At 73.6% G+C, this 55259-nt stretch carries 55 protein-coding genes (1 of these 55 running past the window's edge); 37 read left to right on the top strand and 18 right to left on the bottom strand.

What is annotated here, in order from left to right:
• The 8 genes from ACFUK0_RS17420 to ACFUK0_RS17385 form a co-directional block, all read left to right on the top strand.
• On the top strand, positions 1 to 21 hold the final stretch of the coding sequence (locus ACFUK0_RS17420) for a hypothetical protein (protein ID WP_380250962.1). It extends 1020 nt beyond the left edge of the window; 21 of the gene's 1041 nt are visible here — the last part of the coding sequence; its start codon lies beyond the left edge, outside the window; it ends in the stop codon at positions 19 to 21.
• A complete protein-coding gene (locus ACFUK0_RS17415; protein ID WP_380250960.1) occupies positions 14 to 901 on the top strand; it encodes a MurR/RpiR family transcriptional regulator in 888 nt (295 codons plus the stop codon). Before ACFUK0_RS17420 ends, ACFUK0_RS17415 begins: the two co-directional genes overlap by 8 nt.
• Before the next feature lie 84 nt (positions 902 to 985).
• Positions 986 to 2248 (top strand): discoidin domain-containing protein, encoded by a 1263-nt coding sequence (locus ACFUK0_RS17410; protein ID WP_380250958.1) that lies wholly within the window; start codon positions 986 to 988, stop codon positions 2246 to 2248.
• Positions 2249 to 2311: 63 nt separating this feature from the next.
• On the top strand, positions 2312 to 3373 hold the full coding sequence (locus tag ACFUK0_RS17405) for an N-acetylmuramic acid 6-phosphate etherase (RefSeq protein WP_380250956.1): 1062 nt from the start codon (positions 2312 to 2314) through the stop codon (positions 3371 to 3373).
• Positions 3373 to 4197, top strand: a complete 825-nt coding sequence (locus ACFUK0_RS17400) for an ABC transporter permease (RefSeq protein WP_380250954.1) — start codon at positions 3373 to 3375, stop codon at positions 4195 to 4197. The genes ACFUK0_RS17405 and ACFUK0_RS17400 overlap by 1 nt, the downstream gene beginning before the upstream one ends.
• Positions 4176 to 4988, top strand: coding sequence for an ABC transporter ATP-binding protein (locus ACFUK0_RS17395; RefSeq protein WP_380250952.1), 813 nt, complete (start codon positions 4176 to 4178; stop codon positions 4986 to 4988). The genes ACFUK0_RS17400 and ACFUK0_RS17395 overlap by 22 nt, the downstream gene beginning before the upstream one ends.
• On the top strand, positions 4975 to 5967 hold the full coding sequence (locus tag ACFUK0_RS17390) for an N-acetylglucosamine kinase (RefSeq protein WP_380250950.1): 993 nt from the start codon (positions 4975 to 4977) through the stop codon (positions 5965 to 5967). Before ACFUK0_RS17395 ends, ACFUK0_RS17390 begins: the two co-directional genes overlap by 14 nt.
• Positions 5968 to 6136: 169 nt before the next feature.
• Complete coding sequence (locus tag ACFUK0_RS17385) at positions 6137 to 7375, top strand: MFS transporter (RefSeq protein WP_380250948.1); 1239 nt, start codon at positions 6137 to 6139, stop codon at positions 7373 to 7375.
• On the opposite strand, the gene ACFUK0_RS17380 is transcribed toward ACFUK0_RS17385, so the two are convergent.
• Complete coding sequence (locus ACFUK0_RS17380) at positions 7347 to 7652, bottom strand: AzlD domain-containing protein (protein WP_380250946.1); 306 nt, start codon at positions 7650 to 7652, stop codon at positions 7347 to 7349. The two genes, ACFUK0_RS17385 and ACFUK0_RS17380, sit on opposite strands and share 29 nt — an antisense overlap.
• On the bottom strand, positions 7649 to 8368 hold the full coding sequence (locus ACFUK0_RS17375; protein WP_380250944.1) for an AzlC family ABC transporter permease: 720 nt from the start codon (positions 8366 to 8368) through the stop codon (positions 7649 to 7651). The genes ACFUK0_RS17380 and ACFUK0_RS17375 overlap by 4 nt, the downstream gene beginning before the upstream one ends.
• A 109-nt stretch (positions 8369 to 8477) precedes the next feature.
• Between ACFUK0_RS17375 and ACFUK0_RS17370 the strand changes: the two genes are divergently transcribed.
• Both ACFUK0_RS17370 and ACFUK0_RS17365 read left to right on the top strand, forming a co-directional pair.
• Positions 8478 to 9065, top strand: a complete 588-nt coding sequence (locus tag ACFUK0_RS17370) for a helix-turn-helix domain-containing protein (RefSeq protein ID WP_380250942.1) — start codon at positions 8478 to 8480, stop codon at positions 9063 to 9065.
• 73 nt (positions 9066 to 9138) lie between these two features.
• Positions 9139 to 9705, top strand: a complete 567-nt coding sequence (locus ACFUK0_RS17365; protein WP_380250940.1) for a TetR/AcrR family transcriptional regulator — start codon at positions 9139 to 9141, stop codon at positions 9703 to 9705.
• A gap of 55 nt (positions 9706 to 9760) precedes the next feature.
• Here the strand turns inward: ACFUK0_RS17365 and ACFUK0_RS17360 are convergent, their stop codons facing one another.
• Positions 9761 to 10132: a VOC family protein gene (locus ACFUK0_RS17360; protein ID WP_380250938.1), complete on the bottom strand. Its 372-nt coding sequence runs from the start codon at positions 10130 to 10132 to the stop codon at positions 9761 to 9763.
• A gap of 109 nt (positions 10133 to 10241) precedes the next feature.
• On the opposite strand from ACFUK0_RS17360, the gene ACFUK0_RS17355 reads away from it, so the two are divergent.
• Entirely contained in the window at positions 10242 to 10928 is a 687-nt protein-coding gene (locus ACFUK0_RS17355; protein ID WP_380250936.1) for a hypothetical protein, read from the top strand.
• A 9-nt stretch (positions 10929 to 10937) separates the two neighbouring features.
• Here ACFUK0_RS17355 and ACFUK0_RS17350 read toward each other — a convergent pair whose 3' ends face one another.
• The 4 genes from ACFUK0_RS17350 to ACFUK0_RS17335 form a co-directional block, all read right to left on the bottom strand.
• Positions 10938 to 12086 (bottom strand): acyltransferase family protein, encoded by a 1149-nt coding sequence (locus tag ACFUK0_RS17350; RefSeq protein ID WP_380250934.1) that lies wholly within the window; start codon positions 12084 to 12086, stop codon positions 10938 to 10940.
• Between the two features lie 240 nt (positions 12087 to 12326).
• Positions 12327 to 13286, bottom strand: coding sequence for an SDR family NAD(P)-dependent oxidoreductase (locus tag ACFUK0_RS17345; protein ID WP_380250932.1), 960 nt, complete (start codon positions 13284 to 13286; stop codon positions 12327 to 12329).
• 100 nt (positions 13287 to 13386) lie between these two features.
• On the bottom strand, positions 13387 to 13524 hold the full coding sequence (locus tag ACFUK0_RS17340) for a DUF397 domain-containing protein (protein ID WP_380250930.1): 138 nt from the start codon (positions 13522 to 13524) through the stop codon (positions 13387 to 13389).
• Entirely contained in the window at positions 13487 to 14446 is a 960-nt protein-coding gene (locus tag ACFUK0_RS17335; protein WP_380250970.1) for a Scr1 family TA system antitoxin-like transcriptional regulator, read from the bottom strand. The genes ACFUK0_RS17340 and ACFUK0_RS17335 overlap by 38 nt, the downstream gene beginning before the upstream one ends.
• A 182-nt stretch (positions 14447 to 14628) precedes the next feature.
• Between ACFUK0_RS17335 and ACFUK0_RS17330 the strand changes: the two genes are divergently transcribed.
• Positions 14629 to 15096 (top strand): ATP-binding protein, encoded by a 468-nt coding sequence (locus tag ACFUK0_RS17330; RefSeq protein WP_380250928.1) that lies wholly within the window; start codon positions 14629 to 14631, stop codon positions 15094 to 15096.
• An 89-nt stretch (positions 15097 to 15185) separates the two neighbouring features.
• Here the strand turns inward: ACFUK0_RS17330 and ACFUK0_RS17325 are convergent, their stop codons facing one another.
• A complete protein-coding gene (locus ACFUK0_RS17325) occupies positions 15186 to 16385 on the bottom strand; it encodes a HEAT repeat domain-containing protein (RefSeq protein ID WP_380250926.1) in 1200 nt (399 codons plus the stop codon).
• A 167-nt stretch (positions 16386 to 16552) separates the two neighbouring features.
• Positions 16553 to 17236, bottom strand: coding sequence for a histidine phosphatase family protein (locus ACFUK0_RS17320; protein WP_380250924.1), 684 nt, complete (start codon positions 17234 to 17236; stop codon positions 16553 to 16555).
• Positions 17237 to 17844: 608 nt separating this feature from the next.
• Between ACFUK0_RS17320 and ACFUK0_RS17315 the strand changes: the two genes are divergently transcribed.
• Both ACFUK0_RS17315 and ACFUK0_RS17310 read left to right on the top strand, forming a co-directional pair.
• Positions 17845 to 18720: a hypothetical protein gene (locus tag ACFUK0_RS17315; RefSeq protein ID WP_380250922.1), complete on the top strand. Its 876-nt coding sequence runs from the start codon at positions 17845 to 17847 to the stop codon at positions 18718 to 18720.
• Positions 18720 to 19193, top strand: coding sequence for a hypothetical protein (locus tag ACFUK0_RS17310; protein WP_380250920.1), 474 nt, complete (start codon positions 18720 to 18722; stop codon positions 19191 to 19193). The genes ACFUK0_RS17315 and ACFUK0_RS17310 overlap by 1 nt, the downstream gene beginning before the upstream one ends.
• On the opposite strand, the gene ACFUK0_RS17305 is transcribed toward ACFUK0_RS17310, so the two are convergent.
• The gene (locus ACFUK0_RS17305) at positions 19190 to 20158 is read right to left on the bottom strand and encodes a GlxA family transcriptional regulator (protein WP_380250918.1); all 969 of its coding nucleotides are present in this window, start codon (positions 20156 to 20158) and stop codon (positions 19190 to 19192) included. The two genes, ACFUK0_RS17310 and ACFUK0_RS17305, sit on opposite strands and share 4 nt — an antisense overlap.
• 72 nt (positions 20159 to 20230) lie before the next feature.
• Between ACFUK0_RS17305 and ACFUK0_RS17300 the strand changes: the two genes are divergently transcribed.
• A complete protein-coding gene (locus tag ACFUK0_RS17300; RefSeq protein ID WP_380250916.1) occupies positions 20231 to 20863 on the top strand; it encodes a cysteine hydrolase family protein in 633 nt (210 codons plus the stop codon).
• Here the strand turns inward: ACFUK0_RS17300 and ACFUK0_RS17295 are convergent.
• Complete coding sequence (locus ACFUK0_RS17295) at positions 20852 to 20974, bottom strand: hypothetical protein (RefSeq protein ID WP_380250914.1); 123 nt, start codon at positions 20972 to 20974, stop codon at positions 20852 to 20854. The two genes, ACFUK0_RS17300 and ACFUK0_RS17295, sit on opposite strands and share 12 nt — an antisense overlap.
• A gap of 320 nt (positions 20975 to 21294) precedes the next feature.
• On the opposite strand from ACFUK0_RS17295, the gene ACFUK0_RS17290 reads away from it, so the two are divergent.
• The gene (locus ACFUK0_RS17290) at positions 21295 to 21717 is read left to right on the top strand and encodes a hypothetical protein (RefSeq protein ID WP_380250912.1); all 423 of its coding nucleotides are present in this window, start codon (positions 21295 to 21297) and stop codon (positions 21715 to 21717) included.
• Between the two features lie 107 nt (positions 21718 to 21824).
• Here the strand turns inward: ACFUK0_RS17290 and ACFUK0_RS17285 are convergent, their stop codons facing one another.
• Positions 21825 to 22400, bottom strand: a complete 576-nt coding sequence (locus ACFUK0_RS17285) for a nucleosidase (protein ID WP_380250910.1) — start codon at positions 22398 to 22400, stop codon at positions 21825 to 21827.
• Between the two features lie 310 nt (positions 22401 to 22710).
• On the opposite strand from ACFUK0_RS17285, the gene ACFUK0_RS17280 reads away from it, so the two are divergent.
• The 20 genes from ACFUK0_RS17280 to ACFUK0_RS17185 all read left to right on the top strand — a co-directional run bounded on the left by ACFUK0_RS17280 (position 22711) and on the right by ACFUK0_RS17185 (position 47181).
• Positions 22711 to 24060 (top strand): hypothetical protein, encoded by a 1350-nt coding sequence (locus ACFUK0_RS17280; protein ID WP_380250908.1) that lies wholly within the window; start codon positions 22711 to 22713, stop codon positions 24058 to 24060.
• 24 nt (positions 24061 to 24084) lie between these two features.
• Entirely contained in the window at positions 24085 to 25032 is a 948-nt protein-coding gene (locus ACFUK0_RS17275) for a glutamate ABC transporter substrate-binding protein (protein ID WP_380250906.1), read from the top strand.
• Positions 25033 to 25181: 149 nt separating this feature from the next.
• Complete coding sequence (locus ACFUK0_RS17270) at positions 25182 to 26522, top strand: hypothetical protein (protein WP_380250968.1); 1341 nt, start codon at positions 25182 to 25184, stop codon at positions 26520 to 26522.
• A 5-nt stretch (positions 26523 to 26527) separates the two neighbouring features.
• Positions 26528 to 29020: a tetratricopeptide repeat protein gene (locus tag ACFUK0_RS17265; protein WP_380250904.1), complete on the top strand. Its 2493-nt coding sequence runs from the start codon at positions 26528 to 26530 to the stop codon at positions 29018 to 29020.
• Positions 29021 to 29023: 3 nt separating this feature from the next.
• Positions 29024 to 30340 carry a protein phosphatase 2C domain-containing protein gene (locus ACFUK0_RS17260; protein WP_380250902.1) on the top strand — a complete coding sequence of 439 codons (1317 nt, stop codon included), beginning with the start codon at positions 29024 to 29026 and terminating at the stop codon, positions 30338 to 30340.
• A 61-nt stretch (positions 30341 to 30401) separates the two neighbouring features.
• A complete protein-coding gene (locus ACFUK0_RS17255) occupies positions 30402 to 31754 on the top strand; it encodes a VWA domain-containing protein (protein WP_380250900.1) in 1353 nt (450 codons plus the stop codon).
• Positions 31755 to 31812: 58 nt separating this feature from the next.
• A complete protein-coding gene (locus ACFUK0_RS17250; protein ID WP_380250898.1) occupies positions 31813 to 32988 on the top strand; it encodes an FHA domain-containing protein in 1176 nt (391 codons plus the stop codon).
• Between the two features lie 138 nt (positions 32989 to 33126).
• Positions 33127 to 34044: an ATP-binding cassette domain-containing protein gene (locus ACFUK0_RS17245; protein ID WP_380250896.1), complete on the top strand. Its 918-nt coding sequence runs from the start codon at positions 33127 to 33129 to the stop codon at positions 34042 to 34044.
• Positions 34041 to 35201 carry an ABC transporter permease gene (locus ACFUK0_RS17240; protein WP_380250894.1) on the top strand — a complete coding sequence of 387 codons (1161 nt, stop codon included), beginning with the start codon at positions 34041 to 34043 and terminating at the stop codon, positions 35199 to 35201. The genes ACFUK0_RS17245 and ACFUK0_RS17240 overlap by 4 nt, the downstream gene beginning before the upstream one ends.
• 291 nt (positions 35202 to 35492) lie before the next feature.
• A complete protein-coding gene (locus ACFUK0_RS17235; protein ID WP_380250892.1) occupies positions 35493 to 36953 on the top strand; it encodes an MFS transporter in 1461 nt (486 codons plus the stop codon).
• 23 nt (positions 36954 to 36976) lie between these two features.
• Entirely contained in the window at positions 36977 to 38050 is a 1074-nt protein-coding gene (locus tag ACFUK0_RS17230; RefSeq protein WP_380250890.1) for an iron-containing redox enzyme family protein, read from the top strand.
• Complete coding sequence (locus tag ACFUK0_RS17225; RefSeq protein ID WP_380250888.1) at positions 38047 to 39078, top strand: EamA family transporter; 1032 nt, start codon at positions 38047 to 38049, stop codon at positions 39076 to 39078. The genes ACFUK0_RS17230 and ACFUK0_RS17225 overlap by 4 nt, the downstream gene beginning before the upstream one ends.
• Positions 39075 to 39338, top strand: a complete 264-nt coding sequence (locus ACFUK0_RS17220; protein WP_380250886.1) for an acyl carrier protein — start codon at positions 39075 to 39077, stop codon at positions 39336 to 39338. The genes ACFUK0_RS17225 and ACFUK0_RS17220 overlap by 4 nt, the downstream gene beginning before the upstream one ends.
• The gene (locus ACFUK0_RS17215) at positions 39335 to 40840 is read left to right on the top strand and encodes an amino acid adenylation domain-containing protein (protein WP_380250884.1); all 1506 of its coding nucleotides are present in this window, start codon (positions 39335 to 39337) and stop codon (positions 40838 to 40840) included. Before ACFUK0_RS17220 ends, ACFUK0_RS17215 begins: the two co-directional genes overlap by 4 nt.
• The gene (locus tag ACFUK0_RS17210; protein ID WP_380250882.1) at positions 40837 to 42009 is read left to right on the top strand and encodes an acyl-CoA dehydrogenase family protein; all 1173 of its coding nucleotides are present in this window, start codon (positions 40837 to 40839) and stop codon (positions 42007 to 42009) included. Before ACFUK0_RS17215 ends, ACFUK0_RS17210 begins: the two co-directional genes overlap by 4 nt.
• The gene (locus tag ACFUK0_RS17205; protein WP_380250880.1) at positions 42002 to 43228 is read left to right on the top strand and encodes an acyl-CoA dehydrogenase family protein; all 1227 of its coding nucleotides are present in this window, start codon (positions 42002 to 42004) and stop codon (positions 43226 to 43228) included. The genes ACFUK0_RS17210 and ACFUK0_RS17205 overlap by 8 nt, the downstream gene beginning before the upstream one ends.
• Complete coding sequence (locus ACFUK0_RS17200) at positions 43228 to 44022, top strand: class I SAM-dependent methyltransferase (RefSeq protein ID WP_380250878.1); 795 nt, start codon at positions 43228 to 43230, stop codon at positions 44020 to 44022. The genes ACFUK0_RS17205 and ACFUK0_RS17200 overlap by 1 nt, the downstream gene beginning before the upstream one ends.
• Positions 44019 to 45206, top strand: a complete 1188-nt coding sequence (locus tag ACFUK0_RS17195; RefSeq protein WP_380250876.1) for a cytochrome P450 — start codon at positions 44019 to 44021, stop codon at positions 45204 to 45206. Before ACFUK0_RS17200 ends, ACFUK0_RS17195 begins: the two co-directional genes overlap by 4 nt.
• Positions 45203 to 46228 carry a hypothetical protein gene (locus tag ACFUK0_RS17190; protein ID WP_380250874.1) on the top strand — a complete coding sequence of 342 codons (1026 nt, stop codon included), beginning with the start codon at positions 45203 to 45205 and terminating at the stop codon, positions 46226 to 46228. Before ACFUK0_RS17195 ends, ACFUK0_RS17190 begins: the two co-directional genes overlap by 4 nt.
• On the top strand, positions 46225 to 47181 hold the full coding sequence (locus ACFUK0_RS17185; RefSeq protein WP_380250872.1) for a thioesterase II family protein: 957 nt from the start codon (positions 46225 to 46227) through the stop codon (positions 47179 to 47181). The genes ACFUK0_RS17190 and ACFUK0_RS17185 overlap by 4 nt, the downstream gene beginning before the upstream one ends.
• 314 nt (positions 47182 to 47495) lie before the next feature.
• Here the strand turns inward: ACFUK0_RS17185 and ACFUK0_RS17180 are convergent, their stop codons facing one another.
• The gene (locus ACFUK0_RS17180) at positions 47496 to 48419 is read right to left on the bottom strand and encodes a LuxR C-terminal-related transcriptional regulator (protein ID WP_380250870.1); all 924 of its coding nucleotides are present in this window, start codon (positions 48417 to 48419) and stop codon (positions 47496 to 47498) included.
• Between the two features lie 501 nt (positions 48420 to 48920).
• On the opposite strand from ACFUK0_RS17180, the gene ACFUK0_RS17175 reads away from it, so the two are divergent.
• Positions 48921 to 49322: a globin gene (locus ACFUK0_RS17175; RefSeq protein ID WP_380250868.1), complete on the top strand. Its 402-nt coding sequence runs from the start codon at positions 48921 to 48923 to the stop codon at positions 49320 to 49322.
• A gap of 5 nt (positions 49323 to 49327) precedes the next feature.
• On the opposite strand, the gene ACFUK0_RS17170 is transcribed toward ACFUK0_RS17175, so the two are convergent.
• The 5 genes from ACFUK0_RS17170 to ACFUK0_RS17150 all read right to left on the bottom strand — a co-directional run bounded on the left by ACFUK0_RS17170 (position 49328) and on the right by ACFUK0_RS17150 (position 54985).
• Positions 49328 to 50038: a hypothetical protein gene (locus tag ACFUK0_RS17170; protein WP_380250866.1), complete on the bottom strand. Its 711-nt coding sequence runs from the start codon at positions 50036 to 50038 to the stop codon at positions 49328 to 49330.
• 93 nt (positions 50039 to 50131) lie between these two features.
• Positions 50132 to 50581, bottom strand: coding sequence for an acyl-CoA thioesterase (locus ACFUK0_RS17165; protein ID WP_380250864.1), 450 nt, complete (start codon positions 50579 to 50581; stop codon positions 50132 to 50134).
• A gap of 143 nt (positions 50582 to 50724) precedes the next feature.
• On the bottom strand, positions 50725 to 52389 hold the full coding sequence (ettA, locus tag ACFUK0_RS17160) for an energy-dependent translational throttle protein EttA (RefSeq protein ID WP_380250862.1): 1665 nt from the start codon (positions 52387 to 52389) through the stop codon (positions 50725 to 50727).
• Between the two features lie 239 nt (positions 52390 to 52628).
• Complete coding sequence (locus ACFUK0_RS17155) at positions 52629 to 54086, bottom strand: Cys-Gln thioester bond-forming surface protein (RefSeq protein ID WP_380250860.1); 1458 nt, start codon at positions 54084 to 54086, stop codon at positions 52629 to 52631.
• Between the two features lie 347 nt (positions 54087 to 54433).
• Positions 54434 to 54985, bottom strand: a complete 552-nt coding sequence (locus tag ACFUK0_RS17150; RefSeq protein ID WP_380250858.1) for a single-stranded DNA-binding protein — start codon at positions 54983 to 54985, stop codon at positions 54434 to 54436.
• Between the last annotated feature and the right edge of the window lie 274 nt (positions 54986 to 55259).

The raw sequence follows: 55259 nt of genomic DNA, 5'->3' as shown, positions 1-55259 counted from the left end.
AAGGAGGACCACCATGGGTGACGACCTGCTGATGCGGATCCGCACGCGGCGCGACAGTCTGCCGCGGGCCGAACGCACCATCGCCGACCTGGTGCTGCGCGACCCGGGCGCCGCCGCCGAGTGCACCATCACGGCGCTGGCCCAGGCCGCGGACACCTCCGAGACCACCGTCCACCGGTTCTGCCGCTCGCTGGACCTGCGCGGGTACGCCCAACTGCGCCTGGGCCTGGCGGCCGAGGCCGAACGGCTGCGCGCCGACAGCCGGGCCGACCTCGCGCTCGGCGGTGACATCGGCCCGGACGACACCCTCGAACAGCTCGTCCGGAAGGTCGGCTACTCGGACGCCCGGGCCGCCGAGGAGACCGCCGCCCACCTGGACCTGACGGCGCTGGCGGCGCTGGCCGACGCGGTCGGCGCGGCCCGCCGGACGGAACTGTTCGGCCTGGGCTCCAGCGCCCTGGCCGCGCAGGACGCCGCGCACAAACTGCTGCGTCTCGGCCACTGGGCCACCGTCTGGACGGACGTGCACGCGGCGCTGATGAGCGCCGCGCTGCTCCGGCCGGGCGATCTCGCCCTGGTGGTCAGTCACTCCGGCCGGGCCCGCGAGGTGGTGGACTTCCTGGCGCAGGCCCGGGCGGCGGGCGCGGTCACGGCCGCCGTCACCAGCAACCCGGCCTCGCCGGCCGCCGGGCAGGCCGACATCGTGCTGGTCACCTCCGCCCGGGAGACCACCTTCCGCAGTGGCGGCACAGCCTCCCGGACGGCCCAGCTCACCGTCGTGGACTGTCTGTACGTCGCGCTCGCCCAGCGCTCGCACCAGCAGACCCTGGAGGACCTGGAGCGCGCCCACGAGGCCGTCCGCTCCCGCACCCTGCGCGCCCCCGGGGGCAGCCGCCCCTGACCTTCCCGTCCGATGACGCCGCCGCGGGCCGTTGCCCGCGACGGCGTGCTCCGCCCTGCCCGCCCGCTCCCGAAGGAGTCCTCCGTGTCCCGTCTCCGCACCGCCCTGGCCGGGCTGATCGTCTGCTTCGCCGTCGGCGCCCCGGCGGCCGTCGGCCTGCCGGCCGGCGCCGCCACCGCGGTCTCCGCAGCAGCCACCGCCGGCTCCGCGACCGGCTTCACGCTCTACGACAACACCGCGTACACCTCGGCCCCGGCGGGCGTCGGCCACGGCGCCGTGCGCTCCAACCTGGTGCCCAACTACACCTGCACGCCGCTGGTCGCGGGCGGCGCCCTGCCCGGCGAGGCGCAGTGGGAGGCGATCGTGTCGGCGGCGAACGTCGACCCGTCCGCGCCACTGGTGCTCGACTGCGAGAGCCTCTACCTCAACGGGACGGCCGCCAACGCCGCCGACCACCTGGCCCGGCTCTCCCAACTCCAGTCCTGGGCACGGAAGGTGGCCGCCCCGGGCCAGACGATCGGCTGGTACGGGCTGCTCGGCAACACCTCCGCCGCGTATCGCCCGCTGTACCAGCAGCTGATCCAGCAGGACGGGCCCGCCGCCTTCTTCCCCTCCGCCTACACGTTCTCGGCGAACGAGACGACCTGGAGCACCACCCTCACCGGCAACCTGGCCACCGCCGCGGCGATCGCAACCGGAGTCCCGGTGTACCCGTACATCTGGCCGCAGTACCACCAGGGTTCGTCGCCCGACTCGCTCTCGCTGGGCTTCGTCCCGGCCGCCCAGTGGTCCTACCAGCTCGCCACCCTGCACGACCTCGGGCTCGGCGGCGCGGTGGTCTGGGGCGGCTCCAACACCACCGTCTGCGACCCGGCCTGCCAGGCGGCGGCCGCCGGCCAGGGCTGGCTGGCGCAGACCCGCGCGTTCCTGGACTGGACGGGCTCCGGCGCGGACCGCCGGACCGACCTCGCCCGCGGCGCCACCGCCACCGCCTCCTCCGTGAACGTCGCCGGGCGCGAGGCCCCGATGACCGTGGACGGCGACCCGACGACCCGCTGGGGCAGCCAGTACTCGGACGCGCAGTGGCTGAGCCTGGATCTCGGCGCCGTCCGGTCGCTGACCGGCGCCCGGCTGGTCTGGGAGACCGCGTACGGCACGGCCTACAGCCTCCAGGGCTCCACCGACGGCAGCACCTGGACGACCCTCCACTCGACCACCACCGGGGCCGGCGGCGTCGAGCTGATCGGCCCGCTCACCGGGAGTGCCCGGTACGTGCGGCTGCTGGGCAGCGCTCGCGGCACCTCGTACGGGTACTCACTGTGGAGCCTGAACCTCTACGGCGGCTGAACCTCCACGGCGGCGGCTGACCCCCGCCGCCGGGCCCCGCCCGCACACCCCGAAGGAACACCTGTGAACCGAACCCCCGAGCCGGCGGACGAGCCGGTGGGCGCCCCCGTGGACCGCCCGGCGGACCATGCCTCGGACGACCCCGCCGGCGCGCTGCCGCCGTCCGAGCGGCGCAATCCGGCCAGCGCGGGAATCGACCGGCTCGGCACCGCCGAACTGCTGGCCCTGATCAACCGCGAGGACGCGACCGTGCCCGGCGCGGTGGCCGCCGCGCTGCCCGGGATCGAGGCGCTGGTGGAGGCCGGGCTCGCCGCCCTCGCCGGGGGCGGGCGGATCCACTACTTCGGGGCCGGCGCCTCCGGCCGGGCCGCCCTCGCCGACGCGGTGGAGCTGCTGCCGACGTACGGGGCCGGGCCGGAGACGGTCTGTCCGCACCTGGCCGGCGGTGAGCGGGCCGGCCGGGCGGCCGACGAGGCGGCGGAGGACCGCGCGGACGGCGCCGACGCCGCCGACGTCCGCGCCGGGGACCTGGCGATCGGGATCACCGCGAGCGGCCGGACGCCGTACGTGGGTGCGGCCCTCGCCCGGGCCCGGGCGGCGGGCGCCGTCACCGCGCTGGTCTCCGGCGACCCGGCCGCCCCGCTGGCGGGCCGTGCCGACCTGCACATCGCCCTGGACACCGGGCCCGAGGTGGTCACCGGCTCGACCCGGATGAAGGCCGGCACCGCGCAGAAGCTCGCGCTCAACATGTTCTCCACCGCCCTGATGGTGCGCAGCGGGCGCACCTGGTCGAACCTGATGGTCGCCGCGTCGGCCTGCAACGAGAAGCTGCACCGGCGGGCCGTCCGCACGCTGGTGGAGGCCTGCGGGGTGAGCGCCGACGACGCCGGGCGGGCGCTGCGCGCGAGCGGCGGTGAGACGGCGACCGCGCTGGTGGCCCTGACCACGGGCGCCGGCACCGAGGAGGCCAGGGCGGCGCTGCGGGCGGCCGGCGGGCTGCCCTGGGCGGCCGTCCGCCGGCTCACCGGCCCGGAGCACAGCCCCGGCTCCGGCCCCGGCTCCGGGCACAGCCCCGACGCCGATCTCGGCCCCGCCCCCGAATCCCATGAAGCCAAGGACATTTGATGACCTCGACCATTGCCCCTGACCGACCTTCGGCCAAGGCCAGGGCCCGGCGACCGGTCGGGCAGCGGGCCCGCCGGGTGCCGTTCGCGCGGGCCCTCGGCCCGCTGCTGGTGCTCGGCGTCTGGCAGCTCGCCGCCTCCGCCGGCGCGCTCGACCCGCAGACCCTCGCCCCGCCCGGGGAGGTCGCCGCCACCGGCTGGCACCTGCTGGCCGACGGCGAACTCCAGCACCACCTGCTCGTCTCGCTGCGCCGGGCGTCCGCCGGGCTGGCCTTCGGGGTGGGCGCGGGCCTGCTGCTCGCGCTCGCGGCCGGCCTCAGCCGGACCGGCGAGGCACTGCTGGACGGCACGGTGCAGCTGCTGCGGGCGCTGCCGATCCTGGCGCTCGTACCGCTGGCGATCCTCTGGTTCGGCATCGGCGAGCAGGTGAAGATCATCCTGGTCGCGCTGGGCACCTTCTTCCCGGTCTACCTCAACACCCACGCCGCCCTCACCGGCCTGGACGCCCAGTGGGCGGAGCTGGCGCAGACCGTCCGGCTGGGCCGCTGGTCGTACCTGACCCGGATCGCGCTGCCCGGCGCCGCCCCCGGCTTCTTCACCGGTCTGCGGATGTCCGTCACGATCTCCTGGCTGGTCCTGGTGGTCAGCGAGCAGATCAACGCGGACAGCGGGATCGGCTACCTGATGACCGAGGCCCGCACCTTCGGCCGCACCGACGTGATCGTCGTCGGCCTGGTCGTCTACGGCCTGCTCGGCCTGCTCTCCGACACCCTCGTCCGCCTGCTGGAAGGACGCGTCCTCTCATGGCGCCGCACCCTCGCCTGACCACCGCCGCACCCGGCGCCCCCACGGCAACCGCCCCCGCCGCTCCTGCCGTCCGGGTCGGCGGCCTCACCCGGGTCTTCGACGACCGGGCGGTGCTGGACGCGGTGGACCTCGACATCGCGCCCGGCGAGTTCGTCGCCCTGCTCGGACACAGCGGCTCCGGCAAGTCCACGCTGCTGCGCGCCGTCGCCCGCCTCGACCACGACGCCGGAGGCACCGGCACGGTGGACGTCCCCGAGCGGCGGGCCGTGGTGTTCCAGGACGCCCGGCTGCTGCCCTGGGCCCGCACGCTCGACAACGTGACGCTCGGGCTCGGCGGCGGCCGCGCCGAGCGGCGCCGGCTCGGCCGCGAGGCGCTCGCCGAGGTCGGCCTCGCCGCGAAGGAGAACTCCTGGCCCGCCACCCTGTCCGGCGGCGAGGCGCAGCGCGCCGCACTCGCCCGGGCACTGGTCCGGGAACCCGCACTGCTCCTGCTGGACGAGCCGTTCGGCGCGCTCGACGCACTGACCCGGATCCGCATGCACGTGCTGCTGCGGCGGCTGTGCGAGCGGCACCGCCCGGCCGTCCTGCTGGTCACCCACGACGTGGACGAAGCACTGCTGCTCGCCGACCGCGTGCTGGTGCTCACCCGGGGCCGGTTCTCCCTCGACCTCACCATCGACCGCACCCTCGACCCGGCCACGGACCGGGACAGCCCCGCGTTCCGGCGGCTGCGGGCCCGGTTGCTGGCCGAACTCGGCGTCCACCCGGGGGCGGACGGGGACGAGGAGCACGCCGGTGTCCGGGAGTGACGCCCCGCTGGTGCTCGGCCTGGACGTGGGCGGCACCGGCATCCGGGCCGCGCTGACCGACCTGACGGGCCGGCGTCTCGGCGCCGCCCGGGCCGGCGGCGGCAATCCGCAGGCGCAGGGCAGTACGCGGGCGGCCGAGCGGATCGGCGCCGCCGTCCGGGAAGCGGTCGGCGGGTACGACCCGGCGCGGGTCGCGGTGGGCGTGATCGGCCTGGCCGGGTACCGCCGGTTCGCCACCGGCGCGGCCCGGGCGGCCTTCACCGCGCAGTGCCGCGAGGCAGCCGGCCGGGCCGCCCCCGCCACCCTGCGGCTGGTGCTGCGGCCGGACGCGGAGGTGGCCTTCGCGGCCGGGACGGGCGAGCCCGACGGCGTGGTGCTGATCGCCGGTACCGGCGCCGTCGCCTGCCGGGTCGAGCAGCACCGGGCGACCGCCGTGCGCGGCGGCCGGGGGTGGCTGCTCGGCGACGAGGGCTCCGGGTTCTGGCTCGGCCTGGAGGCCGCCCGGCACACCCTGGACGCCCTGGAGAGCGGCCGGCCGAGCGGCCTGTCGGCCGCCGTGCTCGCCGAGTTGGGAGCCTCGACGGGCTCCCCGGCCGAGGCGGTCGCGGGCCTGTTGCGGGCGGTCCACGACGCACCGTCGACCGCGCCGGCCACCCTCGCCCCGCTGGTCGGCCGCGCCGCCGAGGCCGGTGAGCCGGCCGCGGCGCGGATCGTCTCCCGGGCGGCTGCGCACCTCGCGGCACTCGTGCACTCGGCCCTGCCGACGCCCGGCGTCCCGCCGGGGCCGGTGGTGCTGGCCGGGTCCGTCGCCGCCTCCCCCGGCCCGGTGCACGAGGCGCTGACCGCCGCCCTGCGCGGTGCGCACCTGCCCGTCCGGCCGGCCGGTGACACCGCGATGGCCGCCGCCTGGCTGGCGGCCCGCGAACTCGCCCCCGGCACACCGCACGCGTCCTTCCTCCGGGACGCCGCCTCCGGCTGACCCGTCGTCCGACCCGAGCGCCCCGCGCAGTGCGCACCGGCAGACCGCACGCGACTTCCGCTCGGACAGCGCCTCCGGCTGACCGTCCCGCCCGGCGGACGGCCGCCCCACGGGCCGCCGGACTCCGGTTGGGTGTCCGGGGGCACGGCGTGCGGACCGGAGGGGTGCGATGAGCGTGGCGGACGGCGGGGCCGAGGCGGCCGACGGGCGGCGGTGGCTGGTACTCGCGGTGGGGATGCTGGCGGTGACGGCCGGGTGCGCGTTCCAGTTCGGGCTGCCGTACCTGATCCCGGCGCTGCGGGACGAGGGGCTGTCGCTGAGCGGGGCCGGGATGCTGGCGGCCTGTCCGACCGCCGGGCTGGTGCTGACCCTCGCCGCCTGGGGCGCGGCGGCCGACCGCTGGGGCGAGCGGTGGGTGCTGGCGAGCGGCCTGGGGCTGGCCGGGGTGGTGCTGCTGCTCGCGACGACGGTGCACGGGACGCTCGCGCTGGGCGCCTGCTTCGTGCTGGCGGGCGCGGCCGGCGCCTCGGCGCACGCCTCCAGCGGGCGGCTCGTCCTGGGCTGGTTCCCGGCCCGCGAACGGGGGTTGGCGATGGGCCTGCGGCAGACCGCGCTGCCGCTGGGCATCGCGGTCGCCGCCGTCCTGCTGCCCCGGACGGCCGCCCACGGCCGGGGCACCGCCCTCGCCGTGCTCGGCGTGCTGAGTCTGGCGGCGGCCGCCCTGGTGGCGGTCGCCGTGCGCGACCCCGCGCGGGCGGCGGGCACGACCGCACCGGTGTCCGGTTCGCCGTACCGGACACCGGTGTTGTGGCGGCTGCACGCGACGGCAACGCTGCTGGTGGTGCCGCAGTTCGCGGTGGGGACGTTCGCGCTGGTGCTGCTGGTGGACGAGCGGGGCTGGGAGCCGGCGGCGGCCGGGGTGCTGCTGGCCTGCGTCCAGGTCGGCGGGGCCGGCGCCCGGCTCGCCTCCGGCCGCTGGTCGGACCTGGCCGGCAGTCGGACGGGCCCGATGCGCGTCCTCGCCCTGGTCACCGCCGCCGTGCTGGCAGCGCTGACGGTCAGTGTGCTGACCGGCTCGCGCGCGGCGACGGTGGCCCTGGCGGTCGCCGGGGTGGTGACGGTCAGCACCAACGGCCTGTCCTTCACGGCCGTCGCCGAGTACGCGGGTACCGGCTGGGCGGGCCGGGCGCTGGGGGTGCACACCACCGTGCAGAACGCGGTGGCGGTCTGCGTACCGCCGCTGGCCGCGCACGTCATCGGGGCCGGCGGCTTCGGCCTGACGTACGGTCTGACGATCGGCTTCCCGCTGTTGGCCGCCGCCCTGGTCCCGGCGGCCGTCCGGCCTGCGGACACCGCCGCCGCATCCGCACCGGACCGGCTCAGCCCGCCAGTCGGGCCAGCGCGGTGACCACCACCGCGATGGCGACGACCAGCAGGAACGGCGCCCGGCGCCAGACCGCGAGCCCGGCTGCGGCCAGGCCGAGGGCGCGGGCGTCCAGTGTGAGCCCGCCGCCGTGGCCGAAGGTCTGCAGGGCGGTCAGGGCGGCCAGCAGGGCGACCGGGATGAGCGCCGCGTAGCGCCGCACGCCGGGGCGCTCCAGCAGGCCGGCCGGGATGCTGAGGCCGAGCAGCTTGAGCAGGTAGCAGCCCAGGGCGGTGGCGCCGATGGCGGTCCAGACGGTCATCGGGCGTCCTCCTTGCGGCGGGTGGCGGCCAGCACCAGCGGTACGGCGGCGATGGAGAGCAGCACCGGCACGCCGGTCGGCAGCGCGACGGTGGCGGCCAGGGCCAGCACGGCGCCGGCACCGGCCACCTTCAGTTCGGTCGGCCCCTCCCGCAGGCGCGGGGCGAGCAGTGCCAGGAACACCGCGGGCCCGGCCGCGTCCAGCCCGTACGCGGCCGGGTCGCCGAGGGCGTCGGCCCCGAGGGCGCCGGCCAGGGTGCAGAGGTTCCAGGTCGCGAAGAGGCTCGCCGCGGTGACGGCGTAGCCGAGCCGGGCGGTGCGGCGGTCGGCCCGGGTGAGGGCGACGGCGGCGGTCTCGTCGATCATGAAGTGCGCGGCGAGCGGGCGCAGCAGCCGGGGGAAGTCGAGCCGGGGCCCGAGGCGCAGCCCGTAGAACGCGTTGCGGGCGCCCAGGAACAGCGCGCCGAGGACGGCCGCCGGCAGGGCCGCGCCGGCGGCGAGTGCGCTGACCAGGGCGAACTGCGAGGCGCCGGTGAACACCAGCAGGCTCAGTGCGCAGGTCTGCCACACGCTGAGGTGGGCGGCGCTCCCGGCGACACCGAAGGCCAGGCCGGAGGCTCCGACGGTGAGGCCGATGCCGAGCGAGTCACGGACGACCGCTCTGGTGTCGGCCGACCTGCGGTGCGCCTGCGTCTCCGTGTCCTGCTGCACGCTCATGCGGCCACGTCCCTTGCTGGTGTTCGCGATGGCGAACGCTCGTCCACTAGAGTGAACGAAATGGCGAGGCTGTTCGTCAAGTCGAACGGCACAACTTCTGGAGCGAACGATGGCCGACGGCTCTCCGGCGACCGGGGGCGGCAGCACGCCCCACAACCCGATCGCCCTGATCGCGGTCTCGATCCGCCGCGAACGCGAACGCACCGGCATGTCGATGACCGAACTCGCCAAGCGGGCCGGCATCGCCAAGTCCACGCTCTCCCAGCTCGAATCAGGCGCCGGCAACCCCAGCGTCGAGACCCTCTGGGCCCTCGGCGTCGCCCTCGGCGTCCCGTTCAGCCGCCTGGTCGACCCGCCGCGCGCCAACGTACGGGTCATCCGCGCCGGCGAGGGCCCCGTCACCCGCTCCGAGCACGCCGACTACTCCGCCACCCTGCTGGCCTCCTGCCCGCCGAACGCCCGGCGCGACATCTACCGCATCGAGGCCGAACCCGGCGACGCCCGCACCTCGGATCCGCACATGCCCGGCACCACCGAGCACCTCCTGCTCAGCACCGGCCGCGCCCTGGTCGGCCCGGCCGAGGACCCGGTCGAGCTCGCGCCCGGCGACTACATCGCCTACCCCGGCGACGCCCCGCACATCTTCCGCGCCCTCGCGCCGGACACCACAGCGGTGATCGTGATGGAGCACGTCTGAGGGCGGCGCGACCGGAGCGAGCCGTCCGCGCGACCGCGTTGACAGGAAAGAGTGTGAGCGATTGAGTACTCACATGAAGAGCGAACGACCCCGTCGGCTGTCCACCGCCGAGGAGCGCCGCGAGACGGTACTGCGCACCGCCATCGGCGCCTTCGCGGCGCGCGGCTACTGGGGCACCACCACGAGCGAGGTGGCGAAGGCGGCCGGCATCTCGCAGGCGTACGTCTACCGCTTGTTCCCGAGCAAGGAGCTGCTGTTCACCGCGGTGGTCGAGCACTGCTTCGTACAGGTCCGGGCCGGCCTGGAGCGTGCGGTGGCCGAGGCGAAGGGCAGCTCCGCCGAGATCGTCCTGGACGCCATGGGGGATGCCTACGCACGGCTGATCAGCGACAACGCCCTGATGCTGATCCAGCTGCACGCCCAGGCCGCAGCCGTCTCCGAGCCGGCCGTGCGGGAGACCGTCCGCCAGGGCTACGCCCGGCTGGTGGAGTACGTCCGAGGCGCCTCCGGCGGAACGGAGCAGCAGGTCCAGGAGTTCTTCGCGCTCGGCATGCTCTGCCATCTCATCGTCTCCATGGGGGCCGACGAGGTGGACGCCCCCTGGACGCGCACGCTGTCCGCGGGCATCACGCACTACTGACGCCGGCCCCGCCCATCCCCCACGTCAGTAAGTAGCCGACCACTCACCACCGACCTCAGCCGTGGGTGGCGTCGATGACGCAGAAGCGGTTGCCCTCCGGGTCGGCGAGGACGACGAAGTCCGGGTCCTCGGGGTAGCTGTCCCAGTCCACCCGCTCCGCGCCGAGAGCGACCAGGCGGTCCACCTCGGCGGCCTGCTCCGCGGCGTCGTCCGCGTACAGGTCGAGGTGGACCCTCGGGTGCTCCTGCACCGGCGTCGTGCTCCGGCCGAGCGCGATCGGGGTGCCCGGTCCGTCGACGGGGACCAGCACCACCCAGTCGTCCGCGATCCCGCCGTCGCGCGGTACGTACCCCAGCGCCCGCTGCCAGAACTCCGCCGCGCGCCGCACGTCCTGGGCGCCCAGGACCACCGTTCCGATTCTCAGCATGCCCCGATTCTCCCCGTACGGGTGGGACTTCGCGTCATTCCCCGGCCCGGGCCCGGACCGGTCGCTAGGGTCGTCCACGACTCGACGTCTCCCGGGAGGAAGGACGCCCATGCCGCAGCAGGTCCACGTCGATCTGACGGTCGGCCACGTCACGCTGCCCGAGGTCGGCCTCAACTTCGACATGACCTACCCCGGGCCGGGCCGGGAGCGCCCGATGCTGGACGGCGCCCGGTTCGACATCGAGGTGCCCGCCGTCCTGGACCTGCTGTCGGCCATCGCAGCCGGCACCGTCACCGCCGACCAGGCGCACCGCGGGATCGCCACCGCCGTCCGGGTCGCGTACGTCGAGTGCGAGGCCCACCTCTACGAGCCCGTCACACCCGTGACCGACCGGTGCGGGCCGGACGGCACCTGCACGGACTGCGCACGGCAGCAGGACGCCTTCGACCAGGCCCTCGCCGCCTCCCACGCCCGCTGGGACCGTGCCCAGCGTCCCGCCGAGTACCCCTTCACCGTCGGCAAGAGCTCCGTCCACACCACCCGCTGCCCGGTCACCCGCCGCAGCATCCCCGCCGGCTACGCCCAGCCCGCCACCGGCTCCCCCGAGTACGCCCAGGCACTGGCCGCCTTCGCCCACCGGGACGTGCACCGCCCGGACTGGGAGTTCCAGCCCGGCTGGCTCCTCACCTTCGAACCCCTCACCACCGAGGCCACCCGCACCTGGATGGCCGAGCGCACCGGCCCCAAGGGCGGCCGCGCCTACAAGCAGTGCCGCCGCTGCGACCCGACGCCCTAGGCGGCGACGCTACTGCGCGCGCGGGCCGTCGGAGGCTGCGCGCATGGCGGCGAGGGACTTCTTCAGACCGTTCTTCATGACGTTGCTGAGCGGGCGTTCGACCAGGCGGTGCAGCAGCCAGGCGGAGATCAGCGCCGCGGCGAGGGCGAGGGCGAGTGCGGTTCCCGACCAGAAGCCGTGGGCTCGCAGCCAGTGGATGAAGGTCCAGCCGGCTTCCTGGTGGATCAGGTACAGCGGGTAGGTGAGGGCACCGGCGATCGTGAGGCCCTTCCAGCGGACCCAGTTGAAGGCGCCGAGCGCCACCCCGATGATCAGGAGGAAGCAGAGGGTCACGACGACCGCGACGACGGACCAGGAGAGCGTGTGGCCGCTGGCGTCGTCGTAGACCGGCTTGATCCGGTCGATCCGGGTGATCGCGAGCAGCCAGCTGAAGCCGACGATTCCCCAGAGCAGCAGGTTCGGACCGAACCGGTACATCAGGAACATCGCCACACCGGCGATGAAGTACGGCGACTGGTCGGGCATCATCAGCGTCTTGAGGAGCGGGATGCCCGTCTCGGGGGCCAGCAGCCCGGCCACCGTCCAGATTCCGCAGAAGGCGACGGCACGCCGGTAGGTCAGGCCCTTGGCCACGACGATGGCGAACAGCAGGTAGAACTGCAGTTCCATCCAGAGCGTCCAGTAGACGCCGTCCACGTACAGGAACCCCAGTTGGCCGGGGAACATGGTGAAGTTCGCCAGGACCATCTTGAGTTCGATGATGCGGGCTCCCGGGCGGCCGAGAGAAGGAGTCAGCAGCAGGACTGCCGCGGTCAGCAGAATGGCCGCCCAGTACGCGGGGAAGATCCGGATGACCCGGGAGAGGAAGAAGTCGCCGGCGGTCCGCCCCCAGCAGCTCATGCAGATGACGAACCCGCTGATCAGGAAGAACAGCTGCACGCCGAGCCAGCCGTACGACGTGACGCCGGAGATCCTCGGCATGAAGTCGGCCGGGACCCTGCCGCCCCAGATCTCCGGCACCCCCGCGTCGGCCGTCCAGTGGAACGACACCACGCTCAGCGCCGCGACCAGGCGCAACCCGTCGAGGGCGTAGAGGCGTGCCGCCCGCCGTGGCCTGGCCGGCTCGGTGGTCGGCACGTCCGAGGACTGCTGCGGCAATCCGGATTCTTGTGTCGGCTGCAGTGCGGCGGGCGCCATAGAGGTCTCGTTCTGACTGGGAGGGTAGTTCCGCAGTCACTCTGGGGAGTGTCCACAGCGGAATTCAATAGTCAGACGATATCTGTAGGCCCCCGCCGAATCCATGACCCCCCTGCGGCAGGCAGCGCCCGGGCCGGGCGGGGCCGCGACTGCGACCCCGTCCCGAGACCGGTACGGCCGGACCGGCCGTCGGCAACGCCCTCAGGGTGCCGCCGCGAAGGCGTCGACGCCCGTGAGGTCGGCCGACAGGGCCCACAGGCGCACAGCCTGCTCGGGGTCGATCGCGTGTGCGTGCACACCGCCCTTGGTACCGGCGGCGACCGGCTCGGCGATGTCGCAGTCCTCGCAGTACACGCCGCCCATGCCCGCCAGCCGGGGGGAGGTCGCGGCCCACACCTGCGTCGCCGCACCCTGCTCGGGCGTCTTGAAGGAGGGGTCGGCCGGCTTGCCGTGCTCGTCGATCCAGCCCGCGTCCACCATCTCCTCCTTCGCGAGATGACGCTGCAAGGGGGTGAGGATGCTGCCCGGATGCACCGCGAACGCCCTGACTCCGGCCTCACGGCCGAGCACGTCGAGCCGCGCGGCGAACAGCACGTTCGCCGTCTTCGCCTGCCCGTACGCCTGCCACCTGTCGTAGCCGTGCTCGAACTGCACGTCGTCCCAGCGCACGCCGGTGATCCCGTGGCCGGCGGAGGACACGGCGACCACGCGCGCGCCACGCGCGATGGCCGGCCAGAGACGGTTGACCAGCGCGTAGTGACCGAGGTGGTTGGTGGCGAACTGCGCCTCCCACCCCGGGCCGACCCGCGTCTCGGGGCAGGCCATGATCCCAGCGCTGTTGATCACGATGTCGGCCTTGCGCCCCGAGGCCACGAACCGTTCGGCGAATCCGCGGACGCTTTCGAGGTCGGACAGGTCGAGGTCGTCCGTCTCGACGCCGTCGATCCCCTCCACCGCCTCCTGCGCGACCGCCCGTCGCCGGGCGGGCACCACGACCCGCGCTCCGGCGGCCGCCAGCGCGCGGGTCGTCTCCAACCCGATCCCCGAGTAGCCACCGGTGACGATCGCCGTGCGGCCGGACAGGTCGATCCCGCTCAGGACGTCATACGCGGTGCTCCGGACACCGAAGCCCGATCCGATCTTGTGCTGAGGTGTCGTCATGCAGGAGACGCTAGGTGCTGGACCACACTCCAGGTCAAGCACCGCTGAAGGCGCGTGTCGGGGCCTCGGCGACGGATGACGGTCAGGCCGGCCAGTCCGGTCAGCAGTCGGCGGGGAAGTCGCCCGCGCGGACGCCCGTCACGAACGCCTGCCAGGCGGCGGCCGGGAACACCAGGGCCGGACCGTCGGGGTTCTTGGAGTCACGTACGGGGACGAGGCCCGGGAATCCGGGGGCCACCTCGATGCACTCGCCGCCGTTGTCCCCGCTGAAGCTGCTCTTGCGCCAGGCTGCCGCGCCGAGATCGAGAATCGTCATGGTCGTACCCCTCCATCGCACCGGTGATCAAAGCAGCTGACTCACGAGCTGAGAGTACGTCAGCCCGCAGCACATCATAGGTTCGTGAGTGCCGGGCGAGCACTGCTGGATCTTCGCTGAAATGTCCTCGGTCCAGGCTCTCCGAGTAGACCCACTCTGCGCCATCAGGCAGCCTGACCAGCGACATCGAGGTGACCGGGCGCCTCAGTAGGTCGCCGAGCCCGAAAGGCGCCACCTGGATGACGGTGTTCGGCCGCCTGCCCACCTCCAACAGGTGCTGCAACTGGCGGCGCATGACCTCCGGCCCACCCACGGTCCAGCGGATCGCGCTCTCGTCGAGCACCACCACCAGCAGCGGTCCGTCGACGGCCAGGAAGCGGTGCTGGCGACTCATGCGGGCCGCTACCCGCTCCTCGATGAGTTCGGGGTTCCCGGCCGCCGCACCCCGCGCGAACAGCGCCCGCGCGTAGTCCTCGGTCTGAAGCAGGCCGTAGATCCGTGACACCTGGTAGGCGCGGATCGCCACCGCCTCCGCCTCCATGTCGGCGAACCGCTGGAACCAGTCCGGATGTTCGACCTCGGCGTACCAGTCAACCTTCCTCCAGATCCGGGTGAGCACGCCGCCCGTCCCCAGAACTTCGTCGCAGGAGGCGACGAAGTCCTCCTGCGGGACGCGGCCGCCGTTCTCGATGCGGGTGACGAGGGTCCGGTCGCAGTGCAGGAGTTTGGCCAGTTCGGCCTGCGAGTAGCCGGCCGTCTCGCGTGCGTCGCGGAACTCGCCACCGAACAGGACGGCGGAACTGACGGTCGAACCCGTCTTCGGCTTTGGACGTGGCACAGCCAACCCCCGTTGTGACGTGAGCCCTTGGCACTCCTTGATCACTCCTCACGCTACCTGCGGGGGCCGATGCTTAGGAGCAGAACGAAACTGTTCGCTCGCTTTGCGTGAGCACGCGCGCCGGGTGTTCACCCCGTGCGCTCCGCAGAGCGCGACCCGGTAGCTCTCACCCCGGAGGTGGCCCCGCCATGACCGACACTCTCGACCGGACGTCCGCACTCGACGACAAGGAGGACGAGTACGTCTTCTGGCTGCCGCGTCACCGGCGGGCGCCGGGGGCTGCCCGGCGGCAGTTGCGGGCGTTCCTGGGCCGGACGGCGGGCGGTGAACAATACGCCGACGTCGCGGAGTTGCTGCTCAGCGAGCTGGTGACCAACGCCGTGGAGCATGCCCGGGTGCCGTCCGGGCGTCTGATCAAGGTGCGGTTCTGCGTGACCGGTGGCCGGCTGCGGGCCGAGGTGCACGACGCGAGCCCGCAGCGGCCGGTGGTACGGCCGAGAGCGGCAGCGGACGAGGAGGCGGGGCGGGGGTTGCTGCTGGTCGGCGCGCTCTCCGCGCGCTGGGGGTGCTGCCCCAGGGCGGGCGGGGTCGGCAAGTTCGTCTGGTTCGAGTGCGCGCCCGCCGACGCCCCGGCGGAGCGCGGAGCACCCGTATGAGGGGGGACGCGGCGCAGCGCCGGCCCAGGATCGCACGGGAACTGCGGCGCGCGGACGCCCCGCTCTCGATCGTGGCCGGTGACAAGTCGTCAGCGGTCCGGAGCCGTTGTTTCGACTGCTTCGGCGCGCAGGCGCAGCAGGTGGTGGATGTCGGAGAGGCGGCCCCAGCCAGGGCTGTTCATGTTCTTGATGCCGGAGCGGATCCTGTTGAGGGCCGCCGGGCCGCGTTCGTCGTCGCGAAGGGCGAGTCCGGCGGCGGCTTCGAGCCTGGCGTCGAAGTGCGGGTCTGCCAGGTGGGCGGCGAGGACGGCGCGCAGTTCCGGGGTGTCGAGGGAGGATGTGGCGAGTCTGCTGAGCGCGTTCGTCCGGATCGTCGGTGTGGAGTCGTCGGTCAGGTGCATCAGGGCCGCGAGGGCTTCCTCGTGCTTGGCGGTAGCGGTATTGGTGTGGAGGAACGTGGAGACGACCGCCCGGACGCGCGGGTCCGGGTGGTGGGCGTGGGGCAGGATCGCCGCGACCGTGTCGCCGGAGGAGTAGGAGGTGAAGGCGGCGATGGCGAGGGCGAGGGTGCGCGGGTCCTGCTCACTGTGCAGCAGCGGGCTCAGGAAGTCCTCCGCCTCGCGGGCGAAGGGGAGTTCGGCGTCGTACTCCTGGTCCGCGTCGAGGCTGAACGCGATCGCCAGGTGCACCATCGTGTCGAGCCCGAAGCGCCTGCGGTCGATGTCGGATGCGTCCTGGGCGGCTTCCATGGCCCAGTCGAAGGTCTCCCGGCCGGTCCGGCACCCCAGGTGGAAGACCGAGGCGAACCAGTCGTCGTGGTCGGGGTCGGCATGCACGAGGGCGCGGGCCATCAGCTCGTCCGGCGAGCGGTGGAAGCCCAGTTCGGCTTCCAGATCGGTGATGACCGCCCGGTGTGCGGGCGGCGGCTCGCTCGTGGCCCCCACCCCGGACGCGAGCGCTTCCTGTGCGATGCGCAGCGCCCGCCGGTGCGGGCTGTCGCTGCTCAGTGGGTCGCGGCTGCGGGACAACAGGGCTTGCAGCACCAAGTACCGGCCGTTCTCCGCCGCCCAGGTCACGGGGTCCACGCCGCCGCCCCAGGGACGGGTCACATCCACGTCCCGGACGACCAGATGGTCCACGATCCTCTGGCGTCCGGCCCTCGCGGCAGCGGCCAGCAGTGCCACGGCATCATCGCCGGCCAGGTCGTCCGCGGTGGCGTCATACAGGAGTTCGAGCGCCGTGTCGTCTTCTTCACGTTCGACGGCAGTCAGCAGCAAGGGCAGATCCACCGGCCGATTGTGCCGGTATCCGGGGCAGTGGCGCGAACGAAATTTCGACAAGCCACAGCGCTGTTCACGGCTTCCGTGGGGTGGGCGATCTGGTCCCGGTCTCAGGTGACCCGGTCAGCCTCACCCTCCGTCCCGGGCGACCCTCAACGGGTGAGCGACGGCGCCGTTCAGTCCGCCTCCGGGATGACAGGGGGACTCACCGGGAGCCCGGCGGGGCTGTCGGTGTCGGCGCCTTCGACGGCCGGGCCGCCGAGTGGTGCGCCCATCCAGGACAGCGCCTTCCAGCCGTCCGCCGGGGAGCCTTCGACGATCACCACGCCCGTGTTGTCGAGCGGGCGCGCGGCGGCGAAGGCCACGTCCACGTTCTCGGCGCGGGCCGCCGTCCACATCCGGATCATGGCGCCGTGGCTGACCAGGGCCACCGCTGCTGCCCCGGAATCGGCGGTTTCGGCGACCACGGCGTCGAAGCGGCCGAGGGCCTCCGTACCGTTCTCGCCGCCGGGCATCCGCAGGCCGGCGTCGCCGGCCGACCAGGCGAACGCCGTCCGCATGTAGCGTTCGCCCGCCTCGGCGTCGTCGCGCATCTCCAGGTCGCCGGCGGTGATCTCCCGCAGGCCGTCCCGGATCAGCACGTCGAGCCCGCGCGCCGCCGCCAGTGGCGCGGCGGTGAGCTGGGTGCGGACGAGGGTGGAGGCGTACAGCGCGTCGATCGGCTCGCCCGCCAGGGCGCCGGGAAGGGCGGCGGCCTGCTGCTGGCCGAGGGCGGTGAGCACGGCGCCGGGGCGGGCGGTGTCGAGGCGGTGGGCAACGTTCGACGGCGTCTCGCCGTGGCGGATGAGCAGCAGGCGCATGGTGCGGGTCGCCCTTCGGTCCCGGTCCGGTACGGGCGGCCGGTGCGGACACCCGAACCTCCATAGTGCCAGGTCAGGACAACCCTGCACCCGCAGCGGCGTACGCGGTGACGACCACGCCGGAGTCGGCGGGCGGCGGCCCGCAGGCCTGTCGGTGGGGCGTGCGAGGATCCCTGCTCGGGCCGGGGCCAGGGGCGGGATCGGGGCGATGAGGGAGCTGTCGGCCGTCAACGGCTGTGTGACGGGCGCTGTGCTCGTCGTCCGGACCGACTTCAGCGACGAGGCGCCCGGCAGGGCGTCGCGGCCGAGCTGACGAGGCCGTGGGGTGCGGACCAGGAGTACGGAGCCGTCGTGAACTTCGTGGACGACCCGGCGTGGGCCGGCGCGACGGCCGACGAGCTGCGGGCCACTGTCCGCGTCTGTCCGCGTCGGCGACGGGATCGGCGTGGTCCTTCCCGCGGACGCGGCCACGATGGGGATCCGGAGGGCGTGCTCCGTCCGTTCCGAGGCCCGCCCGGGTAGCCGGCGCCCGGCGCTTGTACTGTCGGCGGCCGGGGCCGGTGAACGACCGGCCCGGGCCGGGGGACGGACAGGAACGGAGCTGTCGCATGTCGGTCGCACTGCCGTGGCCGCCCGAGGCGGGCTTCGGCCGTCTCCAGCTGGTCAGGCTCAGGAATCCCGAGGCAGTCGGTGCCGACACTCCGCTGATCGGTGAATCCCTCCTCGGAACGGCCGGCATCGTCACCGATGCCTGTCTCCTCGACGGTGAAGTCGTCTACTCCGTCCACCAGATCAGCGACGGATCGCCCTGGGCGCTGAGAGCCGCCTACCTGGAGTCGGACGGGGACTTCAGCACGACCGACCCGGACGCCGCGCTCCTGGACGCCGGGCCGGCCGATGACGCCGAGGAGGACGCACCCGTGATCACCGTGGACGAGGTGGCCTGGCTGGCCGGCCTCTCCGGCCTCGACCCGGCCGAGGTGCAGGCCTCGATCACCGACGAGCACACCCGCTACGACCTCTACCGCCGGGCGCTCCGGGCTGACGCCCCAGAGGCGGAGGAACGGATCCTCGGCATCGTCCTGCGGGACCCGGACCGTGGCATGGCGGAGTCCGCCCTGGTCGACCACGTCGACCGGCTGGCAGCCGGACTCGACGGCTCGCGGCCCTTCGCCGAGAGGGTCGGTCCGGTCCGCGAGGCGGCGGCCGGCTTCGGCTTCCTGCAACGCCGGATCAGTGAGTGGGAGCTGCTGAAGCAGTCGGCGGAGCACCCCGGGGAGTGCGCGCCGGAGATCCTCCACGCGTCCCACTGGCTGCAACGGAAGCTCGCCGCCGAATCGCCGTCCGCAGCCGTCCTCCAGGCGCTGGCCGAGGACGGGCGGACCAGGAAGATCCGCAACATCGCCCGGGACCGCGGCCGCAGGCCGGGCCCGTCCGGTGGCGGGGCCGGCAGTGCCCGCCGTACGGCAGCCGGGAGCCGCTGATGCACCAGTACCGGATCGTCAAGTACTCCCCGGCGGAGCGGGAAGGCACGGAGCCGGCCTGGACGAGCATCTCCGACATCGGCAGCACCTTCGACAGCAGGATGCTGAGCGAGCAGGAGTACCTGGAGACGGAGGCCAAGTACCTCGCGGCGCTGGCCGAGTTCATCCGGCTGGCCGGCGTGGCCTCGCTCCGGGTGGACGGGCTGGAGATCTACGACGACAGTCCGTGGTGGGGCGCGCTGGAGGAGGGCGAGGAGCTTTCCGGCGACCGGGCGGTCGAACTGGCCCGGTCGGTTCTCCGGGAGGACTCCGTCTGGTGCCGGCTGGCGCACGACGACTTCTTCGTCCACTTCGGCTACGACTACTACATGTACGTCGGGATCTCGGACCCTGCGGACTCCGCCGTCGGGAACGCCCGCCGCGCCGGCCTGTACGTCGACGAGTTCGAGTCCCCGTATCTGGACGACGCCTAGGAACCCGGCTCCGGGTCGCGCCCGCGGAACGCCCTGCGGTACTCGCGGGGCGGGAGGCCGATGCGGCGGACGAAAGCGGGGCGCAGGGAGACGGCGGAGGCGAAGCCGCAGCGCACGGAGATGTCGTCGACGGGGAGGTCGGTCTCCTCCAGCAGGCGCTGGACGGCGAGGACGCGCTGTTCCAGCAGCCAGCGCTGCGGGGTGGTGCCGGTGGTGTCGACGAAGCGGCGGGCGAAGGAGCGCTCCGACATCAGGGCGAGCGCGGCCATCCGGCGGACCGTCCAGGGGGTGTCCAGGGCGGCGAGGACGTCCGTACGGACCCGGGCGAGCGGGTCGTCGCCGGCCTCCTCGGGGACGGGGCTCGGGATGAACTGGGCCTGGCCACCGGTGCGGAAGGGGGCGGTGACCATCGCGCGGGCGATGGCGGCGGCGCTCTGCTGGCCGTGGGCGGAGCGGACCAGGTGCAGGCAGAGGTCGATGCCGGCGGCGACTCCGGCGGACGTCCAGATGTCGCCGTCGCCGGTGAACAGCACCTCGGGGTGGACGTCCACGTCGGGGTGGCGGCGGGCGAGTTCGGCGGCGAGCGACCAGTGGGTGGTGGCGGACCGGCCGGCCAGCAGGCCGGCGTCCGCGAGCGCGAAGGCGCCCGCGCAGAGCGAGGCGATCGGGATGCCCCGTTCGTGGGCGCCGCGCAGGGCGTCCAGGACGGACGCGTCGACGGGCGACAGCGGGTCCGCCATCCCGGGGACGACGACGAGGTCGCAGTCGAGCAGGCCGTCCAGCCCGTGGTCGGGGACCCGTTCCAGACCGCCGCCGAGCCGCACCCGGACGCCGGCCGGTCCGCAGACCCGCAGGTCGAAGGACGGCAGTCCGGGTCGGTTGAGCCGGTTGGACCAGACCTCGCCGATCACGGCGTAGTCGAAGGCCCGGACACCGTCGAAGATCAGGCAGCCCACTGTGCGCATGGCAGGAATCTATCGATCGCTGGCTCCGGCGCACCTCACCGGCCCTGCCGGCCCCGCAGCACGATGGGACGCATGACGAACACCAGCGCATTCGGCGCCCCGCTGACCATCGCCCCCGACTCCGTCCTGATCGTGATCGACGTCCAACAGGGTTTCGAGGACTACGAGTTCTGGGGGCCCCGGGACAACCCCGAGGCCGAGCGGAGGATGGTCTCGGTGATCGAGGCCTGGCAGTCCACCGGCCGTCCGATCGTGACCGTCCAGCACGCGTCCGCCTCCGGGGCGCTGGCCCCCGACACTCCCGGGTACGAGTTGAAGCCCGAAGTGGCGGGTGTCAAGCCCGATTTGCACATCACCAAGTCGGTGAACAGCGCGTTCTACGGCACGCCGGACCTGCATGCCTGGCTCCAGGCGCGCGGCGCCGGACAGATCGTGGTCATCGGGATCATGACCAACGTGTGCAACGAGACCACCGCGCGGATGGGCGGCAACCTCGGCTACGACGTGGTGTTCCCGATCGACGCGATGCACACCTTCGACATGGCCGGCCCGGACGGGGAGACCGTCCCTGCGGCCGAACTCACCCGTGCCACCGCGGCGGCGCTGCACACCATGCGGTTCGCCAAGGTGGTCACGAGCGAGGCCGTGGCGGCGGCCGCCCACCAGGCGACCTCGGCACCCGCAGCGGCGGCCTCAGCGGCCTGAGCGGGCGGTGAGGTCCTGCAGCAGCACCGTCAGCAGCCGGGCCGACTCCTGCTGCCCGTCCGGTGCGAGCCTCTCGGCCAGGCCCTGTTCGTCGTCCAGCAGCCCGGCCACCGCGCACTCCACCGCGCGGTGGCCCCGGCCGGTCGGTTCCTCCGTCCGGGGCCGTGGCCTTCGACGCCGCCGCCGGCCCCATCACCGGGCAGGCGCTGCACGTCAACGGCGGTGCACCGGCCTGATACCGAAGCGAAGGACGGGCGGCCGCCGGGCGGGACCGTCCTCGCACGGCACCTCGCATTACAAACGGGAGAACATTTCCCGGCGTGGACGGTATGCCTGATCTGTCCGTTGCCGCGCTCTGGCGCTCTCACTACGCTCGCCCGGCCCGGCCCCGCATCGCGGGCGGGACTCGAACACACAGGGGAGCACGCCAGATGGCGATCCGTAAGTCCACCATCCAGGAGCAGGTCGCCCAGGCGATCGCGTCGATCGAGCCGAACGACCGCCCGGTCGTCACGTTCCAGTCCATCACCGGGCCGAGCCCGTGGCTGATGAACTCGCTCGGCCTGCTCGGCCAGCTCCTGGTCAAGTACTACTACGTGACGCTCACCGAGCGCGTCGTCGTGGTGCACCGCGCCTCGCGGATCTCCAACCGGCCGCAGGAGATCGTCCACGTGGTGCCGCTGGAGCAGGCCCGCGCCCTGGTCAGCGACGTCCGGCGCAACCCGCTGTGGAGCTCGCTGCGCTTCCAGTTCCCCGGCGAGGAGAAGCCGACCCGTCTGAACGTCGGCCGCTACTGGCGTGCCGAGCTGGACGTCTTCGTCCCGGCCCTGACCGGTCAGCAGATCGCGGTCTGACGCAGCCCGACGGCGGGGCCGGCCCACGGCCCCGCTCACGGCCCCGAACCCAGCACGGCACGGCACGGCACAGCACGGCAGCGCGAAAGCGGACGCCGCCGGCCGGTCTAGAGGTCGTGGTCGTGGGCCCAGTCGGCGAGGATCCGGGCGCACGCGTCGACGGACTCGCGCCAGGTACGGGCGGCCCCTTCGCCGGCCTCGTCGCTGACGTGCTTGACCAGCCGGATCGGGACCTCGGCCCGCTGCGCGACGGTCGCCAGGGCGTAGCCCTCCATGTCGACCAGGTCGGCGGTGAGGGCGAGGCGGTCACGGGCGGCCGGGTCGGAGACGAACAGGTCACCGGTGGCGAGCGTCGGCCCCTCGTCCTCGCCGACGGTGATCGGGGCGCCGTAGGTGCGGCCGGTGAGGGCCCGCAGGACGGGCGTGTCGATGTCGTGCTGAAGCACCTGGGCGACCTGGTGGGTGCCGGCCCAGCCGGGCCGGAGCGCGCCCGCCGTACCCAGGTTGACGATCTCGGACGGCCGCTCGCCCCGGGCCAGCACGGTCGCCAGGGACGCCGCCGCGTTGATCTTCCCGATGCCGGTGAGCAGCACCGGAAGCCGCTCACCCAGGTACACCGCCTCCTCCTGGACGGCGACGACGAGGAGCGGGCGGTCGGGTGAGATCGTTCCGAGCAGACGCATGCCGCCATCGTACGGAAGCCGCCGCGTTGGCCGGAAGTGTCGGATTCACACCCTCCTCACCTGACGCCGACCGCAACCGCATAGGGTGCATCCGGCGTCGCCCTGTCCGTGACCGTCCGAGCGTGGCCGGCAGCACGACGGACCGCACGGCCCCGGTGGGCCGGCGGGACGAAGCTCAAGATCGGCGCAAGTCGGGTGTGGCTGTCACGACCGGCGGCCATACTGCTGGCAACGACCGGGCCGCAGGCCCGGCCGGGTCACTGGGGAGGGTGGGGCGGTGGCGACACCAGAGAGTACGCGGACGGGAGTAGTGGCGCAGACCCGGGGCCGGAAGCCGGGCCTGCTCGGCGTGCGTGCCCGGACGGCGGCACTGGCCGAGAGCCGGCACACCGCGCCGGGCCGGCTGCGACTGGCCTCCCTGCTGTTGGCGGCGCTCGCGGTGGCGTTCGGGGCGCTGACCGTGTGGCAGGTCAACTCCCGTGCGCAGGCGGCGGACCGGGTGGTCTCGTACAGTCAGCCACTGAGCCAGGCGGCCGCCGACATCCACCGTTCACTGGCCGACGCGGACACCACGGCGGCCACCGGCTTCCTGCTGGCGGGCGCCGAACCGAAGGCCGTCCGGCAGCGCTACGAGAACGACCTGGCGACGGCCTCGCGGCTGATCTCGCAGGCGGCGGCGCGCACGACGGCCTCCTCCCCCGCACAGGCCTGGCTGTCCTCGCTGAACCAGCAGATCCCGGTGTACGCGGGCCTGGTGGAGACCGCCCGGGCCGACAACCGGCTGGGCTTCCCGCTCGGCGGCGCCTACCTGCGGTACGCCTCGCAGCAGATGCGCGACACCCTGCTGCCGGACGCCGTGAAGCTGGCCGCCGCCGAGGACGCCGCGCTCGCCCGGGACTACGCCGAGGCGCGCGCGGTGCCGTGGGCCGCGTACGGGCTCGGGCTGGTGGCGCTGGTGGCGCTGGTCCGGGTGCAGCAGGTGCTGTTCCGGCGGACCAACCGGGTGTTCAACGCCGGGCTGGTCGGCGCGACGCTGTCGGTGCTGGCCGCCCTGGTCTGGCTGGCCGGCGGCAGCCTGCTCGTGCACGACCGGCTGACGGAGAGCGAGCGGGACGGCTCCGCACCGCTGCGGGCGCTGAACACCGCACGCGTCGACGTACTGACCGCGCGGCTCGCGGAGAACCTGCACCTGGTCGCACGCGGGTCCAGCACCATGTACGCGGACCTCTGGGCGTCCACGGCGAAGGAACTGGCCGGCGAGGGGCGCCCGGAGGACGGTGTGCTGGCCCGGGCGGAGCAGCTGGCCCCCCGGGACGCGGCGACGGCGGTCGGCCGGGCCCGCGAGCAGTACGCGGTCTGGTCCGCCCGGCACGCGGCGGCGATCGGCAAGGAGACCTCGGACGGCGACTACCAGGGCGCCCTGGACGCCACGATCACCACCAGGGAGGCCGACGTACCGAACACCTCGGACGCCTCCTTCACCGCCACCGACCAGCAGTTGGAGCAGGCGGCACAGATCGAACAGGCCCGGTTCCGGGCGGCCGCGGGCGGCACCGGCGGGCTGCTGGACACGCTGGCCGTCGGCGTGGGCGTACTCGCCCTGCTGTCGGCCGTCAGCGCGGTGCGCGGCCTCGGCCGCCGACTGGCCGAGTACCGGTAACCGGCGGGAGGGGCGGAGATGACGATGCGTTCAGGAACCACGGGGCACGCCGGACGGGGCCGGGCGGCGGCCGTCGCACTGATGGTGGCGGGCGCCGGACTGCTCGGTGCGGGCAGCCCGCAGGGCGCCGTACTGCCCGCCGCCGCGCAGGCGGCGCCGGGCGCGGCCGGGGTCGCGCCGGCGGCGGACCCGAACTGCGACACGAGCGCCAGCGTGCCGGCGAGCCGCGAGGACGGGCCGGCCGTGAAGGCGATCAAGGCCGACAAGACCCTGGTCATCGGCGTGGACCAGAACAGCTTCCGCTGGGGTGCCCGCAACCCGTCCACGGGTGAGATCGAGGGCTTCGACATCGACCTCGCCAAGGCGATCGGCACCGCCATCATGGGCGACGCCTCCAGGATCACCCTCAAGGCGGTGCCGACCGCCGAGCGGATCAAGTTCATCCAGGAGGGCAAGGTCGACATGATCGTCCGCACCATGACGATCACCTGCGAGCGGATGGAGCAGGTCGCCTTCTCCAAGCCCTACTTCAAGACCGCGAACCGCCTGATCGTCCCCAGGGCCTCCCCCGCGAAGACCTTCGACGAGGCGCTCAAGGGCAGGACGGCCTGCGCCGCCCGCAGCTCCTCGGCCGAGGACGAACTGAAGACCAACCCGCACGGCTCCAAGCTCGTCACCGTCGAGAACCAGCTGGACTGCCTGGTGCTGATGCAGCTCGGCAAGGTGGACGCGACCATGACCGACGACGGTCTCGCCGCCGGGCAGGCCGCCCAGGACACCACGATCAGGATGCTGGACGAGCAGGTCCGCCCCGGCGTCATGGGCGTGGCGATGAAGCTCGGCAACACCGACCTGGTCGCCCGCGTCAACCAGGTGCTGGCCGACTACCAGGCGGACGGCGGCTGGCAGGCGAGCTACGAGAAGTGGCTGAAGCCCACCATGCACGACGAGGCGTCCCGCTTCCGGCCCTGACCCGGCGGCACCCGACGAGGACGACCCGCCGGGACGACGCACCGACACGACACACCAGGACGACACACCGGGACAACGACCGGGACGACCGGCGAGACCGAGCAGGAGAGAGGACGGACGTGGCGTTGGCAGGAACTGCCGGCCCGGCGATGAACCGGGAGGAGGTGGACCGCGCACTGGCACGCCTGGGCGCGGAGCGCGACGCCGTCGAGGCGGCGCTGCTCTCGTTGCAGGACCACCCTGGCCACCGGCTGCTGGAAGGTGCGGCGCTGACCGGCCGCACCGAGGAGCGGTGGTCCGTCGCCGGGCAGGGACTGACGGTGCTGTGGGCCCTCTTCGACCGCTACTCCGAGGCCCTCGCCTCGGCCCGCGCCGTGCGCGCCCGCAAGGCCAGGCCGGGCGCCCCGGAGCTGGCCGAACTGAACGAACTGCTCGCCGGGGCGGCCGTCGCCGTGCCCGGCGGCGCCCTGCCCGACGGCGCGCAGCGGCTCGGCGCACCGGCCAAGCTGGTGGAACAGGTCAGCCTGGCCGACCTGATGGACCGGATGAACGCCTGGTACGCCACCGTGCTGGAGGTGGTGAACGCCGCCGACGCCGTGTGGTCCGCGCTGCCGGCCCGGATCGACCTGCTGCTCGCCGAACTCCGCCGGGTGCAGAGCCTGGCCGGCTCGCTCGGCGTCCGGGCCGGGGCGCACCCGCTCGGCGACGACCTGCTGGAGCTGGACAGCGCGCTGACGGCGCTGCGCGCCGAGGTGCTCGCCGACCCGCTGGCGCTCTGGCGGCCCTCCCGGGTGCCGGCCCAGCGCGGCACGGTGCCCGACGGCACGGCGCTGGCCGGGCCGTCCGGGGTGGTGGACACCGAGCGGTTCGACCGCGCCGGGCGGGCCCTGGACGGCATCCGGCTGGAGCTGGAGGGCGTGCTGCGGCTGCGCGACGACGCCGAGGAGCGCCTCCAGCAGGTCGGCGACCTGCTGCAACGGGCCGACGCCACCCTCACCGAGGCCCGGCGGGCCCGCGGCGAGGTGCTCGCGAAGATCGCCGCGACCGAGGTGCCGGCCGTACCGGGCCCGGCCTCCGCACTGCGCGAACGCGTCGTGCTGGCACTGGAGTTGCGCCAGAGCGGGCAGTGGCACCGGCTGGCCCCGCTGCTGGACCAGCTGGAGGACGCCGCCGCCAAGGAGCTCGGCCGGGCCCGGCAGGCGCTCACCGAGGTGACCCAGCCGCTGGCCGTCCGGGCCGAACTGCGCGGACGCCTGGACGCGTACAAGGCGATGGCGGCGCGGCTGCAGGTCGCCGAGGACCCGGAAGTGATCGAGCGCTACGAGAAGGCGCGCTGGCTGCTGTGGAGCGCGCCGTGCGACCTGCGGGCGGCGGCCGGCGCCGTGGCCCGCTTCCAGCAGTCGCTGCGGCCGGCCGGCGGCAGCGGGAGCGACACCGGTGGCGGCAACGGCACACCGGTCGACGGGCTGAGCAACGGGCAGGGGGCCTGAGTTCCATGAGCGAGGCGTGTGCGCGGCCGGACTGCACCGGCGACGGGGTCATCGACGAGGACGGGTTCTGCACGGAGTGCGGGCTCGCCCCGGTGGCGGCCGTACCCGTGGCCGTACCCGTGGCTGCGGGGGCGGCCGGCCCGGGCTCCTCCTGTGCCAGGGACTGCCCGGGAACCATCGACCCGGACGGCTACTGCGACGACTGCGGGCTCGCGGCGGAGGGCGGCGACACCGGCCTCACCCAGCCGCACCTGCCGTCGGCCCGGCTCTCGCCGGACTCCTCCCGCTCGCTGCGCTCGGCCCGGACGGGCTCGGCCCGCTCGATGTCCGGCCGCTCGCGCTCGCACCGCTCGACCCGTACCGGCAGCGCGCGTTCGCTGTCGGTGCGCAGCAGCCGGGGCAGCGTCAGCGTGAACACCCGCGGCCGGCTCGGCGCGGGCCTGGTCAACGTGCCGACCGTGCCGCACCTGGACCCGGCCGCGGCCGTCCTGGCCAACCCGGAGGTGCCGGAGCGCAAGCGGTTCTGCAGCAAGTGCGAGATGGCGGTGGGCCGGGAGAAGAACGGCCGGCCGGGGCGCCCGGAGGGGTTCTGCACCAAGTGCGGTACGCCGTACTCGTTCTCGCCGAAGCTGCAGCGCGGCGACCTGGTGGGCGGGCAGTACGAGGTGGTGGGCTGCCTCGCGCACGGCGGCCTCGGCTGGATCTACCTGGCGATCGACCGCCGGGTGAACGACAAGTGGGTGGTGCTCAAGGGCCTGCTGGACACCGGGGACGAGGACGCCCTCGCGGTGGCCGTCGCCGAGCGCCGGTTCCTGGCCGAGGTGGACCACCCGAACATCGTGCGCATCATCAACTTCGCCGAGCACCCGGATCTGCGGACGGGCTCGACCGACGGCTACATCGTGATGGAGTACGTCGGCGGCAAGTCGCTGAAGGACATCGCGAACGACCGCCGCAGGCCGGACGGGCAGCGCGACCCGCTGCCGGTGGAGCAGGCCATCGCGTACGCGCTGGAGGCGCTGCCGGCTCTCGGCTACCTGCACAGCCGGGGCCTGGTGTACTGCGACTTCAAGATCGACAACGTGATCCAGAGCGAGGACTCGCTCAAGATCATCGACATGGGCGCCGTCCGCCGCCTCGACGACGACGGCCCGATCTACGGCACCATCGGCTACCAGGCCCCCGAGATCGCCACCGACGGGCCCTCCCCCGCCTCCGACCTCTACACCGTGGCCCGCACCCTCGCCGTGCTCAGCTTCGACTTCCAGGGCTACAGCACCACCTACCGCGAGGAGCTGCCCGGCCCCGAACTCGTCCCGGTCTTCGCCGAGTACGAGTCCTACTACCGGTTCCTGGTCCGCGCCACCGACCCGGACCCGGCCCGCCGGTTCTCCTCCGCCGAGGAGATGGCCGACCAGCTCACCGGCGTGCTGCGCGAGATCCTCGCCCTCCGCGACGGCCGGCCCCGGCCCGCCCTCTCCACCCAGTTCGGCCCCGAACTGCGCGTCGTCGACACCGAACTGGTCGTCGCCAGCGCCCGGCCGGGCGCGTTGCGGGTCGCCGCCGTCGACCCGGTCGCCGCCGCACTCGCGCTGCCGGTGCCCCGGGTCGACCCGGCCGACCCGAACGCCGGGTTCCTCGCCGCACTCGTCGCCACCGCACCGGAGGAGGCCCTCGCCGCCCTGGCGAACGCCCCCGTCGACTCCGTCGAACGCACCCTGCGCGAACTGCGCGCCCACCTCGAACTCGGCAGCCACACCGCCGCGCAGAAGACCCTGGCCGCCCTGGAGTCCGAGCACCAGGGCGACTGGCGGGTCGTCTGGTACCGCGGCCTCGGCGCCCTCAGCTCCGCCACCGGCACCGGCGCCCTCTCCCGGACGCAGCGGCTCGAAGCCGCCGCCGAGGCGTTCGACGCGCTCTACGACGCCTTCCCCGGCGAGGCGGCCCCCAAGCTCGCCCTCGCCGTCTGCGCCGAACTCCTCGGCAACGGCGAGGACGCCGCCGAGTTCTACCGCCTGGTGTGGAGCACCGACCACGCGTACGTCAGCGCCGCCTTCGGGCTGGCCCGGGTCCGGCTCGCGGCCGGCGACCGGGCGGGCACCGTGAGCGCGCTGGAGTCCGTACCCGCCACCTCCAGCCACTTCACCGCGGCCCGGATCGGCGCCATCCGCGCCCGGCTGCGCGAACGCCCCGCCACCGACCCGCTCGGCCAGGACCTCGGCACCTGCTCCGAACAGCTGGGCCGGCTCGGCCTCGACGACCGCCGCCGCGAGGAGCTCTCCGTGGAGGTGCTCGACGCCGCCCTCGGCTGGGCACTCGCCGGGCGCCCCGGAGCGGCCGGCGAGCTCGCCGTCCTGGGACAACCCGTCGCGGAACGGGAACTGCGCTTCGCCCTGGAACACTCCTACCGGGTACTCGCCCGGTTGGCCGACCGGGCGGAGACCAGGATCGAGATGGTGGAGCGGGCGAACCGTACCCGCCCCAGAACGTGGGTGTAGCAGATGTCCCAGCAGACCGTGTGCCCGAGCTGTTCCGAACCCCTGGATCCGGAGGACGCCTACTGCGGTGCCTGCGGCGCGAGCCGCGACGGCGGCCCGCGCGTGACCGGGGCGATGCCCGCCGGCTGGGTCGCCGACCCGCCCCCGGCGCAGGCTCACGACGACGGCACCGAGGGCCCGCGGACCCTGCGGCTCACCACCCCGGGCCTGCAGCCCGGTGTCACCTGCGCGCACTGCGGCGCCGCGCAGGTCAGCACCGACGGCTACTGCGAGGCCTGCGGCGGCGCCCAGCCCCGGCCCCGCGACCACATGGAGAAGGTGCTGGCGGGCGTCGCCGGGGTCAGTGACCGCGGCCTGCGCCACCACCGCAACGAGGACTCGTTCACCGTCGCCGCCACCTCCCTGCCCAGCGGCGAACCCGCCGTGGTCGCGGTCGTCTGCGACGGCGTGTCCTCCTCCGACCGGCCCGACGAGGCCTCCGAGACCGCCGTCGACAGCGCCTCCGAGGCCCTGCTGACCGCACTCGAACGCGGCGACGACCCCACCACCGCGATGCGGGCGGCGATCGCCGAGGCCGCCCGCGCGGTGGCAGCGCTGGCCGAGGACGGCAGCTCCCCGGCCCGCCCCGACACCAACGCCCCCGCCTGCACGTACGTCAGCGCGATCTCCGCCGCCGGGCGCGTCACCATCGGCTGGGTCGGCGACACCCGGGCGTACTGGATCCCGGACGACCGGGTCTCGGCCGAACCGTTCCGGCTCACCCAGGACGACTCCTGGGCCGCCCGGATGGTCGAGGCCGGCCTGATGGGCGAGGCGGAGGCCTACGCCGACCCGCGCGCCCACGCGATCACCGGCTGGCTCGGCGCGGACGCCGAGGAGGTCGTCCCGCACACCCTGGACTTCACCCCGCACGTCCCCGGCGTCCTGCTGATCTGCACCGACGGGCTGTGGAACTACGCGGAGGCCGCCACCGACCTCGCGTACGTCGTGCGCACCGACGCCCGGACCCGGCCGCTGGCGGCCGCGCAGACCCTGGTGAAGTTCGCCATCACGGCCGGCGGCCACGACAACATCACCGTCGCCGTGCTGCCGATCCTCCCCGCCACCGGCCTGGCCGGCGACGGACGCACCGCCACCCTGCTCGACCTGCGCGCCGCCGGGCCCGCCGAGGGCGAGGAGCCGCACGACGACACCCTTCCCGACCTGCCGGTGATCGGCTCGCCCCGGGCCCCGCTGCCGCCGCAGCCGCCCCGCCCGCCACTGCCGCCCGCGGCCCCGCCGGCCGTACCGGCCCGGCCGGACCACCCGCCGGTGCGCTGACCGGCCGGCACCACCCACCGACACTCCGACCGTCCTGACCATCCGACAGGAGCCCTCTGCCATGGCAAGTCTGGCGAAGTCGAATCTGCCCCGGTTCGACGTGGACATCTTCCAGAACGAGTACCTCGCGGACGGCGCCCGCGAGGTGAACGCGATCGTCACCGTGACCGCCACCGGCGGCGGCACCTCCGGCGGCCGGCCGCTGCCGACCGACGCCGGCCCGCAGAGCGACGGGGTGCAGTCCTCGGCCGTGGTCATCATGGTCGACTGCTCGGGCTCGATGGAGTACCCGGCCAGCAAGATGCGCGGCGCCCGAGAGGCCACCGCCGCCGCCATCGACACCGTCCGCGACGGCGTCGCCTTCGCCGTGGTGGCCGGCACCCACGAGGCCAAGGAGGTCTACCCCGGCGACGGCGGCCTCGCCATCGCCGGCCGGGCCTCCCGGGCCGCCGCCAAGGAGGCGCTGCGCCGGCTCTCCCCCGGCGGCGGCACCGCCATGGGCAGCTGGCTGGCGCGCGCGGACAGGCTGTTCCTGACCCGCCGGGACATCGCCATCCGGCACGCGATCCTGCTCACCGACGGCAACAACGAGCACGAGTCGGCCGCCGACCTCGACCGTGCCATCGACCGGGTCACCGGCCACTTCACGGCCGACTGCCGCGGCGTGGGCACCGACTGGAAGGTCGACGAGCTGCGGAAGATCTCCTCCGCCCTGCTCGGCAGCGTGGACATCGTGGCGGAGCCGTCCGGCCTGGTCGAGGACTTCCGCTCGATGATGGAGACCGCGATGGGCAAGCAGGTCGCGGACGTCGCACTGCGGGTCTGGACGCCCGCCAACGCGGTGGTGAAGTTCGTCAAGCAGGTCGCCCCGACCGTCGAGGACCTCTCCGGGCGCCGCTCCGAGGCCGGGCCCCGGGCCGGTGACTACCCCACCGGCTCCTGGGGCGACGAGAGCCGCGACTACCACGTCTGCATCGAGGTGCCGGCCGCCGCCGTCGGCAACGTGATGCTCGCCGCCCGGATCAGCCTCGTCCTGCCGCAGCCCGGCGGCGCGGCCCCCGAGGTCCTGTCGCAGGGCCTGGTCAAGGCCGTCTGGACGGACGACCTGGCCTCCTCCACCCGGATCAGCCCGCAGGTCGCCCACTACACCGGGCAGGCCGAACTCGCCTCCTCCATCCAGGAGGGCCTGGAGGCCCACCGCGCCGGTGACGTCGACCGGGCGACGGCCAAGCTCGGCGCGGCCGTCCGGATCGCCCACGCGACGGGCAACGAGGGCACCTTCAAGCTGTTGCAGAAGGTGGTGGACGTGGTGGATCCGAAGGAGGGTACGGTTCGGTTCCGTAAGGACGTGAGCGAGGCCGACTCGAAGACCCTGGAGACCCGGTCGACCAAGACCGTGCGCGTCAAGAAGTGACCGGGCACCCGTCCGGGACGGAAACTGCCCCAACAGGCTGGAAACAAGGGGGGACCTGATGCCGATCTGCCCGAGGGGCCATGAGTCGCAGGCCGAGGACTGGTGCGACTTCTGCGGTTTCCCGATGACACCGCCACCCGGCCTGGCCGTGCCGGGCGCACCCGGCCACCTGCACCACCAGCCGCCCGCGCCGATGGCGCCGCCGCCGGCCTCCCAGGGCTTCCCGGACATCACCGAGGGCCTGGTGATCTGCCCGATCTGCCGCACCCCGCAGACCGGCCGGTACTGCGAGGAGTGCGGGTACGACTACGACCTGTCCTCGCCCTCCCAGCGCCGGCCCCCCGCCCAGGCACCGGGGAACCTCGCGCACCCGGTGCCGCCGGCGCCCCCGGCCAACCCCGGCATCCCCGCCGCGTACGGCGGTCCCCAGGCGCCGCAGGCACCTCAGCCACCCCAGGCGCCGCAGCCGCCGCAGGCCCCGGGCGGCTACGGCTACCCGCAGGCCAACCCGTACGAGCAGCCGTACGAGCAGCCGTACGAACAGCCCGCCTACGAGCAGCAGCAGCAGTACGAGCAGCCCGGCCCGTACGGGTACGAGCAGCAACAGCAGCAGTACGAGCAGCCCGCACCGTACGGCTACGAGAAGCAGCAGAACCCGTTCGAGCCCCAGCCCGCCCTCCGCGAGGGCACCGGCCCGGTGTACGCGCAGCCGGGGCCGACCCCGCAGGGCCAGGAGTTCGGCACCTCGTTCCGGCTGCAGCCGCCGGCGGCGCCCGGCGCCGACCAGAGCGGCGAGCAGGGCGGGGCGGCTCAGCAGCCGGTCCGCTCGACCTGGATCGCGGTGGTGTCCGCCGACCGCGACTACTTCACCGACATGATGGCGCGCAGCGGCCCCGAGGCCGCCGGGCTGTTCTTCCCGCCGTACTGCCCCGAGCGGCGGATCCCGCTGACCGGGCGCGGCCAGCTGCGGATCGGGCGGCGCAGCCAGCACCGCGGCACGGTGCCGGAGATCGACCTGTCGGTGCCGCCGGAGGACCCGGGCGCCTCGCACCAGCACGCGCTGCTCGCCGAGCAGGCGGACGGCAGCTGGGTGCTGGTGGACCAGGACTCGACGAACGGCACGACCGTCAACGGCGGCGCCGAGTCGATCACCCCGCACACCGCGATCCCGCTGAACGACGGGGACCGCGTGCACGTGGGGGCGTGGACGACGATCACGCTGCACCGGGCCTGACGGCGGAAGGCGTACGGGGCCGACGGAGGATCAGTTCTCCGCCGGCCCCGGCCCGTTCCTACCGGCGAGTAAAATGATCTTCAAGAAAATCCGCCGCGCGGGGTCGCCCCACCGGCCCGTCCCCTAGGGTCAGGGCACATGACTGCAGCTATCACCGCCGACGGGATACGTCAGCGGTACGGGGATGTCCAGGCTGTCGACGGGGTGTCGCTCACCGTCGAGACTGGCGAGTTCTACGGGATACTCGGGCCCAACGGGGCCGGCAAGACCACCACTCTGGAGATCCTGGAGGGGATCCGCAAGCCCGACGAGGGCCGGGTCGAGCTGCTGGGGCTGGCGCCCTGGCCGCGCAACCACGAACTGCTGCCGCGCATCGGCGTGCAGTTCCAGGCCTCCGCCTTCTTCCACAAGCTGACGGCGCGGGAGACCATCCGCACCTTCGCCTCGTTCTACGGCGTCGGGCCCAGGCGGGCCGACGCGATGCTGGAGCGGGTCGGCCTGACCGACTCCGCCGCCGTGATGACCGAGAAGATGTCCGGCGGCCAGGCCCAGCGGCTGTCCATCGCCTGCGCCCTGGCCCACGACCCCGAGCTGGTCTTCCTCGACGAGCCCACCACCGGCCTCGACCCGCAGGCCCGGCGCAACCTCTGGGACCTGCTGCGCGACATCAACGCCGAGGGCCGCACGGTCGTGCTCACCACCCACTACCTGGACGAGGCCGAGATCCTCTGCGACCGCGTCTCGGTGATGGACCACGGCAAGGTGCTCAGGACGGGCGCGCCCGCCGCCCTCGTCCGCGAGATCGACGACACCGTGCGGGTCAGCGTCGAGTCCGGTGCGGTGAGCGCCGAGACCGTCCGTGAGCTGCTCGCCGCGGCCGGCGCCGAGGTCGCCTCGGTGGAGGACGACGGCGTCACCCTCGCCATCGCCACCCGCGCCCCCGCGCCGGTGCTGTCCGTGCTCGCCGAGCGGGGCGCGCTGCGCGGCCTCGAAGTGCGCGGCGCCACCCTGGAGGACGTCTTCCTCCAGCTGACCGGACGGGAGTACCGCGCATGAGCGCCGAGCGCACGCAGACCGCGACCGGCGGCGTCCCCGCCCAGCGCACCGGCGGCGACGCCCCGGGCGGCGCCGCCGCGAAGGAGCGGGCCAGCGCCTTCCGCAGCCTGTCCCGGGTGATGATCACCCAGTTCCTGCGGGACCGCACCGCGGTGTTCTTCGTGATCCTCTTCCCGCTGATGTTCCTGCTGCTGTTCGGCACCCTGCTCAAGGGTGCGAGCAGCCCGCACGCCAAGGTCGCCCAGGTCGGCGCCGTCCAGGTGCTGGACTCCGTCCAGGGCGAGGCGCGGACGGAGCTGGAGAAGGTCCTCACCATCACCCGGACCGACGACGCGGCCGGCTCGCTCGCGAAGGTCCGCAAGGGCGACCTGGACGCACTGGTCCAGCAGGGCCCCGACGGCCGGATCGAGCTGCGCTTCAGCGCCGCCGACCAGGTCCGGGCCGGCAGCGTGCAGGGCATCGTCAACGCGATCGTCCAGCAGGCCAACCTGGCCGCCAGCGGCAGGCCCGCCACCTTCACCCTGGACACCGCCCAGGTGGAGGACAACTCCCTCAAGCCGATCCAGTTCCTCACCCCCGGCCTGCTCGGCTGGGCCATCGCCACCGGCGCCGTCTTCGGGGCCTCGCTGACGCTGGTCTCCTGGCGGCAGAAGAAGGTGCTGCGCCGGCTGCGGCTCGCCCCGGTGAACCCGGCCGCGATCGTCGCCTCCCGGGTCGCGGTGAGCGTGCTCACCGCCCTCACCCAGACCGCGGTCTTCCTGCTCGTCGCGACCACGCCCTACTTCGGGCTGAAACTCAGCGGCAGCTGGTGGCTGATCGTGCCGCTGGTGGTCTGCGCGACCCTCGCCTTCATGTCGATCGGCCTGCTGGCCGGCTCGCTGGCCAAGACCGAGGAGGCGGCGAACGGCATCTCGCAGATCATCGTGCTGCCGATGTCCTTCCTCTCCGGCTCGTTCTTCCCGCTGGACGACGCGCCGGGCTGGCTGAAGACGCTCTCCGACGTCTTCCCGCTCAAGCACCTGGTCACCGCCTCCCAGTCAGTGCTGACCCGCGGCGGCGGCCTGCTGGACGCCCTGCCCACGATGGGCGGACTGCTGCTCTTCGCCGCCGTGATGACCGCCATCGCCTCGCGGTTCTTCCGCTGGGAAGACGCCTGATCCTGCTCCACCGAAGGGGGCGCCGTCCGACCGGACGGCGCCCCCTTCGCCGTGCCCGCCACCGGCCGCCGGCACCCCGGCCGGGTGCCGCGTCTCAGGTTGCTGCCGTGCGCCCTGCATCTTGCTGCACCCGCAACCCCTGGGAGGCGCCCCGCCGCGCAGGCATTGTTCTCGGCATCGAGTACCGGCGAACCGCCACCCCCATCACCGAACTGACGTCACGTCATGTCCGGTGGGCGGCCGCCGGGGCTCCGTCCCGTACGGACCTCTGCCGAGAAAGCGAGCACCCGCATGACACTCCTGGCCGAATCCCCGGTGGCCGTCGGCCCACCCGCCGCACCACCCGCCGACCGGATGACCCGCCGGCACAAACTGATCCTGACCCTGCTGCTGGGCACCCAGTTCATGCTGACGGTCGACTTCTCGATCCTCAACGTGGCCCTGCCCGCCCTCGGCGCCGACCTCGGCTTCGCCAAGGAGAACCTGCAGTGGGTGGCGACCGCGTTCGCCCTGCCCGCCGCCGGCTTCACCCTCCTCTTCGGCCGCTTCGGCGACCTGCTCGGCCGCCGCCGGCTGTTCCTGACCGGCATGACGCTGCTCGCGGCGGCCTCGCTGCTCGGCGGTCTGGCGCAGAGCCAGGAAGTGATCATCGCCGCCCGCGTCCTCCAGGGCCTGGCCACCGCGATGGCCACCCCGGCCGCACTGTCGCTGCTCACCACCTCCTTCCCCGAGGGGCCGCTGCGCTCCCGGGCGCTGGGCCTCAACGGGGCTCTGCTGTCGGGCGGGTTCACCGCCGGCGCCCTCTTCGGCGGCGTCCTGACCGATGTCCTGACCTGGCGCTGGGCCTTCCTGCTCAACCTGCCGATCGCCCTGCTGGTGCTCGTCCTCGCCCCCGCCGTGATCCGGGAGAGCCGCACCCCCGACAAGGTCCGCCTCGACGTGCCGGGCGCCGTCACCGTGACGGCCGGCCTGCTCGCCCTCACCTACGGTTTCACCGCCGCCGGCACGTACGGCTGGGGCGACCCGTCCGCGCTCGTCCCGCTGCTGGCCTCGGCCGTGCTGCTGACCGCGTTCTACCTGATCGAGCGCCGGGCGGCCGCTCCGCTGGCACCCGTCCGGATCCTCAACCGCCCGTCCGTGAAGTGGGGCAACCTCGGCGGGTTCCTCGCGTTCGGCATGGAGACGGCCGTCATCTTCATGATGACCCTCTACCTCCAGGACGTGCTGCACTACTCGGCGCTCGCCACCGGCCTCGCGTTCGCGGTGCCCGGCGTGGCCGCGGTGGTCGCCGGCCTCGGCGCGTCGAGGATCATCGGCCGCTTCGGCAGCCAGGCCACCCTGGTGGGCGGGCTCGTCGTGCAGGCGGCGGCCAACGTCGGCCTGCTGTTCCTGGGCACCGACCGGCACTGGTTCATCGTGGTGCTGGCCGTCCTCGGCATCGGCTTCTACGGCAACGTCACCGCCATCGTGGGCTTCAACGTGACCGCGACCTCCGGCCTGCCGGACGAGGAGCAGGGCCTGGCGACCGGCCTGACCACGCTGACCCAGCAGATCGGCTTCACCCTCGGCATCCCGCTGCTCAGCTCGATCGTCGCCGCCGGGGCCGCCGGCTACGGCTCCACGACCGCACCGGCCCTCGCCCTGCTCGGCGGCATCCGCCTCGGCGTCGCGGTGGACATCGCCGTGACCGTGCTGGGCCTCGTCCTGATCGCGGTCTTCCTGCGCCGGGCCGCCCGCAAGAACGCGGTCTGACCACCTCATCCACAAGGAGCACCATGTCCCCCACCGCCACCGCCACGATCACCGCCGGGGAGCCGGCCGTCCGGATCCCGCGGATCGGCACGGACGCGCCCCGCACGTTCGTCGACCGCTTCACCCCCTGGCTCGCCCGCACCGCCGAGGAGCTGGACGACGCCTTCGGCGACCCAGCCACCCAGGCCGCCCTGCTGGACGTCATCGCCTCGCTCGCCGTGCTGCGCGCGGCCGGCGACGAGGACGCCTTCTTCGCCCAGCAGTACCTGCTCTCCCGGATCTACGCCCTGCACCTGCAACTCCCGTCCGGCGACAGCGCGGAGGGGTCCGTCGTCCTGCACGCCGTCACCCGACGCCTGGAGCTGGACACGATGGCGGCCGAGGACGCCGCACTGGACGCGACCGTGCTGGCCGCCGTCCCGGACGGGCAGGAGGGGTACGTCCCCTGGCTGAAGGAACTCACCCGCGCGCACCGGGCGTTCAAGCACCCGTACTACCACGAGTTCATCCGCAACGAGGCGACGCCGGCCGACCTGCGCAGATACGTGGTGCAGGAGTCGGCGGTCGACGCCCGCTTCGACGACCTGCTGGCGCTCATGCAACTGGGCACCAGCGGCGGCGAGAAGATGGAGATCGCCGCCAACTACTGGGACGAGATGGGCAACGGCGACCCGGCCCAGGTGCACACGCTGCTGTTCAGCCGCATCATCGACTCGTTCGGGATCACGGATGCCGAACTGACCGGCGGGCTCTCCGCCGAGGCCCTGCTCAGCGGCAACCTGGCCGTGCTGTGCTGCCGCTACCGCCACCTGTTCCCGGAGGCCGTCGGCTTCCTGGCGATGACCGAATGGCTCGTCCCGGACCGCTTCTCGCAGGTGCTGCACGCCTGGCGGCGCCTCGCCCTGCCGGACCCGGCGATCGTCTACCACGAGCTGCACATCGGGGTCGACGCGCACCACGCCAGCGGCTGGTTCGCCAACGTGGTGAAGCCCGCCGCCGCCGACCCGACCGCCCGGCGCGGGATGACCCGGGGCGCGCTGTGGCGGCTGAACTCCTCCGCCCGCTACCTGGACCACAGCCTGGGTGAGCGCCGGTGACACCGGCCCGACCCGCACCACGGCGGCTCCAGGTCGCCGCCGCCCTGCTGGCCGTCTGGGTGCTCTGGGGGTCGACGTACCTCGGCATCCGGGTGGTGGTGCGGGCCGCACCCGCCCTGCTCACGGCCGGCGTCAGGTTCACCCTCGCGGGCACCGTCCTGCTGGCGGCGGTGGCCTGGGGCTCGCGCGGGCGCGGCGGCATCGGGCCGCGGCTGCGCGGACGCACCGGCCGGTTCGCGACTCTCGGCGTCCTGCACTTCCTGGTCGCCAACGGCCTGGTGAGCATCGCCGAACAGCACCTGGCCTCGGCCGCCGCGGGCGTCTGCTTCGCGACGGTACCGCTGTGGCTGCTGGTGGTCCGGTGGCTGACCGGCCACCGCCCCGCCGCCACCGACCTGCTGGTGGTCGTCACCGGCCTGGCCGGCGTCGCACTGCTGCTGGGGCTCCAGCGGGGGCCGCTGCTGCCCTCGCTCCAGGTGCTCGCGGCGGCGGCGGTCTGGGCGGCGGCCGGCCACCTGGCCGGCCGGCCCGACCGCAGCACCGCTCCGCCCGCCGGCACCGCGCTGAGCGCGGCGGTCCAGATGATCGCGGGCGGCCTGGCGCTGCTGGCGGTCTCCGCGGGCCGCGGCGAGTGGGGGCGGGTGCACCCGGAGACCTTCGGTCCGACGTTCTGGCTGGCCGGCGGCCATCTCGTCCTGCTCGGCTCGCTGGTCGGGTTCTGGGCCTACACCTGGCTGGTGGCCCGGGTCGACCAGCGCCTCGCGAGCACCTACGCGTACGTCAATCCGGCCATCGCGGTGCTGCTCGGGTGGCTCCTGCTGGGCGAGCACCTCACCCGGGGCGCCCTCGCGGGCACCGCCCTGGTCACCGGCGCCGTCGCCTGGACGGTGCTGTCCCAGAGCCGCACCAGGGCGCAGCCGGCCGAACTCCGCACCACCCCTGTTCGCACCACTCCGGTCCCCAGCACTCCCGTCCGCACCAATCCCGTCCTTTCCACCCGATCCGAGAGAACGAAGGCAACCACATGAGCACCCTGCTGGCCGACACCGTCCGCGAGAGCCTGATCCGGACCCTCGGCACGATCAAGAAGCGCGAGGTCGGCGCCGAGCTGGCCGGCGACGACAACTTCATGCGCGCCCTCAACATGGACTCGCTGGACGCCGTCGAGCTGACCATCCGCCTGAGCGGCGACTTCGGGGTCGAGTTCGGCGCCGAGGCCGACGACCTGGACGCCCTGGAGAGCCTGACCGCCCTGATCGACCTCGTCGCGCGGCGGAGCACCCGGTGACCGGCACCCTTCTACGGGCCCTCGCCGAGCACGCCCGCAACGCTCCCGACCGCTGCGCCCTCGCGGCGGGCGGGCGCCGGACCGGCTACGCGCAGCTCCACAACGAGGCCCGCGGGGTCGCCGCCGCCCTCCGGCAGCGGGGCATCGGCCCCGGCGACCGGGTCGCGGTGCACGGCGAGAAGACCCCCGGCGCGGTCACCGCGATCCTCGGCGTGCTGCTCGCCGGAGCCGCGTACGTCCCGCTGGACCCGTCCGCGCCCGCCGCCCGCCGGCGCGCCCTGGTCGAGGACGCCGGCGCCGCCGCCGTGCTGACCGCCCGGGCCAGGGTGGAACAGCTCGCCGCCGACCTCGCCGCCACCCCGGTACTGGCCGTGGAGGACCTCGCCACGACCCCGGCGGACAGCCTGCCGGAGGCGCCCGCCGGCCCCGAGGACCTCGCGTACGTGCTCTACACCTCGGGCAGCACCGGCCGCCCCAAGGGCGTCTGCATCCCGCACCGCGCGCTCGACGCGTTCTTCGACGCCGTCGGCCCACTGCTCGGGATCGGCCCGGACTCGGTCTGCCTGAACACCTCCGCACTGCACTTCGACGTCTCCGTGGTGGACCTGCTGCTGCCGCTCGTCCACGGCGCGACCGTCCACCTGGGCCCGGCCGTCCCGCTGCCCGGCCTGCTGCTGGACCTGATCGAACGCGAGCAGGTCACCCACATGGCGGCGGTCGGCTCGACCCTCACCCTGCTCGCCCAGCACGGCGACGGCCTGACCGGCCGGCGTCTGGGCAGCCTGCGGCGGATCATGACCGGCGCCGAGATCCTCAACCCGGCGACCGTCCAGGCCTGGCTGTCGGCCGCCGGGAACGCCGAGGTCGTCAACGGCTACGGCCCGACCGAGGCGACCTGCCTGGTGGTGGCCCAGCCGATCGCCCGGCGCGAGCCCGGCCGCACCGAGCCCTACCCGATCGGCCGGCCGCTGCCCGGTGTGCGGATCGCCTTCCGCGACGCCGACGGCCGGGTGTCGGACAGCGGGCCCGGCGAGATCCTCGTCGCCGGGGCGCAGCTGATGACCGGCTACCTGAACCGCCCGGAGGAGGAGCGCTCCGCCTTCCTGGACGTCGACGGCGTGCGCCACTACCGGACGGGCGACCTGGGGCAGCTGCACCCCGACGGTGTGATCGCGTTCGCCGGCCGCGCCGACGACGAGGTCAAGGTCCGCGGCTACCGGATCAACCTGAACGAGGTGCGCGGCGCCGTCGAGTCGTACCCGGCCGTCGCCCAGGCCTTCGTCACGGCGGCCCCCGACCGGCGGGGCGAGGCGGCCCTGATCTGCGCCGTCCGGCTCCGCGACGGGGCCGCCGCCACCGAGAACGAGCTGGTGGCACACGTGGCCGGCCTGCTGCCGCGCTACATGGTGCCGCGCGAGTTCGTCCTCCTCCCCGACTTCCCCGCACTGTCGACCGGCAAGCCGGACACCGTGCGGCTCCGCGAACTGGTGGGTGCCCGATGACGCTGCAAGGTATCCGGACCGGCTGGTTCACCCCGGCCCAGGAGGAGCTGCGACGCGAGCTCGCCGACCACCTGGCCACCGAGGTGGAACCGCGGATCGCCGGCTGGGAGGCGGCGGGCAGCTTCCCGCTGCGCGAGGTGCTGACCGGCCTGGCCGGCCGCGGCTGGCTGGGGATGCGCTTCCCGCGCGCCCTCGGCGGCCGGGGCGCCAGCGCCTGGGAGCACGCCGTCTTCGCCGAGTGCCTCGGCGGACTCTCCTCGGACAGCGTCGGCATGGCCGTCACCGTGCACGCCGACATGGTGGCGCCGATGATCGCCGACAGCGGCCGGCCCGAGGCCGTCGAACGGTTCCTGCGCCCGGCCCTGGCCGGCACCGGCGTGCTCGCGCACGCCGTCTCCGAGGCAGGCGCCGGGTCGGACGTCGCCTCGGTCGCCGCCACCGCGACCCCGGCCGACGGCGGCTACGTCCTCAGCGGGACCAAGCGCTGGGTGGTCGGCGGCCTGTACGCGGACGCGTTCGCGGTGCTCGCCCGGCTGCCCGAGGCCAAGGGCCCGTTCGGCCACGTCCTGCTGATGGTGCCCGCCGACGTCGACGGCGTACGGGTACTGCCCGGCGCGCCGACGCTCGGGCTGCGCGCCGCCGGAGTCGCCGGGACGGTCGAGTTCGACGGTGTCTTCGTCCCCGAGGCCCACCGCCTCGGCGGGCACGGGCTCGGCCTAGTCGTCCAGCTCCGGCAGTTCGAGCAGGAGCGGATCATCTCCGCCTGCCGGGCGCTGGCGATCAGCTCCCGGCTGCTCGACCGCACCCAGGAACGGCTCGCCGAACGCAGCACCTTCGGCGCACCGATCGGCACCCGGCAGGACGTCGCGTTCCGGCTGTCCCGGCTCCAGGCGGAGGTGGAGAGCGCCCGACAGCTCGCGTACACGGCGATCGACCGGTGGCAGCACGGCGGGGAGCACCGCTCCGTGTCGGCCGCCGTGAAACTCCGTTCCAGCCGGCTCGCCCGCACCGTCGCCCGCGAGTGCCTGCACCTGCACGGCGCCGCCGGCCAGCTCGCGACCAGCCCGGTCAACCGGGCGTTCCGCGACGCCCGCCTCTTCTCCATCTCCACGGGATCGGACGAAATGATGATGACCACCCTCGCAAGCCTGGCAGGCTGGGATGACTGACACCCGGACCTCCCTCCCGAACCCCGGCCTCGACCTGGACCTGGACCTGGATGTGGATGTGGACCTCGATCCCGATCCGGACCCCGACCTGCGCCGGGAGCCCGCCTCCAACCCCGACCAGGACTACGCCGACCGCGTCGTCGCCTTCATCGACGCACACCCCGGCCTGGTCGCCGCCGAACGCTGGGAGGAGCCCGCCACCCCGCCCGTCCGGGAGCTGATCGCCGCCCTCGGCGCGGCCGGACTGCTCCGCGACGCCTGGCCGGACAAGGGCCGGGTCGGCCGCAGCCCGCTCTGCCTGGCGCTGGGCCGCGCCATCCAGCTGCACACGGCCTTCGCCCGGGCCGGCAACGGCGCACCCGGCGCGGCCGTCCTGACCCACCTGGAGGTCGGCACCCGCCTGCTCGCCCACCACCCGGCCCACCTCGACGGCCTGCTGGACGGCACCACCACCATCTCGCTCGCCGCCACCGAACCCGACGGCGGCAGCGACCTGGCCGGCCTGTCCACCACCGTCCGGCGGGTCGACGGCCGGCTCACCGTCAGCGGCCAGAAGTGGTTCATCAGCAACGCGCCGTTCGCCGACCTCCTGCTGGTCCTGGCCGACGACCCCGAGCAGGCCACCGGCCCGCGCAGCGGCCCCGCGCTGCTGCTGGTCGCCGTCGCGGGCGGCGGTGTCCGGGTCGAGTCGCTGGCCGGCTCCGGCCACACCGGGCTCACCGGCTCGATCGTGCTGGACGACGCCCCCGTCCTGGAGGTGCTGGCGCCCGCCGGGCAGGGCCTGCTGACCCTGATGCGGCACTGGATCCACGAGCGGGTGATGCTCTCCGTGCGGATGACCGAGATCGCCGCCGCCGTCCTGGACGACGCGGTGGCGGGAGCCCGCCGCCGCCGGACCTTCGGCGCCCCGCTGCTCACCAACCAGCACGTCCGCTTCCTGCTCGCCGAACTGTCCGCCGAGGTCTCCGAGGTGCGCTCCGCCGCCCTCCAGGGCGTCCGGCTGCTGGTCGAGGGGAGCTGCACCGCCGCGTACGCGGCGATGTGCAAGTACCGCGCCTCGGTGCTGCTGCGCCGGGTGGCCGACGAGTCGTTGCAGCTCGCCGGCGCCGACGGGTACCGGACCGGCCACCCGGCCGAACGCGCGCTCCGCGACGGCCTCGGCCTCGCGCTCGCCGGCGGCACCGACGAACTCATGCTGATGCAGATCGGACGAGGATGATGACGACGACCCAGGAACTCACCCGCCGGCCGTCCCCCTGGGACACCGGCCGCTACGACGCCCAGTTCGGCTACGTCTCGCGCCTGGCGGGCGGGGTGGTCGAACTGCTCGCCCCGCAACCCGGCGAGACCGTGCTGGACCTGGGCTGCGGCACCGGCGAACTCGCCGAGGTGATCCGCGCCCGCGGCGCCGCCGTCGTCCTGGTGGACAGCGATCCGGAGATGGTGGTCGCCGCCAGCACCCGCCTCCAGCAGGCCGCCACCCTCGCCGACGGACACGACTTCAGGGTCACCACCCCCGTCGACGCGGTCTTCTCCAACGCGGCCCTGCACTGGATGACCCGGCCCGACGAGGTCGTCCGGGCCGTCCGGGCCGCGCTGCGGCCCGGCGGCCGCTTCGTCGCCGAGATGGGCGGCGCGCGGAACGTCGCCGGGATCATCGACGCGCTCCGCCGGGCCCTGGCGGAACGCGGCCTGGCCGCGGGCATGCGGGTGCCGTGGTACTTCCCCGAGCCCGCCGAGTACGCCGCGCTGCTGGAGGCCAACGGCTTCCGGGTGAAACTGATCGAGCACTTCTCCCGCCCCACCGACCTGGACGACTGCCCCGAGGGCGTCGTCGACTGGCTCCGGATGTTCGGCAGCGCGCTGACCGAGCACGTCCCCGGGGCCGACCGCGAGGACGTCCTGCGCCGGGCCGGCGAACTGGCCGCGCCCGAGCTGCTCCGCGACGGCCGCTGGTACGCCGACTACTGGCGCCTGCGCTTCGTCGCGACCGCCGAGGGGGCCGGGCGATGAGCACCGCGACCGCCACGATCACCGACCAGGGCCTCGACTCCCGCGAGTTCCGCCTCGACCCGTACCCGGCGTACGCCCGGCTGCGCGCCGAGGGCCCGCTGGTCCGCTCCGAGACCGACCGCACCTACTACGTGACGACCCACCGGGCGGTGGGCGCCGTGCTGCGGCACAAGGACGCCTCCGTCGAGAGCCCGTTCCGCGCCTCACGGGTGCTGTTCGGCCGTACCGTGATGGACGTGGAGGGCACCGAGCACGCCCGGCTGCGCTCGCTCACCGGCCGCAGCTTCGCGGCCCCCGCCGTACCCGGCCACCTGGAGGAACTCGTCCCCGGCGCCGTGCACGGCGTGATCGACGCACTGGCCGGCCGGGGCCGCGCGGACTTCGTCGCCGACTTCGCCAACGAGGTCCCGATCCGGGTGATGTCCCGGATCATCGGTGTCCGCGCCGAGGACGTCGCCGCGTTCCAGTCCTGCACCGACGCGGTGATCGCCTACTTCGACTCGGCCACGCCCGAGCGCCGCCGCAGCGCCGTCACCGCCTGGGCCGGCATGCGCGCCCTGCTGCACCGGCGGCTCGACGAGCTGCGCCCGGCCCCCGACGGCAGTGTGATCGGGCAGCTCCTCGCGGCCACCGCCGAGGGAGCCGAGGTCGGCGACGACGAGATCGTCCGTCAGATCGGCCTGCTGATCCCCGCCGCGATCGACACCAGCAACCGCCTGCTGGCCAACGTCCTGCACATCCTGTGCAGCCGCCCCGAACTGCTCCGGCAGGCCTACGCCGAACCCGCCCTGCTCGACGGGATCGTCGAGGAGACGCTGCGGTTCGAACCGCCGATCCACAGCACCGTCCGGATCTGGGCGGGCGGCGAACTGCTCGGCACCGACGTCCCCCGCGGGTCACTGCTCACCGTGCTGCTCGGCTCCGCCAACCGCGACCCCGAGGTCTTCACCGACCCCGACGTGTTCGACCCCCGGCGGGCCGCGAACCCGCACCTGTCCTTCGGAGCCGGCCGCCACCAGTGCATGGGCCGCCGGATGGCGCTCGCCGAGGTGACCACCGCGCTGCGCATCCTGCTGGAGCGCTGCCCCGGCCTGCGCTTCGCCGAGTCCCGCCCCGACCCCGTCGAGGGTTTCAGTTTCCGTTCCCCCGCCACGCTCGTCCTCCAGTACGGGAGCCCCGCATGAACGCCGGCCAGACCGACCACCAGTCCGAGACCACCGGCCTGCGGTGGGAGGCCGTGGAGAGCGTCTACTACGACTGCCACGTGGTGAGCCTCGCCCAGCTGCTGCCGAGCCGGCTCTTCGCCGCGTTCCTGCTGGTCGCCGGCGCACCCCGGATCCGCTCCGACTGGGGCGGCCTGACCTGCCGGAACCTGCTGGACAGCGAGGCCGCCCGGGACGTCGTCCTGCTCCAGGAGTTCGGCGTGGAGAAGTACCACCTGCCGGTGGACGGCGACCTGGAGGCCACCATCAGGGCGTCCGTGCGCGAACACGGCCACTGCATAGCCCGGGTGGACAGCTACTACCACGAGCACTTCCAGGAGTACTACCTCCAGGAGCACCGCACCAACGGCCACAAGGTGACGGTCATCGACTTCGACCGGGACACCTACACCGGCATCGACAACGTCGGTGTCCGCACCCTGGCGCTGACCTTCGACCGCGGGCTGTTCGTCGAGGCGGTGCGCTCCAACCTCTTCCACGTGTACGAGAAGCACGACACCCTCTACCGCCTGAACGTCGGCGACCTCGCCCGGCAGCGGCTCGCGGACGGGACGGTGGCGGCCCGCGAGCAGCGCGCGATGGCCGGCTTCCTCGCGGACCGGGCCCGGCTGGCGACCGAGATCGACGCCTACCGGGAGGAGTTCACCCGCGACCTGGCCGGCCCCGCCACCCGGCGCTACGCCCAGCTCGCCAACTCCTACACCACGGCGCTGATGATCGAACGGGCCTACCTGGCCCTGGTCGAGGCGCACGGACGGACCACGGAGCCGTGGGAGGTGCTGCCCGACCGCGGCGAGCACCTGGTCGCCGCGCTGAACGAGGCCCTGAAGGCCTGGCGGATGCTCAAGATGCTGTGCCGGGCCGCCCAGCTGGGCAACGACATCAAGGACGGCGCACTGCTCGGTGCGCTCGGCCGGGTGGTCGCGGCGGAGCACGCGAGCGTGGCCGCCGCCCTGCTCGCCCGGGAGGTGGTCCCGGCGTGAGGTTGTTCCTGCTCCCCCCGGCCGGCGCGTCCGCGGGCGTCTTCCGGGCCTGGCCGGACGAACTGCGGGCCCGCACCGCCGGGTTGCCGCTGGACACCGTGCCGGTCGAGCTGCCCGGCCGGGGAACCAGGATCGCCGAGAAACCCCTCACCTCACTGCCCGCGCTGGTGGACGAACTGGCCCGGGAGCACACCCCCGAGCCGGGCGTGCCCTGGGCCGTGGTCGGGCACAGCATGGGCGCACTGCTCGGCGCGGCCTGGGCCGCGAGGGCGGCGGCCGACGGGCGGGCGCCGGAGTTCCTGGTGCTCAGCGCCTCGGCCCCGCCGTGGCTGTACTCGACGGCGGCCGACCTGATCGGTACCGACGAGGAGTTGTGGCAGCGGGTCGACGCGCTGGGCGGACTGCCCGCCGTCGTCCGGGCCAGTCCGCTGGCCCGGCGGCTGGTGGGGCGGGTGCTCCAGGCCGACGTGACGGCGGCCGCGCGCTACCGCCCGGCCGGGCCCGAACCGGTCGGCTGCCCGGTCCTCGCGGTGCGCGGCGCCGAGGACCCGTTGGTGGACGCCGCACTGGTGGCCGGCTGGTCGGCGCTGACCGACCGGGGCTTCGAGGAGGTGGAGCTCCCCGGCGGGCACTTCTACCGCTCCGGCCTGGACGACCTGCTGCCCGTCGTCGCCGGGCGCCTGCTCGCCCGCCCCGGCGCCCCCGGCGCACCCAGCACCGTCCGGATCCGGACCGACAGCGCCCGCGACGCCGAAGCCGCACCGGTCGCCGCGGCCCGGCTGCTCGCGCAGCTCCCCGCCCGGTGGCGTACGGACTACCGCAGCACCGACGGCGCGGAGGTGGAGCTGCACGGCTACGCACCGGACGAGCCCGCACTGCGGAGCGCGGTCGCCCGGGCGCTCGGTGACCCGGCCCTGCGGGCCTGGCGGCTGTCCGGCGACGGAGGGTCGTGAGCCGCGCCCGGCGTCCGGCGCCTGGCAGCATGCTGCAACCGGCGTGCAGCATGCTGGCGGCGCCGGCGGCCCGGGCGGGACGCTCCGGCTGGCAGATTGGTCGGTCCGGGGAATCCGCCCCGGGATTGCGCCCGGGCGACCGGAGCCGACGGAGGCAGACATGAACGTGTTCCAGACCAGCAGCGCGCACCCGGACAGAGCCGTGGAGTCCGGCAACGGCTGGGAGTGAGGCGCAGCACTCCGGCAGTCCCCGGGATCCGGCCCCCTCACGGCGAGCCGGCCTCGGATCCGGCCGACCCCAGATCCGGCCCGCCTCAGATCCAGCCCGCCTCCTTGGCCAGCATCGCGGCGTGGAACCGGTTGGCGGCGTTCAGCCGCTGCATCAGGTCCGCGACGTACCGGCGGAAGGTCCGCAGCGAGACCCCCATCCGGCGGGCCCCCACCTCGTCCTTCTCCACCTCGCAGAGGATCCTCAGCACCTGCCGCTCGGCCTCGGAGAGCACGGCCGCACCGGTGGAGTCGGCGATCTCCGGCGCGGAGGACCAGATCTCCTCGAACAGCCGGACCATGCCCGTGACCAGGCCCGCCTGCCGGATCACCAGCGCTCCCCGCGCGGAGTCCTGCGGGTCGACCGGCACCACCGTCACGGCGCGGTCGTAGCAGACCAGCCGCTCCATGGACCGGTCCGCGACCCGGACCTGCGCCCCCAGGCCGACGACCTCCTGGAGGTAGGAGCGGGTGACGGGGTTCTCCGCGGCCTCCCGGGAGACCACCGTGCGCAGCGAGAGGCCCCGGGCCAGGCACCGCAGGTCGAGCGGCCGGCAGAACGCGATCAGCCCCGGCGAGAAGGACGGCTGGAGGGCCAGCACCTCGTGCCGGGCGAAGAACGCCAGGTCGTCGAGTCGCGCCCGGATGTCGGCCAGCCCCTCGATCCGCTCGATGTCCATCGGCGGCGGCTGTGCACGGCCGCTCCGGAAGAGGTCGATGAGTTCGGGGATGGCTGCCCGCACCGCCGTCACCCGGCGCAGTTCCTCGTTGAGCTCGGTGAAGCGCCGGGAGATCAGCCGCTCGACGGCGACGGCCGGGTCGATCACCGTCCAGTGCCCGGTGTCCCCCTCCACCCGGCGGACCAGCCCGTTCTCGGCCAGCCCGCTGAGGGCGGCGGCGACCTCCTCGGCCGGCAGTCCGGGCGCGGCCGGCTCCGCCTGGTCCGGGTGTTCCAGCAGGTGGTGGTACATCTGTAGTCCAGGGGCGTTGACTCCGAGGCAGCTCAGGTCGATCACCGCTGCGCCCCCGCCCGCTTGCCGTGCCGCATCGCTTCCTCCGTGTCGCCGCACCGTCCGCCGTGCTGTCGGCCCGCCGTACTGTCGGCCAAGGGTCGGCCGAAGCTCGGCCGAGGGTATAAATAAACCGTTCAGAAGGTTTGTTTTGACCGCGGACCCCTGCCCCGGGAGCGGGCGCGCGATGGCGCGCCGTCCGGCGGAGGGCGGCAGTCGGAGTGGTCACATCGGGCGGATCGCCCGTGACGCGGGAGCGGGGCCCGGCCCGCCGAATCAGCGGACGGCCGTTGCGGGCGGCAACCTCGTGGATCACCGTCGACGCCCGTAAAATATACCTTCCTGGATGTATTTTGCAATGCCCGGACCGCACGGCACCGAGCCCGGCGCCCCGGACGCGGGCGCGGACGTACGCCGAAAGTCCTGGTGTACGACCCCTGTGCCGTCTGCGACCATGGTCAGGTGACTGAAACCGGGCGTGAAACACTCAGCGAGGAGACCTTTTTCGACGCGGTCGGCGGCGAGGACACCTTCCGGCGACTCGTCCACCGCTTCTACCAGGGCGTCGCCGAGGACGAGTTGCTGCGGCCGATGTACCCGGAGGACCTCGGCCCCGCCGAGGAGCGCTTCGCCCTCTTCCTGATCCAGTACTGGGGCGGCCCGCGCACGTACAGCGATCAGCGCGGCCACCCCCGGCTGCGGATGCGGCACGTGCCGTTCAAGGTCGACCGCGCCGCCCACGACGCCTGGCTGCGGCACATGCGCACGGCCGTGGACGAGCTCGGCCTGGCCCCCGACGCCGAGCGCCAGCTCTGGGACTACCTCACCTACGCCGCCGCCTCGATGATCAACAGCGAGGGCTGAGCCGGCTACCGGCCCCGCAGCGGGCTGAGGCCGAGGCCCGCCCCCGGCGCCGCGGCGCTCCGGACGGCGACCGAGCCGGCCGGCGCGCTCAACCGCAGCCACCCGCCGGCCCGGTGCACCGTCAGCGGCGCGGCCGGCTTCAGGAACCCGATCACGTACGAGGCGTGCGCCGCCCGCAACGGCAGCTCCGGCGCCGCGGTCAGCGGGCGGGACCAGATCTCGTCGGCCAGGGCGTCCAGCACGGCGCGGGTGCGGTGCGGCTCGGGGACGGCCGCACTGCGCTCCTTGAACTCCCGTACGCCCGCCATCAACTCGGGGACCACCTCGAACGCCGGCGGCTCGGCGACCAGCCGCCAGCCCGTGCGCGGCGGCAACAGGCCGGCCCAGGCCGGGCCGGTGACGGAGGCGGGCAGGGTGACGGCGTTCGCGCTCTCGTCGATGTCCTCCAGCAGGCGGCCCGCCGACACCGTGCGGTCGACCGGCGCGTCCAGCCCGGCGAGCCGCGCGGTACGGACGGCGAGCGCACCCGAACCACCCAGCGGCAGCCGCCCGAAGACGGCCAGCACGTCCTGCCCGGCGGCCTGCGCACCGCTCCCCGACACCGCCTGCAACCGCACCGCCGCCGCCCGGTCGAAGCGCAGCAGCCGCACCAGGAAGGCGGCCAGGTCGGCGGCCTCCCCGGCGTCGGCGAGGAGGAGACGGGCATGACTGGTCAACGGGGGCTCACTCCGGGATCGGCGGTGCCTGCACGCGCGCAGGGCTCGGCCGCGCGACGCAGCCGTACTGGATTCGGCAAAGGGAGGGCGCGGTCAGGCCGCGGCAACGGCAACGGGCTCCGGCACGTCCGTGAAACGGCTCAGGAACTCCCGCTCCACGGCGCTGATCCGTCGCGGCCGGGCGGCCTGCAGGTCGTAGGGCACGACGACGGTGGACGCCCGGACGTAGACCGTCTCGGTGCCGTCCTCGGCCGTGTCCTTCACCTCGTACGAGACGGTCAGCGAGGCGACGCCGATCTTGGTCACCCAGGTCTCGATGGTGACCGGCGTCGGCCGGTGCACCAGCGGACGCTTGTAGTCGATCTCGTGGCGGGCCACCACCGAACCGCCCGCGAACTCCCCGGCGCCGGCCTCGGCGGCCTGGGTGAACATGAAGTCGATCCGGGCCTCCTCCAGGTAGCGCAGGAAGACCACGTTGTTGACGTGCCCGAAGGCGTCCATGTCGGACCACCGCAGTGGGCAGGCGTAGATGTGGCGTGCCACGAGTGTTCTCCTCAAACTTCCGATACCCCGCCGGTCTCCTACGAGCGTACGGGCAACGGCCCGGCAGACCGGCCTCAGGGCCGGTCTGCCGGGCCGTTGTCACAGGGGAGCACCGCCGAGCGGCGGCGCCCCCGTGCGGGCGGTCAGCCCCGGGTCAGCTTCTTGTAGGTGGCCCGGTGCGGGCGGGCGGCGTCGGCGCCCAGCCGCTCGATCTTGTTCTTCTCGTACGACTCGAAGTTGCCCTCGAACCAGAACCAGTTGCTGTCACCCTCGTACGCGAGGATGTGCGTCGTCACCCGGTCCAGGAACCACCGGTCGTGGGAGATGACCACGGCGCAGCCGGGGAACTCCAGCAGGGCGTTCTCCAGCGAGGAGAGCGTCTCGACGTCCAGGTCGTTGGTGGGCTCGTCGAGGAGCAGCAGGTTGCCGCCCTGCTTGAGGGTGAGCGCCAGGTTGAGGCGGTTGCGCTCACCGCCGGAGAGGACGCCCGCCGGCTTCTGCTGGTCCGGGCCCTTGAAGCCGAACGCGGAGACGTACGCGCGGGACGGCATCTCGACCTGGCCGACGTTGATCCAGTCCAGCTCGTCGGAGACGACGGCCCAGAGGGTCTTCTTCGGGTCGATGTTGGCGCGGCCCTGGTCGACGTAGCTGACCTTGACCGTCTCGCCGACCTTGATCGAGCCGCTGTCCGGCGTCTCCTCGCCGAGCAGCATCTTGAACAGGGTCGTCTTGCCGGCGCCGTTCGGGCCGATGACGCCCACGATGCCGTTGCGCGGCAGGGTGAAGCTGAGGTCGTCGATCAGGACCTTGTCGCCGAAGCCCTTGGAGAGGTTGTTGACCTCGACCACGATGCTGCCCAGGCGCGGGCCCGGCGGGATCTGGATCTCCTCGAAGTCCAGCTTCCGCATCTTGTCGGCCTCGGCCGCCATCTCCTCGTACCGGGCGAGGCGGGCCTTGGACTTGACCTGACGGCCCTTGGCGTTGGAGCGGACCCACTCGAGTTCTTCCTTGAGCCGCTTGGCGCGCTTGGCGTCCTTCTGGCCCTCGACCTTGAGGCGGGACTGCTTGGCCTCCAGGTACGTCGAGTAGTTGCCCTCGTAGCCGATCGCGCGGCCGCGGTCGAGCTCCAGGATCCAGCCGGCCACGTTGTCCAGGAAGTACCGGTCGTGGGTGACGGCCACGACGGTGCCGGCGTACTTGGCCAGGTGCTGCTCCAGCCAGTTCACCGACTCGGCGTCGAGGTGGTTCGTGGGCTCGTCGAGGAGCAGCAGGTCGGGGGCCTCCAGCAGCAGCTTGCAGAGGGCCACGCGGCGGCGCTCACCACCGGAGAGCTTGGTGACCGGCCAGTCACCGGGCGGGCAGCCCAGCGCGTCCATGGCCTGCTCCAGCTGGGCGTCGAGGTCCCAGGCGTTGGAGTGGTCCAGCTTCTCCTGGAGCTTGCCCATCTCGTCGAGCAGCTCGTCGGAGTAGTCGGTCGCCATCAGCTCGGCGATCTCGTTGAAGCGGTCCAGCTGGCCCTTGACCTCGCGCACGCCGTCCTGGACGTTCTCCAGCACGGTCTTGGTCTCGTCGAGCGGGGGCTCCTGGAGGAGCATGCCGACGGAGTAGCCGGGCGAGAGGTAGGCCTCACCGTTCGAGGGCTGCTCAAGGCCGGCCATCATCTTCAGCACCGTGGACTTACCGGCGCCGTTGGGGCCAACGACACCGATCTTCGCCCCGGGGAGGAAGTTGAGCGTCACGTCGTCAAGGATGACCTTGTCGCCGTGGGCCTTGCGCAGCTTGCGCATGGTGTAGATGAATTCCGCCACGTGAGATCGCTCCGGCGTCGTCGGGAGTATTCGGCTTGCAGCCTTCCATTGTGCCGCACCGGGCACGGCCTCCCGAACGCCCGTGGTAGCGGCCGGCCTCCGCACGCGACGCCGTACGGCTGCGTACGACGGCCGACGGTCCGGCCCCCGCGGGGTGCGGGGACCGGACCGTCGGGTCGCGCAGGGCGGTCACGCCCTACCGGTGGGCCGGGCTACGGCTTCCGCCGCGGGGCGCCGGCTCAGGCTGCGGCGCCACCGTGGCGGCCGCGGCGGCGCAGCACGAACACCGCTGCCGCACCGGCCACCACGAGGGCTCCGGCGACACCGGCGATCACCGGGGTGGCGCTGCTGCCACCGGTCTGGGCGAGGCTGGGACCGGCCGGGGCGCTGGTGGCGACGGCGGCCGCCGGGGTGCTCGCGGAGGAGGTGGCGACGGGGGTCGCGGACGGGGTCGGGCTCGCGGTCACGGCAGCCGACGGGCTGCTGCTCGCGGACGGCGAGGCCGACGGGGTGGTGACGCTGGCGACCTTGCAGTCCAGCACGCCCTGGAACTCCTGGGCGAAGCCGTTCGGCCCGGTGACCTTGATGTCGTAGGCGGTGTCCTCGGCGACGGGGACGAGGACCTTGACGGGCTTGCCGGGCTGCACGCTCACGGCCTTGCCCGGCTGCACGGTGACGGTGGCGGGCTGGTCACCCGTGTTGGTGACCGTCACCTCGACGCCGTTCTGGGTGCAGTCGACCTTCGACGTGGCGGTGAGCAGCGCGCCCTTGGCCTTCGTCCAGGCGGCCTTGGCGCTGTCGCTGACGGCGAGGGTGTCGGAGCCGGCCAGGATCATCGTCTGGCTGTGCTTCTTGGCCGTGTAGCCCTTGCTCAGGAAGACCCGGCCGGTCGGGACGACGGTCGTGGCGGAGGCCGTCACGGTGGCGGAGCCGTCCGCCGCGTCGGCGGGGACGTCCAGGAAGAACTGGGTGTCCTTCGCGATCGGGCCCTTCAGGGCGGCGAGCGGCTTGCCGTCCTTGTCCACCAGGGCGGCCTTGCCGGCGGTGTCACCGGACAGGGCCAGCTTGACCTCGTCCGCGCTGCTGTTGAGCGTGAACGGGCCGAGCTTGCTGCCGGGGGCGCCCGCGACGCTCTCGGGGGTGAGGGCGAGCGAGGGCTTCGGCTCGGCGGCGATGCCCTTGTTGCGGTCGCCGACGAGGTACTCGGTGAGCTTCTTCGCGTTGGCGTTCTTCGGCGTGGCCTGCTTCTTGCCGTCCGAGAACTGCCAGATCGCCGCCTGGGTGCCGGCCGCCGCGTCCGCCTTCGTCAGCTCGGCCGCACCGACGGTCTTCGCGAGCGCCGTGAGGTCGGTGACCTTCGGGTAGGAGTTCTCCAGGATCCAGCGGATCTTGGCCGCGGCGTCGGCCTTGTTCGCCGCGCCGAGGGAACTCGACTTCCAGTCCGCCTCCTGGTACTCGACCTTGTCCTCGGTGTCGACGCCGTGGTCGATGTCGATGCAGTACGTCTGGATGGTGCCGTTCGCCGTCTTCAGGGTGAACAGACCGCCCTGCACCGAGCGGCCCGGCTCGACCGAGATCTCCTCGCTCTCCATGGCCGGCTGGAGGACGGCGCTGACGCCCGCGCCCGAACCGTCGGCAGCCGTCGCCGAGCCGGTGGCGAGGACGCTTCCACCCACCACGAGGCTGGATGTGAGCATGACAGTAGCTATGCGGGGGAGAATCCACCCCTGCTTGTGGAACATCAGTGATCCCTCCGGGTCGGGCCATGCCGAAGGCGGCCCGCCTTGCATTGACACGCCCCCTGAGGCGCCGCTGCACTTGTGTGAACCAGAGGCATCCTATTGAGCCGAGAGGGCGCGCAAACCACCGTACCGAATCAGGACGATACCGTATCTGTATCGTTATCAACCTGCTGATCGCCCTCATCTGCTGACGGCCCGCCAGGCGATCACGGTGATTCAACGGCCGATCCGAATTGCGCCTTCGTTAGGTCAAGAAGTATCCGGATGACAGCACTTGGCAACGGCGCCGAACGGACCGCGGGTCACACGACGGCCGCCTCCCCCTCGGGCAGCGGCCCGCCCGCCGCCTCCCGGCCCGCCCCGACGGAGGCCCGCCTGGCCTCCACCGCCGCGACGATCCACTCGGGCACCGCGGTCTCGGCCGGCGCCCCGCCCGGCGTCGCCGCACCGGTCTCCTTCTCCGCCCCGGCCCCGGGCAGGGGCTCGGCCCTGGCCCGCACCGCCCAACGGAACGCCGAGGTACCGCGACTGAGGTCGTGCCCGACCGAACGGGCGTCGATCTCGACCGAGCTCCGGCGCCGCTCGCCCTCCTCCCACTCCCTGATCCTCAGCCGGCCGCTCACCACCACCGGATCGCCCTTGCTCAGGGAGCTCACCAGGTTGGCCGCCAGCCACCGCCAGGCGACCACCGTGACCCAGTGGGTGTCACCGTCGACCCACTCGCCCTTCACCCGGTCGTAGCGCCGCTCGGTGGCGACCAGCCGGAAGTTCGCCACCGGAACTCCACCGGTCGTCTGCGTGTAGCTCACCGCCGACGCGACATTTCCGAGCATTGTCACCAGCGTCTCGTTCATGGCACACACTCCCTTCACACCGATGCACCGTACGGAATCGACCGGCACGAGTTGAGAGTGTCCTTCACCGAAAATCCCCACAAGCCGGATCCCAATTCCTGTGGACAACCGGGGCATGTGGATAACCCGGGTCACTCTCCGAGGTGAATTTCCCGATCGGCGGCGGCTTTCGCGGCCGGCGCGCCGGAGCGTGCGCCGGCCGGCCCGCGGCCGCCGTCCTCGCCGGCCGCCGCCGGCAGGAGCCGGGGCGGCGCGGCGCGGCCGCCCGCGGCGC

The organism is Kitasatospora sp. NPDC057223, from assembly GCF_042669755.1.
Taxonomy (GTDB): domain Bacteria; phylum Actinomycetota; class Actinomycetes; order Streptomycetales; family Streptomycetaceae; genus Kitasatospora.
This window is presented reverse-complemented; position numbering and strand designations above follow the sequence as displayed.

What these genes read in the sequence shown, in the direction of transcription:
- ACFUK0_RS17415 (WP_380250960.1), top strand. Translation starts at nt 14, where the DNA reads ATGGGTGACGACCTGCTGATGCGGATCCGCACGCGGCGCGACAGTCTG.
- ACFUK0_RS17400 (WP_380250954.1), top strand. Translation starts at nt 3,373, where the DNA reads ATGACCTCGACCATTGCCCCTGACCGACCTTCGGCCAAGGCCAGGGCC.
- ACFUK0_RS17395 (WP_380250952.1), top strand. Translation starts at nt 4,176, where the DNA reads ATGGCGCCGCACCCTCGCCTGACCACCGCCGCACCCGGCGCCCCCACG.
- ACFUK0_RS17385 (WP_380250948.1), top strand. Translation starts at nt 6,137, where the DNA reads ATGAGCGTGGCGGACGGCGGGGCCGAGGCGGCCGACGGGCGGCGGTGG.
- ACFUK0_RS17380 (WP_380250946.1), bottom strand. Translation starts at nt 7,652, where the DNA reads ATGACCGTCTGGACCGCCATCGGCGCCACCGCCCTGGGCTGCTACCTG.
- ACFUK0_RS17375 (WP_380250944.1), bottom strand. Translation starts at nt 8,368, where the DNA reads ATGAGCGTGCAGCAGGACACGGAGACGCAGGCGCACCGCAGGTCGGCC.
- ACFUK0_RS17370 (WP_380250942.1), top strand. Translation starts at nt 8,478, where the DNA reads ATGGCCGACGGCTCTCCGGCGACCGGGGGCGGCAGCACGCCCCACAAC.
- ACFUK0_RS17365 (WP_380250940.1), top strand. Translation starts at nt 9,139, where the DNA reads ATGAAGAGCGAACGACCCCGTCGGCTGTCCACCGCCGAGGAGCGCCGC.
- ACFUK0_RS17360 (WP_380250938.1), bottom strand. Translation starts at nt 10,132, where the DNA reads ATGCTGAGAATCGGAACGGTGGTCCTGGGCGCCCAGGACGTGCGGCGC.
- ACFUK0_RS17355 (WP_380250936.1), top strand. Translation starts at nt 10,242, where the DNA reads ATGCCGCAGCAGGTCCACGTCGATCTGACGGTCGGCCACGTCACGCTG.
- ACFUK0_RS17345 (WP_380250932.1), bottom strand. Translation starts at nt 13,286, where the DNA reads ATGACGACACCTCAGCACAAGATCGGATCGGGCTTCGGTGTCCGGAGC.
- ACFUK0_RS17330 (WP_380250928.1), top strand. Translation starts at nt 14,629, where the DNA reads ATGACCGACACTCTCGACCGGACGTCCGCACTCGACGACAAGGAGGAC.
- ACFUK0_RS17320 (WP_380250924.1), bottom strand. Translation starts at nt 17,236, where the DNA reads ATGCGCCTGCTGCTCATCCGCCACGGCGAGACGCCGTCGAACGTTGCC.
- ACFUK0_RS17315 (WP_380250922.1), top strand. Translation starts at nt 17,845, where the DNA reads ATGTCGGTCGCACTGCCGTGGCCGCCCGAGGCGGGCTTCGGCCGTCTC.
- ACFUK0_RS17310 (WP_380250920.1), top strand. Translation starts at nt 18,720, where the DNA reads ATGCACCAGTACCGGATCGTCAAGTACTCCCCGGCGGAGCGGGAAGGC.
- ACFUK0_RS17305 (WP_380250918.1), bottom strand. Translation starts at nt 20,158, where the DNA reads ATGCGCACAGTGGGCTGCCTGATCTTCGACGGTGTCCGGGCCTTCGAC.
- ACFUK0_RS17300 (WP_380250916.1), top strand. Translation starts at nt 20,231, where the DNA reads ATGACGAACACCAGCGCATTCGGCGCCCCGCTGACCATCGCCCCCGAC.
- ACFUK0_RS17290 (WP_380250912.1), top strand. Translation starts at nt 21,295, where the DNA reads ATGGCGATCCGTAAGTCCACCATCCAGGAGCAGGTCGCCCAGGCGATC.
- ACFUK0_RS17285 (WP_380250910.1), bottom strand. Translation starts at nt 22,400, where the DNA reads ATGCGTCTGCTCGGAACGATCTCACCCGACCGCCCGCTCCTCGTCGTC.
- ACFUK0_RS17275 (WP_380250906.1), top strand. Translation starts at nt 24,085, where the DNA reads ATGCGTTCAGGAACCACGGGGCACGCCGGACGGGGCCGGGCGGCGGCC.
- ACFUK0_RS17270 (WP_380250968.1), top strand. Translation starts at nt 25,182, where the DNA reads ATGAACCGGGAGGAGGTGGACCGCGCACTGGCACGCCTGGGCGCGGAG.
- ACFUK0_RS17265 (WP_380250904.1), top strand. Translation starts at nt 26,528, where the DNA reads ATGAGCGAGGCGTGTGCGCGGCCGGACTGCACCGGCGACGGGGTCATC.
- ACFUK0_RS17260 (WP_380250902.1), top strand. Translation starts at nt 29,024, where the DNA reads ATGTCCCAGCAGACCGTGTGCCCGAGCTGTTCCGAACCCCTGGATCCG.
- ACFUK0_RS17255 (WP_380250900.1), top strand. Translation starts at nt 30,402, where the DNA reads ATGGCAAGTCTGGCGAAGTCGAATCTGCCCCGGTTCGACGTGGACATC.
- ACFUK0_RS17250 (WP_380250898.1), top strand. Translation starts at nt 31,813, where the DNA reads ATGCCGATCTGCCCGAGGGGCCATGAGTCGCAGGCCGAGGACTGGTGC.
- ACFUK0_RS17245 (WP_380250896.1), top strand. Translation starts at nt 33,127, where the DNA reads ATGACTGCAGCTATCACCGCCGACGGGATACGTCAGCGGTACGGGGAT.
- ACFUK0_RS17240 (WP_380250894.1), top strand. Translation starts at nt 34,041, where the DNA reads ATGAGCGCCGAGCGCACGCAGACCGCGACCGGCGGCGTCCCCGCCCAG.
- ACFUK0_RS17235 (WP_380250892.1), top strand. Translation starts at nt 35,493, where the DNA reads ATGACACTCCTGGCCGAATCCCCGGTGGCCGTCGGCCCACCCGCCGCA.
- ACFUK0_RS17230 (WP_380250890.1), top strand. Translation starts at nt 36,977, where the DNA reads ATGTCCCCCACCGCCACCGCCACGATCACCGCCGGGGAGCCGGCCGTC.
- ACFUK0_RS17220 (WP_380250886.1), top strand. Translation starts at nt 39,075, where the DNA reads ATGAGCACCCTGCTGGCCGACACCGTCCGCGAGAGCCTGATCCGGACC.
- ACFUK0_RS17210 (WP_380250882.1), top strand. Translation starts at nt 40,837, where the DNA reads ATGACGCTGCAAGGTATCCGGACCGGCTGGTTCACCCCGGCCCAGGAG.
- ACFUK0_RS17205 (WP_380250880.1), top strand. Translation starts at nt 42,002, where the DNA reads ATGACTGACACCCGGACCTCCCTCCCGAACCCCGGCCTCGACCTGGAC.
- ACFUK0_RS17200 (WP_380250878.1), top strand. Translation starts at nt 43,228, where the DNA reads ATGACGACGACCCAGGAACTCACCCGCCGGCCGTCCCCCTGGGACACC.
- ACFUK0_RS17195 (WP_380250876.1), top strand. Translation starts at nt 44,019, where the DNA reads ATGAGCACCGCGACCGCCACGATCACCGACCAGGGCCTCGACTCCCGC.
- ACFUK0_RS17190 (WP_380250874.1), top strand. Translation starts at nt 45,203, where the DNA reads ATGAACGCCGGCCAGACCGACCACCAGTCCGAGACCACCGGCCTGCGG.
- ACFUK0_RS17180 (WP_380250870.1), bottom strand. Translation starts at nt 48,419, where the DNA reads ATGTACCACCACCTGCTGGAACACCCGGACCAGGCGGAGCCGGCCGCG.
- ACFUK0_RS17155 (WP_380250860.1), bottom strand. Translation starts at nt 54,086, where the DNA reads ATGCTCACATCCAGCCTCGTGGTGGGTGGAAGCGTCCTCGCCACCGGC.
- ACFUK0_RS17150 (WP_380250858.1), bottom strand. Translation starts at nt 54,985, where the DNA reads ATGAACGAGACGCTGGTGACAATGCTCGGAAATGTCGCGTCGGCGGTG.